At 41.5% G+C, this 52,315-nt stretch carries 45 protein-coding genes and 9 pseudogenes; 19 read left to right on the top strand and 35 right to left on the bottom strand.

Features of this window, described 5'->3' with window-relative positions:
- Positions 1 to 40: 40 nt before the first annotated feature.
- Together sufC and sufD are read left to right on the top strand one after the other, a co-directional pair.
- Positions 41 to 634, top strand: a pseudogene (gene sufC / locus SD31_RS02835) (Fe-S cluster assembly ATPase SufC); the annotation flags it as partial.
- Positions 635 to 684: 50 nt separating this feature from the next.
- Positions 685 to 1,992 carry a Fe-S cluster assembly protein SufD gene (gene sufD / locus SD31_RS02830; RefSeq protein WP_082021784.1) on the top strand — a complete coding sequence of 436 codons (1,308 nt, stop codon included), beginning with the start codon at positions 685 to 687 and terminating at the stop codon, positions 1,990 to 1,992.
- A 184-nt stretch (positions 1,993 to 2,176) separates the two neighbouring features.
- On the opposite strand, the gene ribH is transcribed toward sufD, so the two are convergent.
- The 4 genes from ribH to SD31_RS20560 form a co-directional block, all read right to left on the bottom strand.
- Positions 2,177 to 2,665, bottom strand: coding sequence for a 6,7-dimethyl-8-ribityllumazine synthase (ribH, locus tag SD31_RS02825; RefSeq protein WP_039053024.1), 489 nt, complete (start codon positions 2,663 to 2,665; stop codon positions 2,177 to 2,179).
- A gap of 64 nt (positions 2,666 to 2,729) precedes the next feature.
- Positions 2,730 to 3,386, bottom strand: coding sequence for a tetratricopeptide repeat protein (locus SD31_RS02820; RefSeq protein WP_039053023.1), 657 nt, complete (start codon positions 3,384 to 3,386; stop codon positions 2,730 to 2,732).
- 89 nt (positions 3,387 to 3,475) lie between these two features.
- On the bottom strand, positions 3,476 to 4,339 hold the full coding sequence (locus SD31_RS20565; RefSeq protein WP_316929735.1) for a UDP-N-acetylglucosamine 4,6-dehydratase family protein: 864 nt from the start codon (positions 4,337 to 4,339) through the stop codon (positions 3,476 to 3,478).
- Entirely contained in the window at positions 4,323 to 5,405 is a 1,083-nt protein-coding gene (locus SD31_RS20560) for a polysaccharide biosynthesis protein (RefSeq protein WP_316929734.1), read from the bottom strand. The genes SD31_RS20565 and SD31_RS20560 overlap by 17 nt, the downstream gene beginning before the upstream one ends.
- A gap of 204 nt (positions 5,406 to 5,609) precedes the next feature.
- Between SD31_RS20560 and SD31_RS02810 the strand changes: the two are divergent.
- The 3 genes and pseudogenes from SD31_RS02810 to SD31_RS02800 form a co-directional block, all read left to right on the top strand.
- A pseudogene (locus SD31_RS02810) lies at positions 5,610 to 6,755 on the top strand (alanine dehydrogenase); the annotation flags it as partial.
- Between the two features lie 5 nt (positions 6,756 to 6,760).
- Complete coding sequence (locus SD31_RS02805; protein ID WP_039053022.1) at positions 6,761 to 7,615, top strand: alpha/beta hydrolase; 855 nt, start codon at positions 6,761 to 6,763, stop codon at positions 7,613 to 7,615.
- 3 nt (positions 7,616 to 7,618) lie between these two features.
- Positions 7,619 to 8,128, top strand: a complete 510-nt coding sequence (locus tag SD31_RS02800) for a TlpA family protein disulfide reductase (RefSeq protein ID WP_039053021.1) — start codon at positions 7,619 to 7,621, stop codon at positions 8,126 to 8,128.
- Here SD31_RS02800 and SD31_RS02795 read toward each other — a convergent pair.
- From SD31_RS02795 to SD31_RS21150, 8 genes and pseudogenes are all read right to left on the bottom strand, one after another.
- Positions 8,103 to 8,987, bottom strand: coding sequence for an ABC transporter ATP-binding protein (locus SD31_RS02795; RefSeq protein ID WP_262506510.1), 885 nt, complete (start codon positions 8,985 to 8,987; stop codon positions 8,103 to 8,105). The two genes, SD31_RS02800 and SD31_RS02795, sit on opposite strands and share 26 nt — an antisense overlap.
- Positions 8,917 to 9,156, bottom strand: a complete 240-nt coding sequence (locus SD31_RS19800) for an ATP-binding cassette domain-containing protein (protein ID WP_262506509.1) — start codon at positions 9,154 to 9,156, stop codon at positions 8,917 to 8,919. The genes SD31_RS02795 and SD31_RS19800 overlap by 71 nt, the downstream gene beginning before the upstream one ends.
- A 64-nt stretch (positions 9,157 to 9,220) precedes the next feature.
- Positions 9,221 to 10,348, bottom strand: coding sequence for a DUF4369 domain-containing protein (locus SD31_RS02790; RefSeq protein WP_082021781.1), 1,128 nt, complete (start codon positions 10,346 to 10,348; stop codon positions 9,221 to 9,223).
- 283 nt (positions 10,349 to 10,631) lie between these two features.
- Positions 10,632 to 10,886: a hypothetical protein gene (locus SD31_RS02785; RefSeq protein ID WP_039053020.1), complete on the bottom strand. Its 255-nt coding sequence runs from the start codon at positions 10,884 to 10,886 to the stop codon at positions 10,632 to 10,634.
- The gene (locus tag SD31_RS02780) at positions 10,864 to 11,274 is read right to left on the bottom strand and encodes a hypothetical protein (protein WP_039053019.1); all 411 of its coding nucleotides are present in this window, start codon (positions 11,272 to 11,274) and stop codon (positions 10,864 to 10,866) included. The genes SD31_RS02785 and SD31_RS02780 overlap by 23 nt, the downstream gene beginning before the upstream one ends.
- Position 11,275: 1 nt before the next feature.
- Positions 11,276 to 11,815 carry an RNA polymerase sigma factor gene (locus tag SD31_RS02775; RefSeq protein WP_039053018.1) on the bottom strand — a complete coding sequence of 180 codons (540 nt, stop codon included), beginning with the start codon at positions 11,813 to 11,815 and terminating at the stop codon, positions 11,276 to 11,278.
- A gap of 67 nt (positions 11,816 to 11,882) precedes the next feature.
- Complete coding sequence (tsaE, locus tag SD31_RS02770; protein WP_039053017.1) at positions 11,883 to 12,299, bottom strand: tRNA (adenosine(37)-N6)-threonylcarbamoyltransferase complex ATPase subunit type 1 TsaE; 417 nt, start codon at positions 12,297 to 12,299, stop codon at positions 11,883 to 11,885.
- A 9-nt stretch (positions 12,300 to 12,308) separates the two neighbouring features.
- A pseudogene (locus tag SD31_RS21150) lies at positions 12,309 to 13,868 on the bottom strand (PglZ domain-containing protein).
- Positions 13,869 to 14,121: 253 nt separating this feature from the next.
- Between SD31_RS21150 and SD31_RS21145 the strand changes: the two are divergent.
- The 7 genes and pseudogenes from SD31_RS21145 to SD31_RS02730 all read left to right on the top strand — a co-directional run bounded on the left by SD31_RS21145 (position 14,122) and on the right by SD31_RS02730 (position 20,596).
- Positions 14,122 to 15,382: pseudogene (locus SD31_RS21145) on the top strand (HD domain-containing protein).
- 32 nt (positions 15,383 to 15,414) lie between these two features.
- Positions 15,415 to 16,444: pseudogene (gene lpxD, locus SD31_RS02755) on the top strand (UDP-3-O-(3-hydroxymyristoyl)glucosamine N-acyltransferase).
- Positions 16,445 to 16,473: 29 nt separating this feature from the next.
- Positions 16,474 to 17,866, top strand: a pseudogene (locus tag SD31_RS02750) (bifunctional UDP-3-O-[3-hydroxymyristoyl] N-acetylglucosamine deacetylase/3-hydroxyacyl-ACP dehydratase).
- Between the two features lie 11 nt (positions 17,867 to 17,877).
- Positions 17,878 to 18,662, top strand: a pseudogene (gene lpxA, locus SD31_RS02745) (acyl-ACP--UDP-N-acetylglucosamine O-acyltransferase).
- A gap of 26 nt (positions 18,663 to 18,688) precedes the next feature.
- Entirely contained in the window at positions 18,689 to 19,309 is a 621-nt protein-coding gene (locus SD31_RS02740) for an ATP-binding cassette domain-containing protein (protein WP_039053016.1), read from the top strand.
- A 67-nt stretch (positions 19,310 to 19,376) separates the two neighbouring features.
- Entirely contained in the window at positions 19,377 to 19,937 is a 561-nt protein-coding gene (gene efp / locus SD31_RS02735) for an elongation factor P (RefSeq protein WP_039053015.1), read from the top strand.
- 191 nt (positions 19,938 to 20,128) lie between these two features.
- The gene (locus tag SD31_RS02730; RefSeq protein WP_316929731.1) at positions 20,129 to 20,596 is read left to right on the top strand and encodes a 5-formyltetrahydrofolate cyclo-ligase; all 468 of its coding nucleotides are present in this window, start codon (positions 20,129 to 20,131) and stop codon (positions 20,594 to 20,596) included.
- Between the two features lie 61 nt (positions 20,597 to 20,657).
- Here the strand turns inward: SD31_RS02730 and SD31_RS20545 are convergent, their stop codons facing one another.
- Complete coding sequence (locus tag SD31_RS20545; RefSeq protein ID WP_039053014.1) at positions 20,658 to 21,062, bottom strand: hypothetical protein; 405 nt, start codon at positions 21,060 to 21,062, stop codon at positions 20,658 to 20,660.
- Positions 21,022 to 21,948 (bottom strand): MFS transporter, encoded by a 927-nt coding sequence (locus tag SD31_RS02720; RefSeq protein WP_039053013.1) that lies wholly within the window; start codon positions 21,946 to 21,948, stop codon positions 21,022 to 21,024. Before SD31_RS02720 ends, SD31_RS20545 begins: the two co-directional genes overlap by 41 nt.
- 457 nt (positions 21,949 to 22,405) lie before the next feature.
- Between SD31_RS02720 and SD31_RS02715 the strand changes: the two genes are divergently transcribed.
- The gene (locus SD31_RS02715; protein ID WP_039053012.1) at positions 22,406 to 23,533 is read left to right on the top strand and encodes a hypothetical protein; all 1,128 of its coding nucleotides are present in this window, start codon (positions 22,406 to 22,408) and stop codon (positions 23,531 to 23,533) included.
- Positions 23,534 to 23,585: 52 nt separating this feature from the next.
- Here the strand turns inward: SD31_RS02715 and SD31_RS02710 are convergent, their stop codons facing one another.
- Genes SD31_RS02710 through SD31_RS02700 form a run of 3 tightly spaced genes read right to left on the bottom strand, consistent with a single transcriptional unit; the run spans position 23,586 to position 25,727 of the window.
- Positions 23,586 to 24,008 (bottom strand): hotdog fold thioesterase, encoded by a 423-nt coding sequence (locus SD31_RS02710; protein WP_039053011.1) that lies wholly within the window; start codon positions 24,006 to 24,008, stop codon positions 23,586 to 23,588.
- 2 nt (positions 24,009 to 24,010) lie between these two features.
- Positions 24,011 to 24,523 carry a DinB family protein gene (locus SD31_RS02705; protein ID WP_039053010.1) on the bottom strand — a complete coding sequence of 171 codons (513 nt, stop codon included), beginning with the start codon at positions 24,521 to 24,523 and terminating at the stop codon, positions 24,011 to 24,013.
- On the bottom strand, positions 24,504 to 25,727 hold the full coding sequence (locus SD31_RS02700) for a sensor histidine kinase (protein ID WP_039053009.1): 1,224 nt from the start codon (positions 25,725 to 25,727) through the stop codon (positions 24,504 to 24,506). The genes SD31_RS02705 and SD31_RS02700 overlap by 20 nt, the downstream gene beginning before the upstream one ends.
- 114 nt (positions 25,728 to 25,841) lie before the next feature.
- Between SD31_RS02700 and gltX the strand changes: the two genes are divergently transcribed.
- Positions 25,842 to 27,362: a glutamate--tRNA ligase gene (gene gltX / locus SD31_RS02695; RefSeq protein WP_039053008.1), complete on the top strand. Its 1,521-nt coding sequence runs from the start codon at positions 25,842 to 25,844 to the stop codon at positions 27,360 to 27,362.
- Between the two features lie 60 nt (positions 27,363 to 27,422).
- On the opposite strand, the pseudogene SD31_RS02690 reads toward gltX, so the two are convergent.
- The 13 genes and pseudogenes from SD31_RS02690 to SD31_RS21135 form a co-directional block, all read right to left on the bottom strand.
- A pseudogene (locus tag SD31_RS02690) lies at positions 27,423 to 28,558 on the bottom strand (redoxin domain-containing protein).
- An 18-nt stretch (positions 28,559 to 28,576) separates the two neighbouring features.
- A complete protein-coding gene (locus SD31_RS02685) occupies positions 28,577 to 30,022 on the bottom strand; it encodes a PKD-like family lipoprotein (RefSeq protein ID WP_039053007.1) in 1,446 nt (481 codons plus the stop codon).
- Positions 30,022 to 30,759, bottom strand: a complete 738-nt coding sequence (locus SD31_RS02680) for a DUF4843 domain-containing protein (protein WP_197053495.1) — start codon at positions 30,757 to 30,759, stop codon at positions 30,022 to 30,024. Before SD31_RS02680 ends, SD31_RS02685 begins: the two co-directional genes overlap by 1 nt.
- A gap of 85 nt (positions 30,760 to 30,844) precedes the next feature.
- A complete protein-coding gene (locus SD31_RS02675; RefSeq protein ID WP_039053005.1) occupies positions 30,845 to 32,353 on the bottom strand; it encodes a RagB/SusD family nutrient uptake outer membrane protein in 1,509 nt (502 codons plus the stop codon).
- 11 nt (positions 32,354 to 32,364) lie between these two features.
- On the bottom strand, positions 32,365 to 32,796 hold the full coding sequence (locus tag SD31_RS14805) for a hypothetical protein (RefSeq protein ID WP_052258586.1): 432 nt from the start codon (positions 32,794 to 32,796) through the stop codon (positions 32,365 to 32,367).
- Positions 32,797 to 32,881: 85 nt separating this feature from the next.
- Positions 32,882 to 33,088: a hypothetical protein gene (locus SD31_RS14800; protein WP_052258585.1), complete on the bottom strand. Its 207-nt coding sequence runs from the start codon at positions 33,086 to 33,088 to the stop codon at positions 32,882 to 32,884.
- 181 nt (positions 33,089 to 33,269) lie between these two features.
- A complete protein-coding gene (locus tag SD31_RS02670) occupies positions 33,270 to 35,672 on the bottom strand; it encodes a SusC/RagA family TonB-linked outer membrane protein (protein WP_052258584.1) in 2,403 nt (800 codons plus the stop codon).
- A 192-nt stretch (positions 35,673 to 35,864) separates the two neighbouring features.
- On the bottom strand, positions 35,865 to 36,047 hold the full coding sequence (locus SD31_RS02665; RefSeq protein ID WP_039053004.1) for a DUF4974 domain-containing protein: 183 nt from the start codon (positions 36,045 to 36,047) through the stop codon (positions 35,865 to 35,867).
- The gene (locus SD31_RS02660; protein WP_039053003.1) at positions 36,001 to 37,029 is read right to left on the bottom strand and encodes a FecR family protein; all 1,029 of its coding nucleotides are present in this window, start codon (positions 37,027 to 37,029) and stop codon (positions 36,001 to 36,003) included. Before SD31_RS02660 ends, SD31_RS02665 begins: the two co-directional genes overlap by 47 nt.
- A gap of 54 nt (positions 37,030 to 37,083) precedes the next feature.
- Positions 37,084 to 37,674 (bottom strand): RNA polymerase sigma factor, encoded by a 591-nt coding sequence (locus SD31_RS02655; RefSeq protein WP_262506511.1) that lies wholly within the window; start codon positions 37,672 to 37,674, stop codon positions 37,084 to 37,086.
- A 257-nt stretch (positions 37,675 to 37,931) separates the two neighbouring features.
- Positions 37,932 to 38,921, bottom strand: coding sequence for a Kelch repeat-containing protein (locus SD31_RS02650; protein WP_039053001.1), 990 nt, complete (start codon positions 38,919 to 38,921; stop codon positions 37,932 to 37,934).
- 3 nt (positions 38,922 to 38,924) lie between these two features.
- Positions 38,925 to 39,563, bottom strand: a complete 639-nt coding sequence (locus tag SD31_RS21140) for a DUF4270 family protein (RefSeq protein WP_039053000.1) — start codon at positions 39,561 to 39,563, stop codon at positions 38,925 to 38,927.
- A complete protein-coding gene (locus SD31_RS21135) occupies positions 39,533 to 40,291 on the bottom strand; it encodes a DUF4270 family protein (protein WP_082021777.1) in 759 nt (252 codons plus the stop codon). The genes SD31_RS21140 and SD31_RS21135 overlap by 31 nt, the downstream gene beginning before the upstream one ends.
- A gap of 250 nt (positions 40,292 to 40,541) precedes the next feature.
- Here SD31_RS21135 and pncA point away from each other — a divergent pair, with 250 nt between their 5' ends.
- A complete protein-coding gene (gene pncA, locus SD31_RS02635; protein ID WP_039052998.1) occupies positions 40,542 to 41,132 on the top strand; it encodes a bifunctional nicotinamidase/pyrazinamidase in 591 nt (196 codons plus the stop codon).
- Here the strand turns inward: pncA and SD31_RS02630 are convergent.
- Positions 41,125 to 42,921, bottom strand: coding sequence for an outer membrane beta-barrel protein (locus SD31_RS02630; RefSeq protein ID WP_052258583.1), 1,797 nt, complete (start codon positions 42,919 to 42,921; stop codon positions 41,125 to 41,127). The genes pncA and SD31_RS02630 overlap by 8 nt on opposite strands.
- Positions 42,922 to 43,262: 341 nt before the next feature.
- On the bottom strand, positions 43,263 to 43,877 hold the full coding sequence (locus SD31_RS14790; RefSeq protein WP_052258581.1) for a carboxypeptidase-like regulatory domain-containing protein: 615 nt from the start codon (positions 43,875 to 43,877) through the stop codon (positions 43,263 to 43,265).
- 113 nt (positions 43,878 to 43,990) lie between these two features.
- Here SD31_RS14790 and SD31_RS02625 point away from each other — a divergent pair, with 113 nt between their 5' ends.
- The 4 genes from SD31_RS02625 (at position 43,991) to SD31_RS02610 (ending at position 48,624) form a co-directional block, all read left to right on the top strand.
- Positions 43,991 to 44,518: a TetR/AcrR family transcriptional regulator gene (locus SD31_RS02625; RefSeq protein ID WP_231561092.1), complete on the top strand. Its 528-nt coding sequence runs from the start codon at positions 43,991 to 43,993 to the stop codon at positions 44,516 to 44,518.
- Between the two features lie 102 nt (positions 44,519 to 44,620).
- A complete protein-coding gene (locus tag SD31_RS02620) occupies positions 44,621 to 46,324 on the top strand; it encodes a glycoside hydrolase family 3 protein (protein WP_039052996.1) in 1,704 nt (567 codons plus the stop codon).
- Between the two features lie 110 nt (positions 46,325 to 46,434).
- Positions 46,435 to 47,862, top strand: a complete 1,428-nt coding sequence (locus SD31_RS02615) for an L-serine ammonia-lyase (protein ID WP_039052995.1) — start codon at positions 46,435 to 46,437, stop codon at positions 47,860 to 47,862.
- A 63-nt stretch (positions 47,863 to 47,925) separates the two neighbouring features.
- A complete protein-coding gene (locus tag SD31_RS02610) occupies positions 47,926 to 48,624 on the top strand; it encodes an MBL fold metallo-hydrolase (protein WP_231561091.1) in 699 nt (232 codons plus the stop codon).
- 129 nt (positions 48,625 to 48,753) lie between these two features.
- Here SD31_RS02610 and lipB read toward each other — a convergent pair whose 3' ends face one another.
- The 3 genes and pseudogenes from lipB to SD31_RS02595 all read right to left on the bottom strand — a co-directional run.
- The gene (gene lipB / locus SD31_RS02605) at positions 48,754 to 49,449 is read right to left on the bottom strand and encodes a lipoyl(octanoyl) transferase LipB (RefSeq protein ID WP_039052994.1); all 696 of its coding nucleotides are present in this window, start codon (positions 49,447 to 49,449) and stop codon (positions 48,754 to 48,756) included.
- Between the two features lie 275 nt (positions 49,450 to 49,724).
- Entirely contained in the window at positions 49,725 to 50,918 is a 1,194-nt protein-coding gene (gene hflX / locus SD31_RS02600) for a GTPase HflX (RefSeq protein WP_039052993.1), read from the bottom strand.
- 86 nt (positions 50,919 to 51,004) lie between these two features.
- A pseudogene (locus SD31_RS02595) lies at positions 51,005 to 52,315 on the bottom strand (ATP-dependent DNA helicase RecG); the annotation flags it as partial.

The following is a 52,315-nucleotide window of genomic DNA, read 5'->3' as shown; positions in this document are numbered from 1 at the left end:
AAAGCGTCATGGCGGACGTCGAGCGGTCGTACGAAGGTGAACTGGCGGTGAGGTAACGTTAGATGGGGTAGATTTGTTAGATTTATCGCCTGAAGATCGTGCTCGCGAAGGTCTTTTCTTAGCATTCCAATATCCAGTGGAAATCCCTGGTGTGTCAAATATCAACTTCCTGAAGACTGCTTTAAATGAAATCCGTGAATATAAGGGTCTCCCTCCCCTTGAAGCAAAAGAATTTTTGACTTTGGTGAAGGAGAAACAGAAGCTGGTAGAGTTCTCTGCGGACCTAGCAAACCGTTCGTTGAACGAAGGTTTCTCGGGAGGAGAGAAGAAACGTAACGAAATTTTCCAGTTGGCGATGTTGGAGCCTAAGCTGGCTATCCTAGACGAGACAGACTCCGGATTGGATATCGATGCTTTGCGTATCGTAGCCAATGGAGTGAACCAATTGCGCTCAAAAGACAACGCTTTCATCATCATTACGCACTACCAAAGATTATTGGACTATATCGTTCCGGATTTTGTGCACGTATTGTACGATGGTCGTATCGTAAAATCGGGACCAAAAGAATTGGCATTAGAACTAGAAGAAAAAGGATACGATTGGTTGAAAGAATTAGATGCGCAAAATGCCTAATTGGTCATCGATAAAACTAAAAGGTCATGAGCGGATTGATAACAAATAACATGAGTACAACAGTAGCAAACTCTTTATTCGGACAGTTAACTTCTACCTTTCAAGAGCTGGAAGCTACAAACGAACCTTCGTTTTTGCGTACCCTTCGTCAGGAGGCTTTTGCAAGATTTCAGAAGGAAGGTTTTCCGACTGTTAAGAATGAAGAATGGAAATATACCAATATCCATCCATTGGTAAGCAAAACGTATTTGCTGAACGAGGATGTGGATGTTGCCGACATTGATTTGAGCAAAGCAGACATCCCTGAATTGGATGCCCATCGCATTGTGTTGGTAAACGGACAATATGTGTTGGCCTTCTCCTCTTTGGAGGATGAGGTAGGACTGAAAGTGAAACCTATAGAGGAAGCTGCCGAGGAAGTTAATTTCCAGAAGCATTTTGCGCAATATGCCGATAAGTCGGATAACCCTTTGGTAGCTCTCAACACAGCCTTATATACTTCAGGATTATATCTTGAAGTGGCTAAGGGTAAAGTGCTTTCAAAGCCTTTGCATATAATACATGTAGCTACAGGAAAACAGGAGTTCTTCGCGCAGACAAGAAACTTGTATGTTATCGAACCTAATGCGGAGGTGGAGATTGTAGAATCTTTTGTCACTGTGGAAGGAGCAGCCCACAATCTGCACAACAAGGTAACAGAAATCGTAGTGGAAGAAAATGCCAAGATACAGCATTACTACCTTCAGACTGCCGCTAAGGAGAGTAACTATTTCACCCATACGGAGGTATATCAAACAAGATACAGCTTATACAACAACTACAACTGTAGTTTCCCGGGAGCATCTTTCGTGCGCAACAATATCAACGTGCGCCTAGATGCCGAAAATGTAGAGTCTCATTTGTATGGTATCAACCTATTAGCTGACAAACAGCTAGTAGATAACCACACTATTGTGGATCACCTTAAGCCTAACTGTGAATCATACGAGTGGTACAAGAATATCCCTCAGGAAGAGTCAACAGCGGTGTTTAACGGTAAAATCTTCGTTCGTCAGGATGCGCAGAAGACAAATGCTTTCCAGCAAAACAACAACATGTTGATGGGTGACAAAGCTACCGTATATACTAAGCCACAGCTCGAAATCTTTGCTGACGATGTGAAATGTTCACATGGCTGTACCATGGGACAATTTGAAGACGATTCCTTATTCTATCTAAGAGCAAGAGGTATTGGTGAAGAGTCTGCAAGAATATTACTTGTACATGCTTTTGCTTTTGATGTAACATCCCGATTTTCTAACGAAGCCGTTAGAAATTATGTAGAGGGACTTGTTGCAAAAGGATTAGAAAGAAAATAATTAGTAGTGTAGTTTTATAATTGAAAAGCGTCTCCCGAGATTATGGAGGCGCTTTTTTGTTAGGAAAAAAGTTTCTGTAGAATTTTATATATTAGCAGGACTTGCCCGAAAGAAGAGGCTCTTTCACGATAAAACAATAAAAAAGGAATCCTGATGGATTCCTTTTTTATTGTGTAATGATAAACTAATTTTCCTTGCTGATGTGAGCCATTTGTATTGCGGTAATAGCGGCCTCTTTACCTTTATTACCGTATTTTCCTCCCGCTCTGTCTAATGCTTGTTCGAGGTTGTCCGTAGTAAGTACACCGAAAATTACAGGCTTATTGTATTTGATGGACACATTGGCTATACCGTTGGCTACAGCGTCACAAATAAAGTCAAAATGTCTAGTTTCTCCTTGGATTACACAGCCCAGACAGATTACGGCGTCGATGTCTTTGTTGCGTAATACAATATCAGCTCCTGAAGTCAGTTCGTAGCTTCCCGGAACTTCGATAATTTTAATGTCTTTTTCTTCGGCTCCGTGTTTGGTAAGCCCTTCTATAGCGCCGTTGAGTAAGGCACCGGTAACTTGAGCGTTCCATTGCGACACGACTATAGCGAATTTAAGTCCCTGTGCCGATTTGACTTGAAGATGTGAGAAGTCTGATAAATTTTTTAATGAACTTGCCATATTTATTATGAACTAAAAAGGCTGCAATATTGCAGCCTCAATCAATATCTTTTGTTTAAATTAATTATTGCTTAGCCTGCACGCGCGCTAGAGGTCCGTCGATCAATGCAGCCTCATTACTTTGAGGATATTCTGTTTTGATCTTTTGATATGCCTCTTCTGCTTTTTTGTACTCATTCAACTGTTCGTACACCAAGCCTAATTTTTTTAAGAACAGGGGTGTGGTGAATGAGTTGTTGGACTTGTCGGCTGCCTTTTTGTAATATTCCGCCGCGCTTTTGTAGTCGTGGCTTTCTGAGTAAGCGTCGCCAATCATTCCTGTTACTAGAGGATCGATGATGTCACTACCTGTATCAGAATATTTTTTTAGGTAGTTGATAGCCTCTTGGAATTTTCCTTGACGTAGATAAAGACCTCCAAGGTAAGCGTTGGCAATGTTTGCCGACGGTGTATTCGAATACTCTTCGGCAATTTCTTTTAGACCAGGGAAGCTTCCGTCTCCCTCTATAGCTTTTTGTTCCAAAGAGTCAATCAACACGAGCTCTTCCGCCTTATACATGGCGTCGGCAGCTTCTGCTGCTCGAGGAGCTAAATATAATTTTTGGTAACCTATGTAAAGCAGTATTAAAACTACAATACCTCCTAAAATGAAGATTAGGCTTTTTTGGTTGTCTTGAAAAAATGATCCTTTCTGATCCGCTGAATTATAGTTTGTTGACATCAGTTTATATTAAAAATAATACTATGGAACGCAAAAATACACTTTTATTGAAAACTTACAATATTTAAAGCAACAAAAAGCAAAAATGATTATGATGTTATGCTCTTCAGCGCTAACTCTTTATCCAATAGTTCGTATTCCGAATTTTGGCTTTTGAACTCAGGAACTATGACTTTCATTTTTCGCACGATGTTAGTATTGTTTTGACTATTTATTAAGGCGAATAGTTCTTCCATATGCTGCTTTACCTCTTCGAAGTCATTGTCGCGTACTTTGGCGATCATAATTTTTTCATGATGGGTAGGCAACGTATTTTCATGGTCATTCAACAGTTCTTCGAACAGTTTTTCTCCTGGACGTAATCCTGTGAATTTTATTTCAATATCTTTATTAGGTTCCAATCCGGATAACTTAATCATCTTTTTCGCTAGGTCTACGATTTTCACGGATTTACCCATGTCGAACACGAATATTTCTCCTCCTTGGCCCATGTTTCCGGCTTCGAGCACGAGCTGACATGCTTCCGGAATCGTCATAAAGTAACGGGTTATTTCCGGGTGAGTAACGGTGACTGGGCCTCCTTTTTCAATCTGTTCTCTGAAGCGAGGGATTACAGATCCGTTGGAGCCCAACACATTTCCAAATCGTGTAGTTATGAAGCGGGTTCCTTTGTTAGGATTTTCCTTCAAAAGTTTATTGTTTAGCGATTGTACATAAATTTCAGCAATACGTTTCGAAGCGCCCATCACGTTGGTAGGGTTTACGGCTTTGTCTGTCGAAACGAACACGAATTTTTGGACGCCATATTTAACCGACAGATTGGCGATGTTATATGTCCCCCACACATTGGTACGGATAGCTTCTATAGGATGGTTTTCCATCATAGGCACATGCTTATATGCGGCGGCATGATAAACGATGTGCGGGCGTAATTCTTCAAAAAGATACTCCATCCTTAAAGACATCTTTAACGTCGCCAATGAGGGTATGGAAAATCTGGTTTTTATACCTTTCCTGTAAGTCGAGCTGTAAATTATGTAATGGAGACTCGGCTTGGTCACAGAGGATAATCATCTGAGGCTCGTATTTACCGAGCTGTGATGCAATCTCGCTACCTATTGACCCTGCTGCCCCTGTTACAAGGACACGTTTCCCTTTCAGCTGTTCGAGGATAGACTCATTATTTATTTTGATAGGCGCTCTTTCCAGCAAATCTTCAATCTTCACATTTTTGATTTGATTGACGGAAAGGTCTCTATTTATAATTTTCTGAGCAGGAGGAATCGTTAATACGGAAACATTTTGTTCTAGGCAGATGTCTATAATCTGCGATTTACGGTCCGGATGTATGGCCGGTGTTGCAATAATCAGCTCGTCTACTGACAGGCGGTTGATGACCTCTATCAACTTGTCAGACTTATAAATTCTGACACCGTCAATAGACTTTCCAATTTTCGAGGGATTGTCATCCAGAAAACCAACGATGATTTTGTTTGTTGTAAGGTCGTGGTCAAAAGTTCTTTTTACGGCTATTCCCATCTCCCCTGCGCCGAAGACCACCACATTTTTCTTAACCTTCTTCGCTGTTTTGGAATACTGAAAGAATACTTTGATAGATGTTCTGTAGGTCACCAACCCTAAGAATAGCAACAACCCATAAATGATAATCAGGGAATTTTCAATTGGCGGGGTTGTACGGATTGCCAAACAGAATAGTTTTATAGTGAAAAGAATAATAATCGTTAGGATGTTGGACGATAATATGCGGATGGAGTCGGTAGAGCTTGTGTACCGCACAATTCCGGAATAAAGTCTGAATACTATAAATGACGCTGCTGTAGCTCCAAGGCAGAGAAGGAACTGAAGCGCAAAATCATTTGGACTGAATACAATATTTTTGGTATCTTGATAAATGTAATAAGCAAGCAGAAAAGCGATTACTGCTGCTGTCATATCCAAGAAAAATATTACCCATCTAGGTAAGATTTTTACGTGATTTATTGCTTTGAAAAATCTCATAGGTCCTTTTAAGGTATGGAAATACTACAAAGCTAAAAAATACCATCATAAAAACTATATTTTTTTGTTTTATTACGCGATTTGTCAGTGTATCTCTAAGTTATATTTATTAAACTTGGAATTAAAAATTGTTAATTTTTATATGTCTAAAGTGGTAGTAAGGGATTTTCGGCCAGCCTAAGGAACTAAGCCAAATGCATTTAAGGAAAAAAGAAATCGAATTTGGTAATTGGTATTCCCAAAGAAACGGTTTTTCAGGAGAAAAGGATAGCACTGACGCCACTTTCTGTAGCTTTACTTGTAGAACATGGTCATACGGTGCTCATTGAGTCTGGGGCGGGAGACCATTCCAACTTCTTGGACCATCATTATAGTGAGCAGGGAGCACAGATTGTTTATGAGCGTTCTCATGTTTATAGTGCGGATATTATTGTCAAGATAGCGGGTCCTACATTGGAAGAGGTAGGGCTGATGCGTCAGAAGCAGATTTTATTTTCTTCGCAGCAGCCCAGTCTTTTACAGCAGGAGGTTTTACAGGCGTTAATAAAGAAGCAGGTGACAGCTCTTTCTTATGAATATTTACAGGATGAGGGAGGACATCTGACTGTGGTACGAGCGATGAGTGAGATTGTTGGTGCTACTTCCATTTTGATTGCGGCTGAATATCTTTCTAATGTGTTTGACGGTAAGGGCTTGATGTTAGGAGGTATTACAGGTGTTCCTCCTACGGAGATTGTTATTATCGGAGCAGGCACCGTTGGCGAGTTTGCGGCGCGTACTGCCATAGCTTTGGGGGCACAGGTGAAGGTCTTTGACTCTTCCGTATTTAGGTTGCGTAGGCTGCAGAATAATGTAGGTTCTAGAGTTTATACTTCTGTCATACAGCCTATTATTCTGAATAAAGCGGTGCGTTCATGTGATGTGGCAATAGGAGCGTTGAGGGCAAGAAATGGCCGCTGTCCGTGCATCATTTCAGAAGAGACGGTATCCAAGATGAAACCCAATTCGGTGATTATCGATGTGTCCATAGATCAAGGTGGGTGTTTTGAAACTTCCGAGATTACAACGCACGATAAGCCCGTGTTTCGTAAATATGATGTCATTCACTATTGTGTGCCGAACATAGCCTCTCGTGTAGCACGTACGGCCACCTATGCCCTAACCAATATTTTTACGCCGATTTTATTGCAGATCGGTGAATCTGGAGGGCTTAGCAGTTTGATATGGAGTCATCCGGGTATTCGCAACGCCATTTATCTTTACCAAGGAAATCTAACCAACAAAGATATGGCGGAGCGCTTCAACATACCGTTTAAAGATCTGTCATTAATGGTTTTGACAAACCAATAATTGAGATGAAACCGTACATATTTCTTTTTATGACCATGTTTTGGGGCATGTTGCAAGCACAGGAAAAAATGCAGCTGTACGACGTATTGCCGAATACGCTCGATACAGCGTATTTGAAGGATAATATTCCAGAATTTTATAAATATATCCCTGAGAATATTACTAAGGATAAGGTCTTTTTGATACTTCCGGGAGGAGGCTATACCCATCATGCTATGGATCATGAAGGGCATCAGGTGGCGCTTCGGCTGAAAACATTAGGTTATTGTGCTTTTGTGCTCAAATATCGCATTCCTGCGAAGAGACAGCAGGTCGATAAGCGTATCGCTCCTATTCAGGATGCACAGCGGGCTTTTGTGGTGATGCAGCAGGAAATCTACAAGTTGAAGTTGCAAAATCTGAAGTTTGGAGTGATAGGCTTCTCTGCAGGAGGGCATTTGGCTTCTACCTTATCCACCCATTTCGACACGAATTATCTTCCTGAGCTAAGTGGAGGGTATTCCTTAAGACCTGACTTTTCAGTATTGGTATACCCCGTAATAAGTATGGAGGACGGGGTAACCCATAACGGTTCGAAGCAATCCTTAATTGGGCCGGATGTTAAGGAAGAAGATGTAGTCCGCTTTTCGAATGAAAAGAACATAAAAGAAAATACTCCTCCGGCCTTTTTGATTCACGCTAAGGATGACAAAGTGGTGTCTATTGAGAATAGCTATCGTTATACAACTGCTTTGGATCGATATGGTATAAAAAACTATTTATTTACTTTTGAGTTGGGGGGACATGGTTTTGGGATGAACAACAAGATGGAAAGCAAAGATTGGTTTAGGGAGATGATAAATTGGATAGAACAGCTATAAGTTATGAAAAAAGTAGGTTTGTTAATATGCGGTTTGATTTGTTTTGCTTTTGCTACGAAAGCACAAGACTGGAAAGTTAACCTTGGAAGTAATGCACCTTCATTTGTGGTGGAAGGTAAAGACCAGAAAAAAATCAGTTCAGAAAGCTTAAGAGGCAAAGTGGTGCTGTTGAACTTCTTTGCAACCTGGTGTCCTCCTTGTCGGAGAGAGCTGCCGCGTCTGCAAAAGGAAATCTGGGAGCCCTTGAAAGATAATGAAGAATTTGCGGTATTGGTGCTGGCACGTGAAGAAGGGTGGGATAAGATAGATCCTTTTGTCAAAGATAATGGCTATACGTTCCCGGTATATCCGGATCTGAAACGAGGTGTTTTCGGTCTTTTTGCGGACCAATCTATTCCACGTAATGTCGTTTTGGACCGTTCCGGCAAAATTATCTACCAATCTATAGGTTTTGAAGATCAGGAGTTTACCAAGATGGTTGAACTCATTAAGGCCGAAGTGGGAAAGCAATAAAGTTCTGTATTTCCAACTTGATTTTGGTGCCTTTGGGCAATGGTTCTTGCGTTTTTACGATAGCATGAAGCGTGAGGGATTCATTGCCCAAAATATATTCCTGATAGAAGCCGCGGAAGCGTACATTCTTGATTGTGAAAGGTGAGGAATCATCTTGCTGTACGTCTATCCATTCTTGGTGTACAGCTATGGTATGTTCGGTCATGATGCCTATTTGTGAGGCCTTCTCCTTAGTGAGAATGTTGCTTTTTGCCAGTAGTTGAGCCGTATAGGGATGGTTCGGGTGGTAGTAAAGGTCTTTTGGATTGCCTATATCGACAATTTTACCGTTGCGCATCACGATGAGGGCATCAGCCATGGCCAGCACTTCTGAGGGATCGTGGGAAACCAAGACTACCGTTAATCCTGTTTCCTGAACAATATTTTTTATATCTTGTTGGAGGGCATCGCGGAAGGCGGCGTCCACTTGGTTGAAAGGTTCGTCCATAAGCAGTACTTCAGGGTCGTTTATCAGTGCGCGAGCGATAGCTACCCTTTGTCTTTCTCCTCCACTTAAGTCTGCAATCCTTTGCTGTGCTAGATGTTCTATTCTCAGTTTTTCGAGAATGTCGGAAGTTCGTTGCTGCTTCAGCCCCAAGTCAGTGTTAGGCAGTTGGGAAGCTATGTTGTCCCAGACTTTGGCGTACATGTTGAGGTCATCAAATCCTTGGGAAACCATCTTCATGGCGTCATGTCCCGGTATCAACTTGTCTTTGCGTGTGGGGACTAGCCATCCCTTATATCGCACTTCACCACCGTCCGGCTCTAGTAGGCCATATATCAGTTTTAGCAGCTGTACTTTTTCCGCTACCCGACTCACCTATTATGGCTGTGATTTTTTTCTCTTCAATGCCAAAAGAGACTGTATCCACGGCCGTGACTTTCTCTTTCCCTTCAAAAGTTGCACTGACTCCTTCTCCATAGATGGCGGGTACACCGATTTTTTGTGTGTCCGTGGATATATATTGACAAGAAGATGTGTTAGCCATAAAAAAATAAAAATGCCGAAATAACTTTCGGCATAAAAATACATTAAAAAAAGTAATTACAATGTTAAAATCCTAACGTCAATCCGAAGGCGAGGTTGCTGAGCCCTTTCTGTGCCGGACTGTTTTCGAAAAAGTCGTTGACATAGTATTTGGCAAAAATACCTAGGTCGTCATATCCTATTCTTAGGAAAGGACCATATTGGAAGGATGCCAAGCTGTAGTTGTCTTTGAACTTTTGTTTTCCCTGTTCTTTGCTCTTAAGACGTTGTGTACCCTTTAATAGCACACCTGTCATGGCGCCGAACGCAACTTTTACTCTTTCTCCTTTGCTGTTTTTATCACTTCTCCACTCGAATGTAAGAGGGAGGCGAAGGTAGGTCGAGGTTAGTATATTTTTGGTGTATTCTACCTCATTGGGGTCTATCTGTTCGTAAGCAATAGGAGAGACATCTTGTTTCAGATGGATGTTTTGTTTTAAGCGTAGGTAATTCCACTCGAATCCTGCGGAGATGTATGTTTTGAAGTTGTCACTCACCCGCAATCCAAATTGTGCTAGATCAAAGCCGAAGTTGGAAGCTTTTTTATATTTCATAAATTGGTTGTCGTCCGACAAGGAAAACTTGCCGTCATCGAGAAGGCGGGACAGTCCCCAGTCTAGGCGAGTAAAGGTTATTCCACCGAAGGCGCGTGGGAATTTATCTGAGTCGTCTTTATCATCTTTGGTTCCTACTTCCAACGTTACGGATTTCGATTGGGAGGAGGCCTTTGTGTCGACCGTTTCCCCGGTTACGGAGGATGAGGATTGGGCGGTTACTATCTTCGGGCGGTGGGTGTATTGTACAGAAACGTTTTCCAAAGCACTTCCCTTCAATGTTATAGATGCCGGATTGATGATGAGGTCGAAAGACTCTGCATTCTTAATATCGGCTTCATTGCCGCTTGTTACAAGATAAAGTTTCGCGGGCGTAGCGTTTTTCAGTGTTCCTTTGAATTCGAATTTGCCGTCAGTCAAAGGAATAGCTTCCGTAATTTGTTTACCATCTTCTGTGTATTGTAAGAAAAGCTTTGCTGGAGCATTATATTGTCCTATTTTTCCTTTGAGTGTGAAAGGTTGCTGTGCCCATGACGTTCCGGTAAGTAAAGTACATAGGAGGGCTACCGACAGTATAAATCTTAAGGTAAAAGTTTTCATATAGTTCTAAAGGTTAAGAGTTTAAATGATGTTTATTGAAAATGACATTGTAACGGTCTTTGACGGCTTCTTTTCTGGCTTAATTTCCTTTCTTTCTTTGCAGGTATAGGAAAGGAGAGCGACAAGAATTATCAGCCGAAGAAATATGATGAAAGTTTTCATGTCCTACGTTTTGGGTTATTTACTCACATAAGCTGGTGATAGATTGATAGATAGGGAGCCTTCCTCGTCATTGCTGAAGAAGAGGTTTTTGCCTTTTTGGATTTCAATATTTTGTGCTACTTTATTTAAGAATCTGGTGATTACAGAAGTTCTTTTTGTCTCGTCGATAGTTTACAGCATATTGCAGCTCGGATTCGTGGTTATCACTAATTGCTATCGGACTTACGTCTATATCCGCCGGTTCTGGCTCTATGGAGATGGTTTTCATTTCTATTTCCTCCAGACTTTCGAGTTCAACCTTGTGTTCTGCCGCTGCAATAAGCTCTTCCGACATAATATTTGAGGCTCTCGTCTCATTGTTCTTTTTCCGTTTCATACGGGTCTGAAGTCTTTTCAAAGGAAAGATAGTTTTGAGCTTCTGTCTTTTCTATGGAGAGAGGTTGCTGCGGTGTCTCCATGGCATCTTGAGGTGTTGAAGTCTTCTCTGACAAGTCGTCCGCAGTGTCTGGAGCAAGGGCTATAATGTGGCTGTTCACTTCCTTTTTTTGTGGGCGTTGCTGATACAACATTATTGCCAAGGAAGATAATAGCACTATGGTCGCAGCTATGGCAATAGCAGGAAGGTATTTTCTATATAGGGGAACAACGTTTGTTTCCTCATTCAACTGTTGCTCTATTTTATCCCAAACAGCAGGACGAGGAGATTCTTCCTTGTCTAAGAAAGCATCTCTAAACAATTTGTCTATGTTATTTGGCTCCATCATCCTAAAGCATTTTTTCTTTTGTCAGTTTTTGTTGTAGTAGCTGTCGTGCTCTGGAAAGCTGTGATTTTGAACCGCTCTCACTTATGCCCAGCATTTCAGCAATTTCTTTGTGAGAATATCCTTCTATAGCATAAAGATTAAACACTGCTCTATATCCTGCCGGCAATTCGCGGATCAGGTTTAACAAGTCTTTGTATGAAACATGAGTTGAAGACAGCTCGCTGTGTGTATAATTTTCGTGTGTCCCTTCTAATGTTTCGAATGTCAATGTCTTGTTTTTGCGATAATGTTCTATGGCAGTATTGACCATTATGCGTTTTATCCAACCTTCTAAAGAGCCTTTTTCATCATACAGGTGGTGTTTGGTGAAAATTTTGACAAACCCACTTTGCAAGATATCTTCAGCTTCCAATGTCGTCTGCGCATAGCGCTGACAGATGACGAACATTTTTCGGGAGAATAACTCATAGAGCTCGGCTTGAGCTTTTCTGTCTTGCTTTTTACAGCCTTGCCAGATGCTATGTAATTTAGAATTCTCCAATTCGTTAGTTCGTTTATTAGGAAGACGCTAGCAAGGGGCAAAAGGTTGCACGGGTAGCATAAAAAAGTTAAATTTTTTCTGCTTCGATGATGCGATGTTGGTTTTCTATTGCGGAAATGCTGATTTTGACATAATGTAGGGGCAGAAGGTTGGATATCTTTTCAGGCCATTCCACAAAGCAATAGTGGCCGGAGTAGAAGTACTCTTCATAACCCATATCCAGTGCTTCCATCTCGTCCTTGAGTCGGTAGAAGTCGAAATGGTAGATCTGTCCTTTTGCAGCTTCGTATTCGTTTACAATAGAAAAGGTAGGGCTAGAGGTATGGTCTGTGACACCTAGAAGAAGACACAACTCGTTGATAAGCGTGGTCTTACCTGCGCCCATATGTCCATAGAACAAGAAGATGCGTTCCTGAGGGAAGGCGTCGATGATTGTTTGTGCTGCTTCTTTTAGCTCTTCCAGATGTTTGACCTCTATTTTCATAGCGCAAAGTTAGGACTTTGGAATGTAAGTGGCGTAAGGAATGATCATTTCCTCAAGAGAAATCCCACCGTGTTGGAAGGTGCCGTTAAAATAATTTACAAATTGGTTGTAATTGTTTGGATACACAAAGTAGAGGTCATCCTTGGCGAAGACGAAGATAGAACTCATATGCAGTAAGGGCAGCTGAGCGTCGTGCGGATTTTTTATCACAAAAACATCTTTACTGTTATAGTTGAGGTTTTTCCCCTGCTTGTAGCGGAGGTTGGTGTTTGTGCTTTTATATCCCACGATTTTGCTAGGTTTTTTCACGCGGATGGTGCCATGGTCGGTGGTGATGATGAGACGGACGTTTTTCTGGGCCAGCCAACGCAGGGCGTCTAGCAGCGGAGAGTGTTCAAACCACGATAAGGTCAACGATCTATAGGCAGCTTCGTCGTTAGCTAACTCACGAATCATCGCCATATCCGTACGGGCATGAGAAAGCATGTCCACGAAATTGTAAACCAGTACGTTGAGATTGTTGTTCATCAGATTACTTAGGTTGTCCAGTACGTCGCGCCCTTGCTCGTGCGTAAGGACTTTAGTATAGCTATGTCGTATTTCCTTGCGGTACAGCCGTTTGAGTTGGTCGGCGAGGAAGGTGTCCTCATGAAGGTTTTGCCTACCTTGTTCATCCTTCATTCATTTTGCCACAGGTCAGGAAGCGTTTTCCAATTTCCAGAGGTGTAAGACCACTAAAGATAGCATTCCTCGCATATTGCGTAGCTGTGGGGAGGATGCTGTAGTAGCTGCTTTCTTCCTCTAGACGGAAGTAATCAGTGATAATGTCGTTGATAAGCTTCCACTGATCATATCGAAGGTTGTCGATGAGGAAGAAAAATGTGGGACGTTCTTCGGATAAGGAAGGAAGGACTTTTTTGCGGAACAGCTGGTGAGAAAGGATAGGTGCGTCCTCCGGATTTTTTATCCATTTAAGGTAGTTTTTTTCAATGTATTTAAAAAAAAACGTTATTTGCTTCGGACTTTTGGGCCTGCAGGATTTCGTGCATGCTGTCGTCTTCCAGTTTTTCTAATGAAAGTTCCCAATAGATGAGTTTTTTGTAAGCTTCAACCCAACCATTGTAGTCCAATCCGTCGTTGATTAACATGGAGAGATTGCGGAACTCCTGTTGGTAGGCCATGGAGGTTTTTTCTGTGACAATACGTTTATTTTCTGTAAATTTCTTTATGGTGAGGAGAATCTGTTTGGGATTTACGGGTTTGATGAGATAATCGTCTATTTTAGCACCTATAGCTTCTTCCATGAGGTGCTCTTCCTCATTTTTGGTTACTAAAACGTTAGGAATGGTGGGATTTATGGATTTAAGAATGCTCAAGGTTTCCAATCCCGTCATTCCTGGCATATTTTCGTCCAGAAAAACGAGGTCGAAAGGTTCGTTTTTGAAAGCCTCCACGCGTCGGCACCGTTATTAACGGTTTTCACTTTATACCCTTTACCTTCCAATAACAGGATGTGAGGTTTCAAAAATTCAATCTCGTCATCAGCCATAAAATATGTGTTTTTGCCATGATAGTAATATTTAAAAGACCTCCAGATTATACAGATTCCCGTCAATGCATTGTAATTTGTAGACGTCAAAGTTCAAAAATATATCAAATAGTTAGTAAAAATGCTTAGGAAAGGGAAATAACTGCTACATTTTTAACATTTATTAACACCAATCTCCGTATCTTTGATCCTATGTTAGCAGTGTTGTGTGTTCGTACGAATGCGCGGCTATCTACCATATAAAGATAACAAACTTCAAAAAACGAACGACAGTTGAACAAGAAAAAAATCATTAATGACCCAGTTTACGGTTTTGTGTCAATTCCGTCGGGATTTATTTTTGATTTGATTCAACATCCTTATTTTCAGAGGTTAAGGTATATCAAGCAGGTCAGCATGACCCACATGGTGTATCCTGGAGCGTTGCACACCCGCTTTCAGCATGTTATTGGTGCTATGCATCTCATGCAGCTGGCTATAGATACTTTGCGGAGCAAGGGCGTGCTGGTCAGCGACGAGGAAGAAGAGGCCGCATTGGTGGCCATTCTGCTGCACGACATTGGGCATGGGCCGTTTAGCCATTCGCTTGAACACACTTTGATCGAAGGGGTGTCGCATGAAGTTATTTCCTCCATGCTTATGGACCGCTTGAATGTGGAATTTGGAGGAAAGCTTACCTTAGCCATAACGATTTTCAACGATAAATATCCACGTCGTTTTTGTGCATCAGCTGGTTTCCAGTCAGCTGGATACAGATAGGATGGACTATCTCAATAGGGACAGCTTCTTCACAGGAGTGTCGGAAGGGGTAATTTCCTTTGATCGTATCATCAAGATGCTTGCGGTAAAGGATGATGAGCTTGTCGTAGAGGCAAAAGGTATTTATTCGGTAGAGAAATTTTTGATAGCCCGTCGTTTGATGTACTGGCAGGTGTATCTTCATAAGACTGTGGTGGGCGCTGAGCAGATGTTAATAAAGGCTTTGAAAAGAGCCAAAGAGTTAAGCAATCAAGGGTATGATCTGTTTGCTACGCAGGCGCTTCAACATTTTCTGAAGAATAAAGTCAATGCGGACAACTTCACCACGGAGGAGTCTCATCTTAATTGGTTTACGAAGCTGGATGATACAGACATCATGTCGGCTATTAAATCGTGGGTAAACCATGAGGATAAGATCTTGAGCACGCTATGTGGCAAGCTGATGCGGAGAGATCTGTTTCGTACAGAGTTGCGCTCACAGGATTTTTCGGAAGAAGAGATTGCCATGGTCAGAGATAAGGCCAAGCAACACTTTGACCTTTCGGAAGCTGAGGTGGACTATTTTGTTTATCACCAGACTATTTACAATTCAGCCTATAGTGCTGACAAAGAGCCTATTAAAATTATTAACAATAAAGGAAAGCTATTAGATATTGCTGAAGCGTCGGATTTATCCAATTTGGAGGCACTGTCGAAGAAAGTGGTAAAATATGCCTTGATATATCCTAAGGAGTTAGGCTTTGTTGAGGATGGTATCACATTTAATTTTGAATAAAAATTTTAAGAAAAAAAGATACATTTGTATTCATGCAATTTACAGCGGAACAGATAGCGACATTATTAAATGGAGAAGTAGAAGGGAATCCAGACGTTTTAGTTTCACAGTTAGCTAAAATTGAAGAAGGATTTGAGGGGGCTTTGTCTTTTTTGTCTAACCCTAAATACGAGCAGTATTTATACGACACGAAATCAAGTATTGTCATTGTAAATAAGAGTTTGGTGTTACAGCGGGCGGTAAAGACCACGTTGATACGTGTGGAAGATGCCTATACGTCGTTTTCCGAGCTTCTTAAGATTTACAATGCCTTGCGTACAGAGCGTTCCGGAATTGAGGACAATGTATATATACATGAGACGGCCAAAATCGGTGAGGGAGGATATATAGGAGCTTTTTCTTATATAAGCCGTGATGTGAAGATAGGAAATAATGTAAAAATATTTCCACGTGTATATATAGGAGACAACGTTACCATTGGAGACAACACCGTTATCTTTCCGGGTGTGACAATTTATTACGACTGTGTGATAGGTGCCAACGTGATTATTCACTCGGGAGTGGTCATCGGAAGTGATGGATTTGGCTTTGCGCCTCAGGCTGACGGTACCTACGAGAAAATCCCGCAGATAGGAAATGTAGTCATTGAAGACAATGTAGAGAGTTGGGGGGAATACGGTGGTGGACCGGGCAACCATGGGGTCTACCATTATCCGCAAGGGGGTGAAGCTGGACAACCTTATCCAGATAGCGCACAATGTGGAGATCGGTGAGAATACGGTGATTGCCGCGCAAACCGGAATTTCGGGTAGTACCAAGGTGGGTAAGCATGTCGTGTTGGGTGGTCAGGTTGGTGCGGTAGGACATATAACCATAGCGGATGGTTCACAAGTTCAGGCACAGTCCGGCATCAATAGAAGTATTACGGAAGCAAATAAGAAGTGGGGAGGAACTCCATTCGGACCATATACCAGCCAATTGCGTTCGCAGGTAGTTTACAATAAACTGCCTGAGCTGGAAAGACGGATCAGTGAGCTGGAAAAGTTAATAAAAAACAAATAACAAAAACTTATTACCATAAGATGGATGAGATGAATACAAAACAAAGGACAATAAAATCTGAGGTTGTAATTTCAGGTATAGGCTTACACACCGGTAAATCTGTTACCCTGACCTTAAGACCTGCTCCTGAAAACCATTGGTTCAAGTTCAGACGTATAGACTTGGAAGGTCAGCCTATCGTATCGGTAGATGCGGACAATGTGTCAGACACTTCTAGAGGTACAACCATTTCGGAAAACGGAGCGTCAGTAAGTACCATTGAACATCTGATGGCTGCCTTGGTGGGCCTACAGGTAGATAATGTCCTTATTGATTTGGATGGTCCTGAAGTTCCTATCCTAGATGGAAGTTCTAGCATTTTTGTGCAGAAAATCTCCGAAGTGGGATTCGTGGAGCAGGATGCGGACAGAGACTTTTACGAGATAAAGGAAAATATCCATTATTCTGAACCGGAGAGAAAGGTAGAAATCGTTGGTATGCCTTTGGACGGCTATAGGCTCACCTGTATGATCGATTTCAACTCGCCGGTATTGGGAAGTCAACATGCTTCTATAAGCTCTATTGATGAGTTTGAGAAGGAAATTTCTTCGTCAAGAACCTTCTGCTTCCTGCACGAGTTGGAAATGTTGGTAAATAATAACCTTATCAAAGGTGGCGATTTGTCGAATGCTATCGTTATAGTGGATAAGGAAGTTTCACATGAAGAGCTCGATAAGCTTCAGAAGCTGTTCAACAAGAAGGTTACCGTTGCTGATGAAGGTATTTTGGACAACATTCAATTGAGATATCAGAACGAGCCGGCGCGTCACAAGCTGCTGGATATGATAGGTGACTTAGCTTTGGTGGGTCGTCCTATCAAAGGCCATATCATGGCAGCACGTCCTGGTCATGCCGCCAACGTAGCTTTCGCTAAGCGCATCAAAAATCAGATAAGGAGAGAAAAGAGCAAGAAAAAAATCAATACTTATGATATCCATGCCAAACCGGTGTATGATACGGTGGATATCATGAAGATTCTTCCACACAGACAGCCATTCTTGATGGTAGACAAAATTTTGGAATTGATCGGAAACACATGTGGTAGGTCTTAAGAATGTGACCATCAATGAAGATCTGTTTATGGGCCACTTCCCGGGAGCTCCTGTGTTTCCAGGCGTATTGCAGATTGAAGCCATGGCACAGACTGGCGGTATTTTGGTGCTTAACACCGTCCCTGATCCGGAAAACTGGCTGACATTATTTTTGAAGATTGAAAATGCGCGCTTCAAGAACCAAGTGCATCCAGGTGATACTATAGTCTTTTCATGTGAACTGTTGGAACCTATTCGTCGCGGTATTGCCCGTATGAAAGGTGTAGGTATGGTAGGCGAAAAGATCGTGAGTGAAGCGGAATTAATGGCTCAAATAGTTAAAGTGAAATAATATTATAGTAAATGATACAATCGTTATCGTATATACATCCTGATGCACAGATTGGTGCTAATGTAGAAATAGGGCCTTTTAGCACCATTCATAAGGATGTAGTTATTGGCGAGGGGACATGGATTGGTTCAAATGTCACCATCATGGATGGAGCTCGCATAGGAAAAAATTGTAGAATATTCCCTGGTGCTGTTATTTCGGGAGAACCACAGGATCTGAAATTTGAAGGAGAGATTACTACAGCGGAAATTGGCGATAATACCACTATCCGTGAATGCGTAACCATCAACAGAGGTACTAAAGATCGTTACAAAACCGTAAGTCGGAAAAAATTGTCTTATTCAAAGCGTACAGCCATATTGCACATGACTGTATCATTGGTGACAACTGTATTTTCTCCAACTCAAGTACCTTGGCAGGACATATCACCGTGGGAGATTATGTTGTGCTGGCGGGATTAGTTGCGGTACACCAGTTTACGAAAATAGGGTCTCATGCTTTCGTGACGGGAGGTACTTTGGTACGTAAAGATGTGCCTCCGTATATCAAGGCTGCCCGTGAGCCTATCTCGTATGCCGGCATCAATTCTGTAGGATTACGTCGTCGCGGATTTACAGCAGAGCAGATTGCCGAAATCCAGAATATCTACCGAGTACTGTTCGTGCAAAACAGAAATCTTTCTAAAGCTTTGGATATCGTGGAAGCTGAATTTGAGGCTACAGAGATACGAGATGAAATTCTAAGCTTTGTACGCAGCTCCGATCGCGGTGTAGTGCGAGGTTTTAACACTAAATAAGTTAACTATTAAAGGAAGGATATTTATTGAAGATAACTCTACAAAATTTAGGGAGAAGGTTTAATCAGGAATGGATTTTCCGAGCAATAGATTATACCTTCTCCGCTCCCCAAGCTTATGCCATCCTAGGGCCTAACGGGTCAGGTAAATCGACACTTATCAAGGTGTTGACAGGACAGCTTACCCCTAGTGAAGGCGCTATAATATACGAACATGAAGGGCAGGCCATCGATGTAGAACATATCTATAAACATATCAGCATTGCTGCGCCGTACATAGAGCTTATTGAAGAGTTTACTTTAAGTGAGCTGTTAGACTTTCATTTTAAGTTCAAATCTCCCTTGCCATCGTTCGACAAGAAGAGTATCGTAGCGCTTCTTAAGATGGAAAAGTCCCTCAACAAGGGCTTGAAATTTTTCTCCTCGGGCATGAAACAACGTGTCAAGCTTGCTCTTGCCTGTTGCAGTGATTCGAAGATTTTATTTTTGGATGAGCCTACAAGCAACCTCGACCAGAATGGCGAGACTTGGTATCTCGATCTTGTGGCACAGACCAAAAAAGCCGACCGCGTCATCATTATAGGTTCTAACCAGGAAAAAGAATATGCTTTCTGCGAAGAGCAATTATCTGTTCTTTCTTATAAGTAAATTTTTCATAAACGCTGACTTTTTTCTATTTTTGCATTCGTAATTTATTAACACTAATATAATTCCAATGGCTAAAGCTTCAGAAGTAAAAACAGGAAATATTTTACGTTTTAATGGCGAATTAGTTGCTGTTGAAGAATATATACACCGTACTCCGGGAAACTTGCGTGCTTTCTACCAAGCAAAAATGCGTAATGTAAGAACAGGTAAGCTGGTAGAATACCGTTTCCGTGTGGATGAGGTGGTAGAAATCGCTCGTGTAGAAACTAACGATTACCAATATTTATATGAAGATGGTGAGTATTTCGTGGTAATGGACAACAATACCTACGAACAATACAATATCCCTAAATTCTTATTCGGTGATTCGGCACGATTTTTGAAAGAAGGTATGAGCGTGATTGTGGCCTTCGAAAGTGAAGAGCCTATCATGGCACAAGCACCGAAAAGTGTGGAATTGGAAGTTACTTATACAGAGCCAGCAGTGAAAGGCGACACTTCTACCAACGCCTTGAAAAAGGCAACATTAGAAACCGGTGTTGAGATTAATGTTCCTCTATTTATCAACCAAGGTGATAAAGTAAGAGTGGATACTACTACAGGTGATTACATCGAACGTGTAAAATAACACGAAATAAAATATTAGGTTTAGGTTGATTATTGCGGTCTTGTTAGTTCCCAACTACAAGGCCGTTTTTTTGTATACTTGTAATATGTACAAGTCTGAATTAAGAGAGCAATATAAACAGCTACGCAATAGGCTGAGCGCAGACCAAAAAAAGAGCTACGACAATCAGTTGCTCGCACATCTGCAACAGCTTGACTGGAATAGCTGTAAGTATGTACATGTTTTTTTGTTCTATAGCATCCGCAAATGAACCAGACACTTCGCTTTTTATAGCATGGATGCGCGTTGCACATCCATCCGTTAATATTGTTATATCAAAATCTGATTTTAGCAACGGCACCATGCAGAATTTTCTGTATGAAAGAGACACAAAGTTGGAAGTCAACAAATGGGGGATTCCGGAGCCTGTACATGCTGTCCCGGTGGAGGAGAAAAAACTGGACGTCATACTTTTACCTTTACTGGCTGTCGATAAAGCAGGAAACAGGGTAGGGTATGGTAAAGGATTTTATGACCGTCTGTTGCAGCAATGCAGGAAGGATGTATATACCGTAGGTCTCAGCTATTTTGAACCTGTGGAGCATATAGAAGATATAGGGGAATGGGATATTCCTTTAAAGTGTTGCATTACCCCCGAACGGATTCATTATTTCCAATAGAAAAGGCAGCCTAAGCATTTTAAGCTGCCTTTTTTATATTTCGTATTTAGGTATATGTTAATTAGCTATTCTTTTTTTTTCCGGCTTTATGTCCTATTGTGGCATAGAATAGGATGAATAAATAACAAGGCAATGCAATCCAGTAAGCTTGATGTGCGCCTACTGCATGTGCCAGCTGTCCGTAAAGAGGAGGGATTACCGCTCCACCGGCAATACCCATCACCAAAATTCCTGAAGCTGCACTGGTAAATTTACCTACACCTTTGAGTGCTAAAGGCCAAATAGCAGGCCAAATCAAGGAGTTAGCTAGTCCTAACAGAGCCACGAAGTAAAGCGATGTCATGCCGGAAGTAAAGACGATGCCGAAAGTGAATAGAATACCGGCAATAGCACAAAGCTTCAAGGCAGTTTCCTGATTGATAAATTTAGGGATGGCAATAATACCTATGATATAGCCGATTACCATGGAAATCATGGTCATTCCGGTAAAGAATTTCGCTTCTGAAAGAGGAACACCGATAGAGCTTCCGTAAGAGATAATGGTGTCTCCCGCTAAAACTTCTACCCCTACATAGAGGAATAAGGTTACGAAACCCAGTACCACGTGCGGGAATCCCCATGCGCTTTTTTTTGCCTTCCGAAATCACATGGTGATCTTCGCTCTCCTCTTCTACGCCCTGAACTTCTGGAAGGCGAACTTTAGCAATCCAAAACGCTAGAATAAGTAATGCTACGACAATACCGATGTAAGGGTTTACCACTTGAAGAGCAACTTCACTAAGCGCACTTTCTCTTTCGGCCTCGCTCAATGTCTCAAGTTGTTTAGAGACATTGTCGGCTGCTTCAAGATTTAGGAACAATCCCAAGATGATAGGGGCTACGGCTCCTGCCAGTTTGTTACAGATCCCCATGATACTGATTCTCTTTGCTGCCGTCTCTACCGGTCCAAGGATGGTAATATATGGGTTGGATGCTGTCTGTAAGATAGCCAATCCGCCACCTATAATGAACAAGCCTAAGAGGAAGATAATGTAGATTCGGGTGTAAGCTGCCGGAATAAACAGCAATGCGCCGAAAGCCATGATAGCCAATGCTATGGACATCCCTCGCTTGAAACCAAACTTATTGAGCACCCATGTGGATACAGGAGCCATCACCAAATACGCAATGTAAAAGGCAGTGGTTACAAGATATGCCTGAAACTCGGAAAGCTCACAAGCTATCTTCAGATAAGGAATCAGTAGGGAGTTAAGCCAAGTAATAAAGCCGAAAATGAAAAATAAAGCTCCAATAATAATCATCGGCCCAACAGTGGAGCTGCCGTTCTGGTTACTTAGGTTTTGCGAATTCATCGATAGATTTTTTGTTATTTGATCAAACTAAAGACTTGGTTAATTTTTACTATTTTACAAGACTAATAAATTTAATTTGATTTTAGAAAAAAAATAACAAATTTGCAAAGGCATTCGTTAAAGATTTTTATAAAAAAAGAGAGACTTTGAGGGGTAAAGTCTCTCCAAAACCTAAACCGTATCATAATACCAAATTAATGGTATCTAAATGATAACATTTATTCTGTTGAAAAAGTTTGTTTACCCTTCTAATTTTATTAAGGTTAAACGTAATACTTCCATGAGTTCTATGTTTTTCTTGCTCAAATGCGCTGGAATGAAAGAGAAAATAATTTAAAATAAGGAAAATAAAGTATATTTTATTAAATTGCTCAATTATATTCCATATCGTAAACCTTAATAATTATTACTCATTACGTAGAAATGAACAGATACATAAAGACGATTTTTCTAACCTTTGATTTTAGGTGTTTTTGCAGTGGGGGTAAGAGGGCAGGTTAGCCCAGTCCATCTACCTGACTCCCTATATTCCGGAAAGCAAGGCAAGCTCCACGTCCAAGGAGTAGTGGTAGACCATAAGAATGGATACGTATATATGTCCTTTACGCACAAACTGCTAAAAATGGACCTTTCCGGCAAATTAATAGGTAGTCTTACAGGGTTTTTGGGACATCTGGGGGACCTGGATTTCAATGAAGAGGACGGCAAGATTTACGGCTCTCTGGAATATAAGAACGATGCGATAGGACAGGGAATCCGCAATGCGTTAGGTGTTAAAGAGGGCGGCAGCAACGGTTTTTATATTGCTGTGATTGACGGCTCTAAGATTGTCCGTCCGGAGATGAATGCAGAAGAAGAAAAAGACATCATAAATACGGTATTTCTACCTGAGGTGTTGAAGGATTATGAGGCTAAAGTGCTGGTAAATGGCCAAGAGAAGGCGCACCGCTTTGCTTGCTCCGGTATAGATGGAGTAGCTTTTGCTCCTGCCATCGGAGGCAATAAGCAGGGTAAGAAGTATCTGTATGTGGCTTACGGCGTATATGGCGATAATGAGCGTGACGACAATGACTATCAGGTAATATTAAGATATGATGTGAGTGGCTGGAATAAGTATGCCAGTCCGCTATTGCAAGACAACCTGCATCATTCGGGCCCTAAGAAACCGTTGAACAAATATTTTGTGAAAACAGGCAATACACGCTATGGTATACAGAATCTAGCTTACGATCCTTTTACGGGGCACCTTATGGCGGCAGTATATAAAGGGAGCAAACCACAATATCCGAACTACGATCTATTTATCATTGACGGAAACAAAAAGCCATTCAAAGGAAAAATTAAATCCGATGACAAGTGGCTAAAGGTAACACAGCTATCTTTGGCGGACTTGGGGTCGAAGGATGAAAAGACGGGAATCCGAGGATGGCATTTCAAATGGGGAGCTACGGGGCTGTGTCCTCTAGGCGACGGATATTTTTATATTTCCCATAACGGTAAGTCCGAAGACGGGCAGCAGCAGACCACCATCTACAAGTACAAGTGGGTGGGGGATGCGGAGACACCTTTTGTCAGAGTGAAATAAACTACCTATCGAAAATTATAGGAAGCTGCTCTTCTGTGAAATGAGGAGCAGCTTATTTTTTTACGACTGCCACAGTAAGGCGGGAAATGCATATCAGCTTGTTTTTCTCGTCATGTATTTTGATATCCCAGACATGGGTGGTGCGTCCTAGATGGATGGGGGTGCAGGTTGCTTCCAACGTGCTACCCTGCTTTCCTGGGCGAAGATGATTGGCATTGACTTCCATTCCCACAACATTGTATTTTTCGGTGTCCACGACGAGGGCGGAGGCAATGCTGCCCACGGATTCTGCTAATACTACAGAAGCTCCTCCGTGAAGTATACCGAAGGGTTGCAGTACCTTCTCCGTAATAGGCATTGTGGCTTTGATGCTGTTATCCGTTATTTCTGAAGCTCTGATGTCCAGATGTTTGGTCATATTGATACCAAAATATTGGTTTATCTCATCGAGCGAAAAAGGTTTCTTCCATATCATAGCTAATCTTTAAGGTATTTTTGCTGTAAGATAAATTTGTGATGGTTAAGATGTCCGGCAATGACATAGATGAACGCCAAGACACTGATGAGACGTCCGGAGGCCATACCTTTGCGGGCGAGTTCTATATCGTTGAAGCTTTTAAACAACGCAATATTGGCTTTGCGAAGATGTACGAATTCTTCTATGATACTGTCTATAGATCTTTCGTTGTGCCTCCCGTTGGCTACAAATTCATCTTGTTCGAAAGATGCCAGTTCGGTCATGTCATTTCGAGCGAAGCGCAGAGCACGATAAGACATCACCCTTTCGGTGTCTACGATGTGACAAAGAATCTCTTTCACTGTCCATTTTCCTTCGGCATAGGTGTAGGTATGCCTGCTTTCAGGGATGCGGCGGATAAATTTCGGGAAGGAGGTCAGCTGTTCTTCCAATACTGCCATGACATCTCCCTGAACGGATTCTACGTAATTTTCATATATCGCTGGATAGTCTTCAGATTTGAGCTGGTTCATAATTTAGATTGCTTTTTAGTACTATTCTGAACGTCGTTCCTTTACCAATTTCTGATTCTTTAACGAAAATATGTCCGTTATGGTATTGTACCATGCGTTTGGTGAGACTTAATCCTAATCCCCATCCGCGTTGGCGTGTAGTAAATCCCGGTTGGAATATAGTATCGAAATTAGCTTTGGGTATTCCTTTACCCGTATCACTAATGTCTATAAAAATTTCTTCTTTCGCAATATTTTCTTTTATTGAGATGGTTATAGTGCCCTCTTTATCAATAGCATTTACGGCATTTTTGAGTAGGTTTTCGATAATCCATTCAAAGAGAGGAACGTTGAGCATAGCTTCTACGTGGGTGTCTCCCTTTAGAATAAATGAAATCTTTTCGCTGGTTCTTATCTTGAAGTAGTTTACGAAGTCTTGGATAACCTCATAAACGTTATGATTGGTCAATACAGGTTTGGACCCTATTTTTGAGAAGCGGTCGGCCACAGTTTCCAAGCGGTTGACATCGCGTTCCATCTCGTGGATAACGTCATCGTCCGAGTTGTATTTGAGCTTGATGACTTCTATCCATCCCATGAGTGAAGAGATTGGAGTTCCCAACTGGTGTGCTGCTTCTTTGGCCATACCCACCCAGACAAGGTTCTGTTCCGCCTTTTTTATCGAATTAAATACTGAATAGGCGATAACCAAAAACAAGGCGATAAGCGAAAGCTGAATGTAGGGGAATACGCGAAGGTTTTGCAGCGCTTTGGACTCTTTGTAGTATATTTTCCACTGTTCCCCATTTTCCAGGTTAAGGGTGATGGGGTCGTGAGCTCTTTTCATGGCTTGGAGTTCTTTCTGGAAATAGCCGGGGTCGTATTGCAGGCGGCTATTGAGCGAGTCGTCACTTTTGATATTGGTTTTGGTACTATCCAAGTCTCGCCAGAAGATGATATTCCCTTCCTTGTCCGTAATGATTGCCGGCAGTGTGAGGCTATCCCTTACCGCATAGATGAAGCTTATAAAGTCGTCGTCCACATCGGGCATGGTCATGATGCTCTTGGTGCTCATGGCCCATACTTCAGCCTTTGTCCGTTCCGACTTGGAGAGGCTCTCCACAAGATAATTAGTATATACCAAAGAAGCGATGGCTATTGCTGCTGCGAAAATGAACAAAAGCAATTTCCAAATCTGCTTGTTATGAGTATAAGGTATATTCATATCCTGTAGTTTAGGCTACAAAATAAAAAAATTATGGCAAAAGTGAGACTTTTAAATTGTCCTTAATTGTCGGACTAATTCCTTTATTAGTTGAGAAATAAGTAATTTTGCATTATGAGTTCGCAGAAAAAAGTAAGGGTGCGTTTTGCACCTAGTCCTACGGGAGGTCTACATTTAGGTGGAGTAAGAACAGCCTTGTTCAATTATTTATTCGCTAAACATCATCAAGGAGACTTTATTCTAAGGATTGAAGATACGGATCAGACCCGCTTTGTGCCGGGGGCTGAAGAATATATTCAGGAATGTCTTGCGTGGTGTGGTCTCATTCCGGATGAGAGTCCGCTGAAGCCGGGAGCATATGGTCCATACAGACAGAGTGAGCGTAAGCCTTCGTATCGTCAGTTTGCCGAACAGCTTGTCGCTGACGGCTATGCTTATTATGCTTTTGACACAGCGGAAGAGTTGGAGGAACAACGCAAGTTACAACCTAACTTCAGATATTCACACGAAAACCGTATGCAGTTGCGTAACTCGCTAAGTCTTTCGAAGGAAGAGACGGAAGAGCTGCTTAAAGCGGGAGTGCCTCATACTATCCGCATTAAAATGCCGGAAGATCAGGTGGTGACATTCACGGATATGATTCGGGGACAGGTGTCTTTTGAGACCAAACTTATTGATGATAAAGTGTTGTTGAAGGCGGATGGGATGCCTACCTATCATTTAGCTGTGGTAGTAGATGATAAGGCTATGGAGATCACACACGTGTTTCGTGGTGAGGAATGGCTTCCTTCGGCACCTGTGCATCTATTGTTGTGGGAGTATCTAGGCTGGAAAGCCGATATGCCGCAGTGGGCGCATCTACCTTTGATTCTCAAGCCGGATGGTAATGGCAAGCTCAGCAAGCGTGACGGCGATCGTCTGGGATTCCCTGTTTACGCGATGAACTGGACCGATCCTAAGAGTGGTGAGCTTACCAAAGGTTTCCGTGAGTTAGGGTTCTTGCCAGAAGCTTTCGTTAACATGCTTGCTATGCTGGGATGGAATGACGGTACTGATCAGGAGCTGTTCAGCATGGAAGAGCTTATCGACAAGTTTACGGTGGAACGTATCAGTAAGAGCGGAGCTAAATTCGATTTCGAGAAGGCAAAATGGTTTAACCACGAGTGGATTAAAAAGACTGATGATGTCGTGTTGCTTCCTCAGGTCAAAGAGGTGTTGGCAGCAAATGGCATTACTGACGTGGAAGATAGTTACGTAGAGCGAGTGTTGGCCGCTGTTAAGGAAAGAATGACGTATGTGTCTGATTTCTGGAACCAAGCTTCATTTTTCTTTGCAGATCCGGTGCAGTATGACGTAGATGCAGTGAAACCTAAGTGGAATGATAATAAAACCGTTTTCTTCGAGAATATAGTAAAGGATTTTGAAGCTCAGCAGAGCTGGACTGCCGAAGTGCTGGAGCCCATGTTTAAAGGAAAGGTGGCAGAATCAGGAATGAAGGTCGGTGAGCTTATGATGCCTTTTCGTATTATGTTGGTAGGAGGGAAGTTCGGTCCGGATGTTTTTGTCATCACCGAGCTGTTAGGTAAGGAAAAGGTGATAGAAAGAGTAAACAAGGCGTTAGCGCTTTTTAAATAGATAATTTTAAAGGTTTAGCCCCATAATACATGTTGGTATTATGGGGCTAAGTTTTTTCAACTATTTAATATGTTCTGCCAACACTTTGTGAAGTTCTTCGCCACGGATGTTTATAGCTACGATTTTCCCTGTTGGGTCAATTAAATAGTTTTGAGGGACACCTTTTACACCATAAAGCACAGCAGCTTCGTTTCTCCAACCTTTGAGGTCCGCTGCATGAATCCACGGTAATCCATCGTCTTGTATAGCTTTAATCCATGCCGCTTTACTGTTTTTGTCGTCCAGTGATATCGCAAAAATTTCTAATCCTTTAGGTTTATAGATATTGTAAGCCTTTTTTAGGTTAGGGTTTTCAGCCTACATGGGGCACACCAGCTGGCCCAGAAATCTAATAGGACAAACTTACCTTTGAAATCGGATAATTGAATCATATTGCCTTGAGTATCCGGTTGTGAGAAGTTGGGAGCTATACTTCCTACGATGATATTTTTGTCGGCATATATTCTGGCAGCCAGTTCTTTACCATTGATGGTGTTTTGGAGTTCTTTGCTGAGATTATAGAAGGCGGATTCTACAGGTTTTGTTCCTCTTCTGTTGGCCACTTCGACTAGGGCTCCTATAGAAAATATCGAATTAGGATTCTGTGTTGCGAAAATAAGCTGTTGATCGTTTCTTTTTTCCAGAATTTGGTCGTATTTCTGTTTTATGGCAGCATATTGTTGCTCTTTATCGGGAGCGTCGAGAGGGACAGCAGCGAAAGCACTGTTTGCCTGATCGATAATATCCATGAAGTCTCCTCCAATAAAATTGATGTATTCGAGGAAGTCTTCATGAAGGGAAGAGCCGCTTATAGTTGCTTTTTTTAATGATTCAGTAATGTTGAATTTATATGTTTCGTTTCCAATAAAAAAATATAGTCGATCCCCAGTATACTGTGCTTTAAGTTTTCCTACACCTTCGGTATCGAGTACCATGCGGGCATAGTTGGGTTCATCTGCCTGACCTTTGAAAGTGAATTTTCCGTTTTTGATTACTGTTGAATCGGTTATTGAATTGCCGTTTTGTTGGTAGTCGAGGTATAATTTTTTTCCTTCAAATCGTTTATCAGCCTTCCCTTGAATGAGAAAACTATTGTTTTGTCCGAATGCATTAGAGTACAAAAGAACAGTAGTAATTAATAAATACACAAATTTCATAGTTTTTTATTTAAAAGTTTAACGCCATGTAATATCTATACTTGAGCCGGGTATGCCTTCGATGGTGTCTATAAGCACCCCATTATTTCCTGTTGAAATATTTGTAAAATAGATGGATGATCCTGATCCAATGATCAAAGTTTGTTCATCATCGGACAACTTGAGCATGGTTACCTCATCATTGAATTTTGTAGCTATTTCCTGTAGATTCTGGTTTATAGGTGTATAACTATATACCTTGTTTCCGGAGGCTATATATATGATGCCAGTTTTTGTGGCAAGCATTTTGGTTTTTTCTGTTATTATCTGAGGGTTTACAAAGTTTCTTTTATGAAGGGGTGTAAAAGTAAAAGGCCCATAGAAATTGACATTGAATTTAAGCTCGTAGATGTTTTTGTTGGTATCTTGACAGAAAGCATAGGTGTCTGTATTATTAATCTGTACGATATTCAGTAGGTCCATGCCAATATTGGTAGGGTCAAAAATGCTGCTGTTGGTTACCGAGTATTGTGTTCCGAAATAGGTTACAGAGCCATAGATATTGAACCGTAAGAATTGCTTTCTGTTTCTCTCAAAGGCAATGATGCTGATGTTGTCATTGATGTTGGTAAGGATAAATTTATCATGAAGCTCATAGTCACCATCTGCGTAGGAGCCGAACATGCCATAGGTTTGTGCTTGATCCCACGTGGTGGTAATGCCTCCGTAAAATTTGCCGTTAATAATTCCCATCAACACACCTTGAGGATGGGTTTGGAAGCTTCCAATTTCGATTTTGTTAGGGGCTAGGAAGAAGTTGTCTGTAATGCTTCCGGGTTTTAGTTCTTCTTGTTTAAGGTTGTTAACATCCAATCTTATGCCTTCTTCTTTACATATTATCCAATAGCCTAATGGAGTGTTGCCTGTAAATTTATTGGCGAGATAATGAATGGATAAAGGATTTTCAGGTAAGGGGTTTAAGTTTATTAGTTCGTAAATTCTAGGGAGCACCTCTCCATTGGGTCTGACAAACGATAATTGTGTTTTGCCTTCCTCTTCACTTAGCACCAGATATCCTGCAGAAAATTCTGTCTTTCCCTGAATTTTGAAATCATAGAAATATTTGATTCCATTAGACTTATTGAGGAGGGTAAGACGAGCATAATACAATTTTGCTTGTAGTCCGAAAACAATACGTAGGGTCTTGCCTTGAAAAGTATAGTAGCTAGGGTCTACAGCTTCCGGTACGGCGATTTCCCACGTGCAGTCAATATCTTCATCAGCTATATTTTCAAATGTAGGGGATATGATGAGACTATCTCCTACCATAATATTGTATAGCGTGTCTAAGTTTTTGACTACCGGCTCTACCGGCATGTCATACTCATAGTTTCCTTTGTCTTTATAACATGAAGTAAGCAATAGGACAAAGGACAAGAAGTAGCTATAGCTAAATAGTTTGAATTTTTGTGCTTTTATTTTCATTATCTAACCTCTTTACCTAGTTCGTCAATAAATTGAAATACTCCTGTGCCTGCATTTTTTCGTAATAGGATTGTACGCTCGGGATTATCCTTGTGGTAGAATTTATAGGTTATTCCATTGTCATCTGTTCGCAGTAGATATCCTTTCTCCGGATTCTTATTTACCCATTCGAAAGGGTTGTTGAGCATGATGCGCAATAGGTCTACGAAATACAGATTTTTAGGTGCATCGAGCCCGTCCATGGTCAATGATGTTTGGTCTGTGGCAATGATAAAAAGTTGATGCTTGGTCCTTGAATATTCGCCAAGCCACATGCTCCACCAGATAGGCTCTTCCAGCCTTGCGGAGAATACCACCTTTGCTCTTATGATTTGCGGGTTATCAACATTAAAATCGGAAGATTCCTTAAGCTTGATAATCACGGATACACTATTTTCTTCTAAGTCCGGTGTGTTATATACTATAAAAGGAAGAAAGCCTTTACCTTCTCCGGCGGAGATTGCATACCCTTCCTCTAATTTTTTATAATGAAGTCCTTCTTGAGCGGAGGAAGAGTCGGTTTCTACATACGCTTGGTATACGCGGTCTCTATTTTCCCTCAAGCCGGAGATACTTACCGGGATATTTATGGTATCCGAGGATTTAGTGATATCGTAAGCAAAGGAATACACTATGCTATCTCTTTCGTTTTTGCTGAGATTGAAATATATACCAGCATTATGGTTATAGGTTATCAATTCAGCTTTTTKGCATGAAGAGATAGTAAGGAATATCACTAGAATAGTTATTATTATTTTTGAAGTTAAGATTAGTTTCCATGGTCTAGTCTTTTTGATTTCCATAAATAAGTTCATCGTCAGGAAGAGGGAGTACGAAAATTTTATTATCGGGTTGGAAAACCTTGCCCTGTAATCCGACAATAGGGAGATGGAGTCTTTTGTAGGCATAGAAAATCTGTCCTTCGGCAAAGGCATCCTTCCTTAATTCTTTTAGTATTTCCTGTAAGAATGCTTGTTTGTCACTCACAGATGTTGTTTGCCCAATACCTCTATTTTTACGGATCTCATCTAAATATTGAATTGCTTGCGTAGGATTGGTATCATAAACACATTCTGCCGCTATGAGGTAAACCTCACTTAACTTTATTGCGGGAGCCATCAGGTAGTGGAGGTTGGCTGATTCATTATCCGAGAGGCTGTTTCTTCGATATTTTACGATTTCAGAAATATAATTGTTGCCACTGCTCACGGTCATAAACCAATGCATATATCGTATGTCTGTAGCTCCGATACCTGAAGTTTCATATATAGACTGGGCATCGATCTGCTCAAGGTGCATGCCCGAAGAGCCGTTAGAGAACCAGTTGCTGTTTAAGTCTGTGCTCAATGAAGGGATGTACCAACCAAAGATGAGTTCTTTGTACAGAATTCTATCTTTATTTTTTTCTTCAACGGCAATAAAATCTGTTGTGTTGGTCCAAGGGAATTTTTTTGCATCTATTATTTCTTTGGCGTTTTCAAGAGCTTTTTCGGTATCTCCTTTGTAAAGATATACTCTAGCTAAAGTTGCACAGACAGCATAATAATTCATGCGGTGTCTTCGATTTTGAAGAAAAAGATCGGGATTGGACAACTCGCTGTTCAGGAGGGTGTCGGTTTGGGTCGGATAACCAATTCTATAAGAGTTGCTGCGTATAGGATCTTTTTCCAAAAGGACTTTTGATTTTTCCAAGTCGTAGGTTATAGAGTCAATTACTTCGGATACGGAGCCGAATGGTGTAGAAAGATTACTATACTTAGTCACATAAGGAATAGCTTTGGCTGTGGCTGCCTGCTTATAGCTTGGAGCAAACAAACGCAACGCATCGAAGTGAAAATATGCACGTAAAGCTAATGCCTCTCCTTTTATGATGTTATAATTATTCCCGAGAAAGATATTGCGACGCTTATCGATATTTTCTAATATGAGATTTGCGTTGACTATGCCGTTGTAGAGTCCTTTCCAGATATTATCTTTTCGTGCAATAAAGTATTGGTCATCGTATTTAAACTCAGCCGTAGCCTTATATCGGAAGGGATCTATGGAAGAAATCATATAATTCTGAGCCAGCACTTCCGGAGTTCCGACGGTCAGTTCTTTTCCATAGAGGTCAGTTTTGCTGGCTCTGATGTAAATACCTAATAGAGCTTCTTTGAATCCGTCCTCGGTAGAGAACAGTTCTGTCCTATCGATTTCGGTTTCCGGTTTGATGTCCAGCCATTTGGAACAGGACGTTAACAGAAGCGTTGCGAAAAGGATATATATTGTTGACAATCTTTTTGATTTTTTCATGTTATCTAAGATTAAAAAGATGCTTGGATCGAAAAACTTACACTACGAGCAAATGGATATTGAATACCTCTTTCTTGCTGAATGGAAGACCAACGGAATAAGTCGTTGGTAGTAGCGCTAAATCGAAGATTGGAGAGTTTCAGTTTTTTCGAAAACTCCGGTGTGGTCTCGTAGGATACAAACAGAGACTGAAGGTTCAATAGGTTGTCGTCCATCACAAATCTTGAAGAGACGCGAGTTTGTCCTAAATCTCTTATGCTCTTATAAAAGCTACGATCACCGGGTTGTTTCCATTTTTCGTCAAACACCCTTTGGTCTACGTTATAGCGAGGGTCAGCATTTTCCACACGATCTACCAAAGTCTGGTTATAGGACTTTCCTCCGACACGTATTTGCATATATGCTACCGCGGAGAACTGTTTATATCGTAATGTGGTGCCCAAAAATCCTTCGGCTTTTGGAGTTCCTATAGCTACGACGGTAATATCTTTGGTGTCCCACTCATATGTTAGCGATCCGTCTTTTTTTCTAAAGATTTCTGCGGCCGTTTTCAGGGTCTATTCCTAGCGATGGTACAGCGTAGATGGCATCTAAGGATTGACCTTCATTGTATCGTAATAGAGGTACTCCCATCAAATCATTACCTTTTTGTGCATCATCTACGCGTTGATTATAGCTTTTCAAAGCGTTGGATATTTTGAGGATTTTGTTTTCATTATGTACAATGTTTGCCATAAAGCTTACGGTCCAGTCGGTATTTTTAATGGCAAAGGCGTTTGAAATTGATTTCGAATCCTTTATTTTTCCTAGATCTCCAAAGGTTTTCTTTTGTAGGATACAAAACCTGTTGACGGGGCTATATTGATGTCGGCGAGAATGTCATTTGTCAGCTTATAATAATATCTTGCAGAGAGAGTTATTCTGTCGTGCCACAAGCCTGCGTCGAAGCTATATCGGTAGATTTAGTTTTTTGCCACCCCAAATTTTCGTTGCCATAGTTGTTGACAATTGCTCCTATACCGGAAGAGTACCAATTATTTTGGTCGTATGTGTACGTGGTCCGTGACATGTAGGGAGCAAACTGGACAGCTCCTGTGATTCCTGTGGTTGCTCTGAATCGTAGAAGAGAAATAACGTCGGACGAAAACCAATGTTCATTATGTGTATTCCAACCAATTCCTGCCGACCAGAATGGAGCGATTCTTCTATTGGCACCAAACTTAGAGGATCCATCAATTCTTACAGTTGCATCGGCCAAATATCTATTGTCATAAGAATAGTTTGTACTTAGGAATGCGCCGATCAAGCGAGATTGATTTAAGCTGCTATAAGGTTTAGCATTTTCGAGGTAACCTTTAGAGAAACCTATGCTGTTGAACCTATCGTTCGCAAAGCCGTGGGCGGTGAAGGATCTATAGTCCGAAAAATCACTGCGAATATTTGAGCCAGCGACAACGTTGATATAATTTTTTCCTAAGCTTTTAATCCAGTTAAGCCTTATGTTTCCATCCCAATCGATTTCATCGTTCTGGCTGCTGGTATAGCTGCCTTTTTCGGAGGTTTGGGAGGTTGGGTAATTGTAGAATTCATTAGATTTCGGCGATAAAAACTTATCGTAGAGGCTGATTCTTTTTAAGAGACTTAGTTGTCCACGCAGCCTTAGTCCTTGAAGGATTTCGAAGTCTATGGCAAAGTTGTTTAATATTTCGGAGTATTTTGATTTGTCAAAATTACTTAACGTAGCATTGTATAAGGGGTTTAATACATTTTCGGTTGTTGAGCCTCCATTGCTGTAAAATCGATCCCATGTTCCCAACTGTTGGAGTATATTACCATTGTCGTCGGTAATGCGGTAATATGGGTTCATGCGGGCGTAGTTAGAGAAGTCGCCATATGGAGATTCTGTTCCATTTACAGAAGTTATGGTGAGTTCATTCTGAAATCTGAGTTTGTTTTTCAGATGGTAACTTAAATTTACCCCACCGGAATATTGGTTTCTTGAAGAACCTTTCATTACACCAGGGCGGGTTTGATACCGTAAATCGACGCCATATCTAAATGTTGGAGCGCCTCCTTCCAAATAAATGCCATGTTTTTGACCTATTGCAGCTCTTACGGGCTGCGATATCCAGTCTGTGTTAACTCCTCCTACTACATTTTTAAGCTTATTATAATATAATCTGTCGAGTTCGATTTGAGCGATATTCTGGTTCTCGTTACTATAAAGACCAGCCAATCTTTCGTATTCTAGTTTATCTTTTGCGTTAAGGAGGTTGTAGTCAGTCAAGTCGGGTATATTGATATTCGTCTCATGGGAGTAACTTAATCTTAATTGTCCTTCTTTTGGTGCTCTACTGGTGATTACCACCACGCCGTTTGCTGCGCGCGAACCATATACTGCTGTGGCGGCGGCATCTTTCAGCAAGGTGACAGACTCTATACGTGTCATATCCAAATCCAGAACTTTAGTGACACTCACTTCATATCCATCTAGGATAAACACCGGCATATTGGTGTTGGTGGTAATATTATCTCGTCTCAAGATTTCATTGTTCCCTGTAGGTAAGGATGATGTTCCCCGAATTGTAATGTTAGGTGTAGCGTTCGGGTTGGAGCCTGCCAAGTTGTTTTCCAACAGTTTGAAGGAAGGGTCGAAGACCTGTATGGCTTGCAAGACGTTTTGAGGATTTACCTGTCTTAATTCTTCCCCTGATTTGGAGATTGCTGTTCCCGTGAAGGAGTTTTTGTTAATGGATTGGTAGCCGGTTACGATTACTTCTCCTACATTGCTGATTTCTTCCTTCAATACGAGAATATAATCTGTTTTGTCTGATGACAACTTCATGGTCAAGGTTTCAAAACCTATCATTTTTACTATGATAAGAGCATCATCGGGAAGGCTGTTAAGCTGGAAGATTCCTTTTTCATTGGTGTTTCCCAAGTCGGTTTTGGTTGTAGCAATAGTAGCTCCTATTACAGGTTCTTTATTTTCATTAATGACCTTAAGGATAATTTGTGTTTGCTGTGTTTCGTCAGCTATACTTTCCGATTTGGTTGTTTTGTTAATTTCTTTTTTGGTGAGGATAATCGTCCTGTTGACAATTTTAAATCCTATAGGTTGATTTTTGAAAACATGCTGTAGGAAAATATCCAAAGGTATATTTTTAGCGTCTATGGATATAGGTAGACTTCCCTTTAGCATAGACTTTGTTCCCAATACTTCATATTGCGTCTGTCTTTTAATTTCTTGCAGTACATTTTCTAACGACTCGTTTCGAAATGTATGAGTAATGGTCTGCGCGTTTGATGCGTGACTCACCTGCAAAAAGAAGACGAAAAACAGTAATGTGGTTAGTTTGGTTATTCTTAGTAAGAAATTTAATTTCATTAATGTCTAGATAAGTTTAGGTTAGCGATTTGTTAGTTTAACATAAGTCAAGACTCGTATAACTGAATCGATTTAGTAAAGTTTAGTTATATTCTTTTACGTTCTTAAATCCTCCTCCTTTCTTCATAATCTTTTTATATAAAGTTTTCTATCTTCGGTTAAAGTATAAGAGATATCATTTTGTTCCAGTAAGGTTAGTATGGTAGATAGGTTGTTGTTACGGAATGTTCCTCCGAAAAATTCGATATTAGGGACATCTTTATCGATGATTACGTCGATGTTGTACCAGCGGGAAATTTCTTCCATTACTTCTTTTAATTGTTTTTTCATCAAAGTTGAATTTTCCCTGGATCCAGGCCAGTTCTGTTTCCAGTTCTATAGCTTTTACGGCTATGTTGGAGGCAGCGCAGATGCTCTGTTGTCCTGGGGTTAGGAACTTAGGGGCTAGGGAGCTATTTGTTTTGCTGTATACTTTGACTTTTCCTTCTACCAAAGAAGTTTTAACCTTGCTATTATCATAAGCATTTATATTAAAGGTGGTTCCTAGTACTTCTACGACTTGTGTAGAAGAGTGTACTATAAAAGGCTTATTGCGAGCAGGAGTAACTTCGAAATAAACTTCTCCGCTTATTGAAACCTCTCTTTTGTCGCCTTTGAAGGCAAGGGGATAGGTCATGCTGCTTTCTGCATTTAATTGCACTTTGGTGCCATCAGGAAGGATGACTTTGTAATATCCTCCTCTAGGGGTAGTTATTTGTGCGGAAGTAAGTTCTTCTGTTGATGTTACTTTTTGTCCGTCATTGTACGTTATGGAGTTGGATTCTATGATAATGGCTTCGTGATTATTGTCAAGCGATATGTGTTTGCCGTTTGACAGTCGGATGGTAGCTTTGTTTTGCGCAGGTTTATAATCAACGTTGACGGACTGTTGAGCTGTGGGGGCTGTCTCTTGGTTTCTTCGAATTAATACGGCAATAGTAACCATGATACATAGGCATGCAGCCACGTAACCGACAATCTGAAGGAGTTTAGGGCTATTTATTTTTTGTGGTTTTTCTTCCTGTAGTTTTAAATCTTGCCAAGCGGCGGCAACATTTATGTTTTGCAGAAATCGAAAGGCCTGTTGTTGTTCGGCAGTGTTCAGACATCTGTCGTATAATTCCTTGTTCTTAGGAGATTGGGAAATCCAAGATTTGAGTTCCTTTTCTTCGGTATCCGTAAGATGGTCATTTATTTTCTTACGGATTAGAAAACTTATTCTTGAAACTTCTTCTTGATGATGGTGCATGCTTAGGGCAAATTTTTGCTATTAATACCGCGCCGTCATCAAAAAGTACTCATTCTAAAAGTGATTTTTTTCAATTAAATAGAGTGCGGAAATAAAAATGATAAAGGATTCAGGTTTCAAGGAGCTTCGTAAATGTTTAATAGCTCTTAGTTTATAATTTTTAACGGTTTGAAGGTTTATTTGCAATGCATCGGCGATTTCTTGATTACTTTTACCTTCCAAATATGAAAGAATGATAACTTTTTTCGCTTGATCGGGCAATTTGTTTATTGCATCGTAGAGTTCCCCCATAACTTCTGCATGTATGATACGGTGTAGAGGCGATTCTTCATGCTGAGGAAGATCCGAATAATAGTCTTCTTCTCTTTTGAGGGAACGTTTTAGTGACAGCAGCTTATTTAGTGCAAGTTGCCTTGTGCTTTGGTATAGAGAATTTTTTAGGTGGTCGAGGGATTTAAAAATTTTTTCTCCTTTCCATATTTTCATGAAGGCTTCTTTTGCTATGTCCTCAGCAAGTATTTTGCTGTTGCATATGTTTGATGCATAAAGACATAACCTTGCATAGTATTTGTGAAAAATGTATTCAAAAGCCATCTCGTCCGAAAGAGCAAATCTTTCCAGCAAATAGGTTTCGTTTGCAAACACCTTATTCGAATTCACTTTTCACAAATCGGTATTAAGCTCATAAGTATCTATGAACGAGCAAAGATATCCATTGTCATACAAAGCTAGTACAAAAATCTATAAAATGTTTTTTACTAGCTAATAATTTAAATTTTGGTTTATTTGAGATGGGTGGTGGATAAGCACAGTTGGCGATGCAGTCTTGTGCCGTTTCATCAACCAATAAAAAAGGCTTTGCAGATGCAAAGCCTTTTTATGTTGTAAAGATTTTGTTGTTCTTATCTTAACATGGTGAACACCCAGGTGTCGTCGAATTTGGTAGTACCGTTAGCACCGGTAGTTAAATATCCTTTACCGTCTATAGAGAATGCTACGGCTCCTTCTCTTGAGTTTTGAGGTAAAGCTTGGTGTTTGCTTTCCCATGTTTTGGTTGCAGGATCGTATCTCCAAACGTTACCCATAGCGCCTGACTTTTTGCCACCTACTACGAATCCGTAGTTGCCGATCACGAAAGTAGAAGCGCTTTGACGAGTTAAGTCGTAGCTTAATTCAGTATCTTTCAATGGAGTTTCTTCATTCCAGTTTTGTCCGTCGAAAGAATAGAAGTCTTCAGGGTATTGGTTGTTGTCAAGACCACCGCCTATGTACGCTTTGTTACCAATTACGAAAGCAAAAGCATTCACTCTTTTGTTTTTGAACTCAGAACCTATAGATTCCCAAGTATCGGTATTAGGGTCGTATCTGTAGAAGTCTTTCAAGGTTTTTTGGGTTTTGGTAGCTCCAAGACCTACATAGGCGTAGTTGCCAAGGGTGAAGGCTACCGCACCGTAACGTGCTTCAGCATTCGCTGGCAAGGAGGCTACCTGAGTCCAGGTATTTGTTTCAGGGTCGTATTTGTAGAAGTCTTTCAACACGTCAGTACCATCATAACCAAGACCGATGTATCCTTTGCCATTGATAGCAAAGCCTACAGCGCCGTTACGAGGTGCTCCCGGAAAATCAGCTATACGAGTCCAAATGTTATTTTTGAATGACCACGCATCGTTTGTTCTTTCGTTTGTCGAAAGAATTCCAGTAGCCAAATATCCGGTATTGTCAATTTGGAAAGAAGCTGCAGCACTTCTAGGATCACCATCGAATGCCGATGCTTTTACCCATTCTGTAGGACCATCATCTGTAGTATCATCCTCGTCCTTCTTACAAGAGTTGAATGCTGATAACGTAAACGCACAGGCTAAAATAATACATAGCCAACTTTTCTTGTTCATAAATTATTTGAATTTAGTATATACAATATTTAACTTAATCTTAGGTTTGCCGTTTTCTGTTGCTATTTTAAAAGTATTTACGGAGTTATACAAACTTGACGACGAAGTTGTGATTAATAACTCTGTATCAAGATATCGGTTTGTGTTCACATACTTGACATAATCTATCAGGTTGAACACATATTTTCCCGGTTCTCCGAATTCCGTTCCCTTGATGAAGTTTACCTGTTGTGCGGCATTGCTGAATGGTGAAGGTACATACGATGTAGGTATGCCGTTTTTGTTTAGCACCATCAGCATCAAGGATGTCGGCACCGGGAATTTGCCGTAATTTACGGATTCTGTCTCAATGATGAGTTCAGCTTTGTTGATCCCTATGTTTTCATTTTCCATAAACTGGTTTAATGAAGGGATACTGATTTTTGTTGCCAAGCCCGTTCCGGACTGCACGTACAGATTATTGTTAGTAGCTTGTGCCGGCAACACATTGTTTGTTTCGTTTAAGGTAGCGAACAATGTTCCTGTACGGTCGTATTCTATGTTGTTATAACGATAGCTTACTGTGGCCGTAGAAAGGACTTTTTTGTCATATACTTTGAAGCCGTCCGAACCTACATACGAATAATTGATATTGATGTACACGGTGTCGTTAAGGCTAGGATGGCGGTATTATTTTCATCCGGTACGACCACTATACCTTTCAGATATTCTTGGAAAGCATCGTTTGTTGAAACTTCGTATTCATTGGAAACGATTTTGTTCAAAAAGATTCTTTCCCAAAAGTTGTAATCCAAATCTATACTGAAAGAGTCTACCGAATTGACGAAAGGTTTGAAGGTGCCGTTACCTATAGGTGTATTTTCGTAGTTGAATTTTTTGTAATTGAAAATAGTAGGGCCCGACACATAGAATGGTGCTTTGTAGTTGTCTATATCACCCAAAATATTCTCTGTTGTCAACGTTTGTGACAGCTTATGAATGTAGAATGTCTGATTTTGGGTGGTGTCGCCATAGTAATATTTTTCTGCTGTAGGCTTGAAATAAATATTCGCCGATTCAAACTGTGCTCCTGTAGGAAGACTGTGTATGAACGACTCAAAGGTAATCTGGAAATAGGCTGTGGATTTTATGGAGCCTAATCCGTCGTATTGGGTTTTACCGATCAAAACAGCTCCCGTATTTGCGGATGGGAGATAATTCATCTGATAGCTTGAGGCATATACCGTGAAAGAGTCTATGCGAGTCACAGAGATATCTTCCATGGGACTGTTTAGGGCTATGCTCATATCTTTGTTACATGCCGTGAAAGATATGCCGATAAGAATTAAAGCTAATAGGTTAAAATATGTTGTTCGTAATAATTGCCTCATATATATTCGTTGCTAAGCAAATTTAAGTAATACCTGCGGGATAATCTGTTATAATATGTTAAATCTGCTCCCGGCAAGTATGCCGTGCAAATCTAATAATTTAATTCCGTTTTGAAACTGTTAAAAAACCATAAAATCGCTCTTGTTAAATACGTGAGGGATAAAGGTTTTGCTACAAAAGAGTAGCTATTTTAGAGGATTATGTTGAAATCCCGCCCTAATAGCTGAAATATTTTGTTAACTTCATCATATGAAAGCTCTTTTAATTATCGACGTTCAGAACGATTTTCTTCCTGGCGGTGCTTTGGCTGTTCCACATGGGGATGAAGTGATAAATTATATAAACAGAATCCAAAGCAACTATGAGGTGGTGATCGCAACACAGGATTGGCATCCTGCCAACCACAAGAGCTTTGCTTCTCAGCACCGAGGGTATAAGGTGTTTGATACCATTACTTTCAACCACGTAGAACAGGTGCTTTGGCCTGACCATTGTGTACAGCAAACCGTAGGAGCGGAGCTATCTTCGTCTTTAAATACCCATCATATCCAAGCAATCTTTCGTAAAGGTATAGATGTTAATGTAGATAGCTATAGTGGTTTTTTCGACAACAATAAGATGAGAAATACGGGATTGCATGGCTTTCTACAGGATAAAGGAGTGAGTGAAGTACATGTTTGTGGCCTTGCTGCCGACTTCTGCGTACATTTTACAGCTATGGATGCCTTGGAGCTTGGCTATAAGACTGCGGTGGTTTCTAAAGCTACCAAAGCCATAGACAAAGATGCCTACATGAAGAAGAAAGAATTCTTTCTACAACGTGGTGGAATCTTTATCTAACGCTGTTCTTCCCGCCGAAGCGGCGTAGGTTATACGTGAAAGAAAGCAGGAAGTAGCGGTTTAGCGTATTGGAAATGACGTTGGAAATGTTGTTTTCCGTCACCCTGCGGCTTACATTCTGCGCCTTGTTGAGCAGATCGAACCCCTTGAGGGTGAGCTCTCCATTGCTACGCTTGAAGATCTTTTTACCTATGGAAGCGTTCAGCAGTGTTGTTTCAATACTTGGGTAGTTAAGCATACCGCCATTGCTTATGTAGACGAGGTTGGAGCCTATGATCCAGCTTTTAATAGGTTCTAGCGAGATGTTGGTACTCAAGCGTTGATTGATTACATGATATCTTTCGGTTTGGGTGATGACGTTGGAGGTGATACGTCCGTCTATATGGTAATTCAGGCCTATGATATATCTTTTCGAGAATTTGGAGTTAATACCTATACTTTGCCCGTAACCGAATGTTTTGTTACTGATGGGCACGTCGTTCAGTTCGGCCAGCTCATTGTTGAGATAAAGTCGGGTATTGGCATTAAAGTTTATTTTCAGTTTTTCTATAGGGAATCCCAAGCTGTTGTTGAGACGGAAGGAGTAGGCACCGTCGGCATTCACCGGCCTCAAGTATTGTCCTCCGGCTCCCAGACGTATATTATCCAGAATATAGACGCTGGAATCCGTAAGAAATATACTGTTGATGATTTTGTCTTGAATATATTCGAAGGCAAGGTTTGTGGTCAGCGAACGTCCGCTTTGCCTGTCTATCGCTTTGTATTGTAGTCTTACGGTATGTGCGTATTCTTGGTCTAGGTTTGGGTTTCCATTGGTGATGCGCAATTCATTCTGGTTGTTGATGAAATCTTGCAGCTGCGCAATAGAAGGTGTATTTGTCTGGGTGTTGTAGGTCAGTTCTAAACTTTTGTTGTTTTTGAACTTAAAATTTGCCGACACCGCGGGCAAGATGCTATTGAAGTCGGCCACTGTCTTTATGCTGTAGGGCACGATGCGGTCATTGTTGCGGATACCGTGCTGGTATTGCAGGCCGATTTGAATGCGCAAAGAATCTTTGATGGCGTAGATGTAAGATAGTCCTGCATTGTGATAGTTGTAATCATTTCTGAACTCGTTAGAAAGTCTTTCTCTAAGTTCTCCCAGCTGTCCGGTTTCGGCGAGGTATTCGAAGGTCTCCTTGTTGGAATAAGAGGCTGTATTGCGAAAACCATATTGCAGTTGCAATCTGCTGTGGGCAGAGAGATTCTCTGTAAATGCTATTCTATTGTTGAAGCCGCTACCGTAGCCGTTGGTGACACTTTTATTGTTGTTAGTATCCACGCGGTTCAGTTCTGCATTTTTGAAGTATTCGGTGATGGCGAGGTTAAGTCCGTCGGCATTGTTGGAGCTTTTGTTGCCGCTGAGTGTTACGGTCATCGTGCGACCTTTCTTTTTGAAGCGGTGCATAAAGGTCAGTGACCCTCCGAAAGAGAAATTGTCGTTGTAGCTGTCGGATGAGCGGTCCGAATTGTTTATGGGCATATTACCGTCTTTAATGGTATTGAACTGCGTGGCGACCTCTCTATTGCTGCTGGTATATTTTATGTTTGGCGTAAAGTCGATGCGGTTCAAGGAGTCTATGTTCCACTTCACGCGTGCGCCAAAGTCGTGGTTCTGGTTGTGAATGTCTGAGCGGTTCTGTTGATGGCGAAACTGGTTGGCCTGCTTTTCCGACAGGTATTCTATGTTGGACAAGGTGTTTGTCACCGTCGAGGTGGAGTTGAAGTTGTAGTCGGCGCTGACCTCCATATTTTGTTTTGGGAGAGTGTTACTGTAGTTGACGGCAGCAGCATAGGTTTCGGAAAGCCCTCGGTCCGTGTTGTTGTTGCCGCGGCGAGCGCCACCTCTGCCTTGTTCGGCGAAGTTGGTTTCGTTGATGTTGTTGGCAAGGAGGTTGAAGGCTATTTTTTTGTCTCCATTAAAGCGGTTTGTTGAGGAGTTTATGGAGAATTTATCGCTATCGCCTTTGCTTATCGAAGATTTTCCGAAATAACCTCTTTTTTTATCTGGTTTGGTAACGATGTTGATAACCTTGTTTCTTTTGCCGTCGTCGAATCCCGAAAAGCGTGCTTGTTCGGACTTTTCGTCTATCAGCTGGATTTTGGTCGATAATTATCTGCCGGTAGAGTTTTTAATGCTATTTTAGGATCTGTACTAAAAAACTCTTTGCCATCTACGATGATGCGAGTTACGGGTTCGCCATGAGCAGTGACATTGCCGTCTTCGTCGATCATTACTCCCGGGATTTGGGAGACTACCTCATCAGCATCCGCAAAATCGCGGGTTTGGAAATTTTTCGTATCATATTCCAAGGTGTCGCCCTTCATGAGAATGGTGGAAGGAGGGTTGATGACCACCTCTTCGATGGCGATGTTACCGGAAGTCAGCTGTATAGTCAATGGTGATGCCTGCTTGGCTACAGCTTTCACCAAGGTAAAGAAAGGCTGGTAGCCAATGGCTGTAACATGAAGCGTATAATTGCCCTCTTTGATATTCTGGAATACAAAATGTCCCTTCTTATCGGATACGGTGGTCTTGAGTACAGTGCTGTCTTGACCTGCGGAAGTAAGTTTCAGGGTGGCTCCCGGTACGATATTTTCATTAGACAGTACGGTCCCGCTTATGCTTACCTGTGCATTAAGTTCTAAATGTAAACATAGAAAGAATAAAATAGGTATTAGGTTTAGTTTAATAAAGGGTTTCACCGTTAGCTATCAGATATATAATACAATTATAGTTTAAAGTTATCATACTTCAAACTTATTCCCAAAATGAATATATTTGCTACATCGTTCACGTTTATATGAAAAGTTCCTTATTGAGCAGAAAAGAGAAGATTTTGGAAGCGGCTTTAGCTTTATTTGCAGAGAATGGGTATGCTGACACATCTACCAAAGAAATTGCAAATCAGGCTGGTGTTTCTGAAGCTTTAATTTTCAAGCATTTTGGTAATAAGGATTCTTTGCTAGCACATCTTATCAAATCCGGATATAGACGTGTGTTGCAACATCATCGCGGTATGATGACCTATAAAAATGCAAAGGACTTTCTGCGTAACATGATTTTCCTGCCTAGCAAGCTGGTAGCGGAAGAACCTTTGTTCTGGAAATTACAAGAGAGACTTTCCCACATTCCTTTCTCTAGGCAGCAGCATGAACAGTTTATGAAGCCCGTACACCCTATTATTATCCGCGCATTTAAGGAATTGGGATATGAAGATCCTGAAATTGAGGCCGAATTTTTGCTGTTGGTGATCGATATGCTGTGGAAGAAAGAAGCTTCCGGGGAAATTGATAACTCGCTGGATCTTGCTCTTCTTCTAGAAAAGAAATACCAATTGGATTGATGCGTTTTTTTGCGTCTTTTGTTGTGGAATTTGCAAAATCATTGGTGTTCTGCAAATATTATTCTATTTTCGTATTAATTATACATTAAAATCGATTTCATCATGCTGAAACCTATTTTAGCTTTTTCACTTGCTATTTTAAGCTCTTTAGGAGTTTATGCGCAGAAAAAACCGGATTTTGTGACTTTTATTAACAGTCAGCACAAATGGGTTGATTCTGTTTTTAACAGTCTGACACCAAGAGAACGTATTGCTCAATTGTTTCTGGTGCGTGCACATACCGATTTGGGCCAAAAGTATATTGACTCTGTGAAGAATGTCATCGCAAAAGAGCAGCTTGGGGGATTGGTGGTATTCCAGGGAGGTCCTGTGCGTCACGTCGATATGATTAATCAATATCAAAAGGTTTCTAAAGTTCCTTTATTAGTTACTATCGACGGAGAATGGGGCTTAGGAATGCGTCTTCCGGATTCTACCCTTTCTTTCCCTTATCAAATGACATTGGGTGCTTTGCAGGACAACTCCATGCTGTACGATATGGGGCGAGAGGTAGCCAAAGATTTTCGTCGTATGGGTATCCATTTCAACTTTGCCCCTACGGTAGATATAAACAACAATCCTAAGAATCCTGTTATTGGCTTTCGCTCTTTTGGAGATAACAAGGAAAATGTTGCCTTGAAATCGGCGGCGTATATGAAAGGGATGATCGATGGAGGAGTGTTGGCTTCTATCAAGCATTTTCCTGGTCACGGCGATACGGATGTGGATTCACATCACGACCTGCCTGTGCTGAACTTCACGAAAGAGCGTCTGGAAAGCTTGGAGTTATATCCTTTCCGTGAGCTTATCAATCAAGGTGCTACGGCAGTGATGGTCGGCCACATGTTTATCCCTGCGTTGGATAACACTCCGAATATGCCTTCTTCTATATCGAAGAAAGTAGTTACTGACCTTCTGCGCAAACAGTTAGGATTCAAAGGTCTTACTGTTACCGATGCAATGAACATGAAAGGGGTAACCAAGTTTTTCCCTAACGGAGAAGGTGATATTTTAGCTATTGAGGCTGGTCACGACTTGTTGGAACTTTCGGAAAACAGCGGTCGCGCCATAGAGCTTGTAGAAAAATCTATCAAGAGTGGTCGTCTGAAGCAAGCAGATATTGATGCACGTGTAAAGCGTGTGTTGGCAGCCAAACTATGGCTAGGCTTGGATAACTACAGAGACGCTAATCGCAACAACCTTATTACCGACGTAAACCGTCCAGAAACAAAGTCTCTGATCCAACGTATGGCAGACGCTTCAGTAACTTTGCTGAAATCTAATAAACGTATTCACGCTTTCAATCCTAAAGTGGAGACAGCCATAGTGTCTGTAGGTATTAACAAAGCACAAGATTTCGAAAAAGGCATGGCTGCACGTCTTACTAATGCAAAAAATTATTATATTACAGGTAAAGAAAGCGAAGAGCAGCTCAAAGATCTTATAAAAGAGATCAGAGCGCATAACCAGATCATTTTGGCTGTGCATGACAACCGTTCACGTCCAAGACCTACATTAGACTTCTCGGAAGGTGTGAAGGAATTTATCCATAAGATAGCAGGAAGACGTACCATCACAGTCATGTTGACCAATCCTTATGCTTTGACATCGGTAAATGTGGATCGCAGTGCGTCCATCATTATGGGCTATCAAAATGAAGATTTCATGCAACGCGCCGCCGTAAAAGTGATCTTTAAAGATATTAAAACCAAAGGGAAGTTACCGGTCACAATAAATAAGACATATACTTTCGGAAAAGGTCTTTAATTTCCTATGAAAAACACTCTGTTTTTGAGCTAAGCTGAATAAGCTTAGCTTTTTTTTTTCGTTATTATAATCCTAACTTAGTCAACAATTATAAACTAATATCGGTATATATGGCATCAGAACAGATTTCTGTGTTTGACATGTTCAAAATTGGGATTGGTCCTTCAAGTTCACATACGCTGGGACCATGGCGGGCGGCAGAACGTTTTATTCAGAAACTGAGAAGTATTTCAGTCCTACAGGCAGTAGAGCAAATCACAATCCTATTATATGGTTCCTTGGCCAAAACAGGGATTGGTCACGGAACCGATATTGCGGTGTTGTTAGGATTAAGCGGGGATGATCCCGTTACTTTCGATGTGAATCAGGTTATTCCGAAGGTAGAACAGATTAAATCATCCAATATATTACATCTAGGAGGGGAGAAATATATCCCTTTCAGCTATGCCGATCAACTTTTGTTTTTATATGACCAGAGCTTGCCTTTTCATCCTAATGCGGTGACCTTTCAAGCCTTTCTCGAAAATGGAAAGGCCATCAGTGAGACTTACTATTCTATAGGAGGAGGTTTTGTTGTGCAGGATAACGATACGGAAACGGTGTTGAAGGAGGTTGACCTTCCATTTCCTATAGATACGGCCCAGCAGCTGATATCGGCCTGTATGCGTACGGGACTGAAAATTTCAGAGCTGGTTTTGGAGAATGAGCTGGCCTGGCGTCCGGAGGAGGAAACGAGAAAAGGGATTCTGGATATTTTCAGGGTCATCAAAGAATGTATTTATAAAGGATCTCACACCGAAGGTGTGCTTCCCGGAGGATTGAACGTGGAGCGTAGGGCTGCACGTCTCAACAAGCGTATGCTGAAAGGTCGCACATATAGCGACTATGATTCGTGGGTGGAGGCTTTACGTGCCGGAGGAAAAGATTTCGGTTATATCTTGGACTGTGTGAGTTGCTTTGCTCTGGCCGTGAATGAGGAGAATGCTTCCTTCGGTAGGGTGGTGACGGCTCCTACCAACGGGGCGTCGGGAGTTATACCTGCCGTACTTCAATACTACATCACGTTTCATGATGCATACAGGGAGGAAAAGATTATCCAATTTATTGCTACAGCATCGGAGATAGGCTCAATCTTCAAGAAGGGAGCCACCATTTCTGCGGCGATGGGAGGCTGTCAGGCTGAGATAGGTGTTTCATCGGCTATGGCGGCCGGTGCATTGACCGAGTGTTTGGGAGGGTCGCAGAGACAGGTGCTTATGGCAGCCGAGATTGCTATGGAACATCATCTGGGATTGACTTGTGATCCTATTGGAGGCTTGGTACAGGTTCCTTGCATCGAGCGTAATACCATGGGAGCCATCAAGGCTATTACGGCGGCACAGCTGGCCCTGCAGTCCAATCCGGATAAGGCTAAGGTGAGCTTGGATGCGGTGGTAAGTACTATGTGGGAAACGGCGCAGGACATGAATGTGAAATATAAAGAGACTGCAGACGGTGGATTGGCGGTGAAAGTGCCGCTAAGCTTGCCGGAATGTTAAAGAAGATAAAATCAGGCCCTTGCTTTTCCATGCAAGGGTTTTTTGTTTACCTTTGTTTTAAGTATGAAGTACTGCTCTATAGCTTCCGGATCGAATGGAAATTGTTACTATGTGGCTAAAGGCGACGATGCTGTCTTGATTGATGTGGGTATCAACAGAAAGCATGTGGAGTTGCGTATGGCAAGAGCAGGCATTGATCCGAGGAGTGTGAAGGCAATCTTCATTACCCATGAGCATACCGACCATATTCGAGGGCTTATGGTCTTCTCTAAGCGGTATCAGGTCCCAATATATCTAACCCGAGGGACCTACGAGGGAGCGCGTCTTCCTCTGCCTAGCCACCTTGTTCATTTCATTCAGCCGGATGACCGTATTAAGGTGGGAGAGCTCACCGTGTTGGGAATTCCAAAGTATCATGACGCTAAGGAGCCTTGCAGCTTTGTCGTTACAGACGGCAAGGTCAATATCAGTATTATGACGGATTTGGGAAGAGGATGTGACAATGTCAAACATGTCATCCAGCATTCGGACGTGTTGCTTCTGGAGAGCAACTACGATACGGAGATGCTTCTCAGCGGGCCTTATCCTTACTATTTGAAGAATAGGATTCGTGGAGGATGGGGACACCTTTCCAATGCGGAAGCACTACAGGTGTTTGTGGAAAATAAAACAATCCAGACTGAAACATCTGATTTTGGGACACCTGTCTGGAGAAAACAATACGGTGGAGCTTGTAAAGTCTGTTTTCCGTCCTCACTGTAAAGGGATAGCGCTGTCGGTGGCTCGCCGCACGGAAGAGAGTCCGCTCTTTTACCTTGCAGAAGAAGAAATCAAAGTCATTTCTCCGATAGTATTTGAACAAACGACTTTGATTTATGAGGAAATAAGTTTTTACTCCAGTTCCATGTGAAATAGGTCAGCTAGATGACCTTTAAGTTTTTCTTTTACCTCTTCGATATTGAGCTTATGTCCCAATTCACGTTCCATGGAGGTGACATCTTTGTCTTCAATGCCGCAAGGGATAATGTTTTTGAAGTAGGAAAGGTCGGCATTGACGTTGAATGCAAAACCATGCATGGTTACCCAGCGTGAGGCACGTACTCCCATAGCACATATTTTGCGAGCGTTATCTTTATAGGCATCCAACCAAACGCCGGTGTAGCCGTCATATCTTCCTGCTTCAATACCATAATCGGCTAAGGTCAGAATAATCGCTTCTTCCAAGGTGCGTAGGTACAGATGTATGTCAGTGAAAAAGTTGTCCAAGTCCAAGATAGGATATCCTACAATCTGACCGGGCCCATGGTAAGTAATATCTCCTCCACGGTTTATCTTGTAGAAGGTAGCATTCTTCTCTTTCAATCCCTGTTCGTCCAGCAACAGATATTCTTCATGTCCACTTTTTCCCAAGGTGTACACATGGGGATGCTCCGTGAAGATAAGATAGTTGGGAGTAGGATGGTTGGTGTTATTTGTTCTGTTATCTTGTTTTATGGCTAATGTTTCAGCGAAGATCTTTTCCTGTCTGTCCCACGCTTCTTTGTAATCTACTAATCCCCAGTCTATGAATTTAACTTTTTTGTTCATCTCTATATGCTGTAGGCTTTATGCATTATGCTATTAGCCTTTTAATTTTTTACTTCAATTAAATACGTTTTAATATATTGATTTCTACAGCTATTTTATCATGAATTTCTTTGGTATAATTTATAATTCATGTGCTGCACTAAGCATGACTGTAGAAACCTAGCTAGTCTCAAAATGCTTTAACGTCAGTGCGTGTACCTTTTGCCTTCCCTTATATTTTTTTAAGTTCCCCATCGCTTGATGCTTAAAGTTTAAAGCCCACGGCTTATAACTGTCTAATAAAGCAAATTATTATAAGGATAACGTGCATTATGCATCTTGGACACGATCTCATATAGGGTATCCCGAAATTCGTCAATATTTGTTTTGTTTGTTGCTGAGAGGAATATCGCAGGAGATGAGTTTTTCGCCATCCACGATTTTTTGAAGCCCTCCAATGTTGTTGTTCTCTCTTCGCCGTTGTTGTCGACCTCTACAGCAGGTTTGTATGCATCAATTTTGTTGAATACCGTGATGGTAGGTTTGTCCAAGGCATTGATATCTTTGAGAGTTTCGTTTACAGCACGGATATGATCCTCAAAGCTTGGATGGGAGATGTCTACTACATGTATCAGCACGTCAGCTTCGCGCACCTCATCCAAAGTGGATTTAAAGGATTCCACTAAGTGGTGTGGCAGTTTGCGGATAAATCCTACCGTGTCAGAGATCAGGAAAGGCAGGTTGTCTATTACCACTTTCCTTACGGTAGTATCTAGGGTGGCGAAAAGTTTATTTTCTATATACACATCCGCTTTGGAAAGCATGTTGAGGATGGTAGATTTTCCTACGTTGGTATATCCTACCAATGCTACACGGATTAGTTCACCACGATTTTTGCGTTGGGTAGCATTCTGTTTATCTATCGCTTTAAGCTTTTCTTTCAGTAAAGCGATTTTATCTAAGATTATACGTCTATCCGTTTCGATTTGTGTTTCTCCCGGACCACGCATACCTATACCTCCACGTTGGCGTTCCAAGTGGGTCCACATGCGTGTCAGTCGAGGATAGAGGTATTGGAGCTGAGCCAGCTCTACTTGTGTTTTTGCCTGTGCCGTTTTGGCGTGTTTGGCGAAAATGTCGAGAATAAGATTAGAGCGGTCCAATATTTTGCGTTTCAGCTCACGTTCGATATTGCGCAGCTGCGAAGGAGTAAGCTCATCGTCGAAGATTATCATATCTACTTCTTCCGCTTCTGCGTATTCGCGGATTTCGTCCAACTTACCTTTTCCTACGAAGGTAGCATGTTCGGGCTTTGGCAGTTTCTGGGTAAAAACCTTCACCGTTTGGGCACCGGCGGTCCTTACCAGGAACTCCAATTCTGTAAGGTAATCCTGTGCTATCTGGTCTGTAATGTCGGGTGTAACCACCGAAACCAGAATAGCGGTTTCTTGCTTAGGAGCTGTATCTATAAGTTTGAATCTTTTTGCCATAAAATGTGTTTTGCAAAGTTGTTAAATAGCTTGATATTCTGAGGTCAGCTATTCTAAAACAACATTTGACAAAGGTAAAAGTTTTTCTACGAAATCTTATCCCACGATATTCCTGAATTATGCTGGTTGAGGTAATTGAGCAGCAGTCTGTTTTCCGGCAGGGATAGGGTAGGGTCTTTTTTGAAGATGTCGATGACGGTGTTGCGAGCTTCGTGAAGGATGTTTTGATCCTGTGTAAGGTCCGCAATTTTCATGTTGAGCACGCCGGACTGTTGGGTGCCCGAGATGTCGCCGGGACCACGAAGGGCCAAATCCACTTCGGCGATTTCAAAGCCGTCGTTGGTACGCACCATAGTTTCTATGCGTGTGCGTCCTTCTTTGCTGAGCTTGTCTCCCGACATCAGGATGCAGTATGACTGTTCGGCCCCGCGACCTACACGACCCCGCAGCTGATGGAGTTGAGACAGTCCGAAACGTTCGGCATTTTCGATAATCATCACTGTGGCGTTCGGCACGTTGACGCCCACTTCGATGACTGTGGTGGCTACCATGATCTGTGTTTCTCCCTTCACGAAGCGTTGCATCTCGAAATCCTTGTCCTTGACCGGCATTTTGCCATGTACAATGCTGATTTTGTATTGAGGTAGCGGAAACTCCCTCTGAAGGTTTTCTAGTCCTGCTTCCAAGTATAGCAGGTCCATCTTTTCGCTTTCTTTGATTAAAGGGTAAACAATATATACCTGTCGTCCTTTGGCTATTTCCTGTCGCATGAAGCCGAAGACCCGCAGTCGTTGGTTTTCGGAGAAATGTATGGTTTTAATGGGTTTGCGTCCTGCCGGCAGCTCATCGATGACCGAAATGTCGAGGTCGCCATACAAGGTCATGGCCAGAGTCCGTGGTATAGGTGTAGCGGTCATGACCAGCATGTGCGGAGGAATGCTGTTTTTGCGCCAGAGCTTGGCACGTTGTTCTACGCCGAAGCGATGTTGTTCGTCGATGACGACGAAGCCTATATTTTTGAATTTGACCTTATCTTCAATGAGGGCGTGTGTTCCTATTAGAATATCTAAGGTTCCGTCTTCCAGCTCTTGGTGTATGATACGGCGTTCTTTGGCGGAGGTAGACCCGGTCAACAGTTTGATGTTGCAGATATCATTACCCAAGAGTTCTTTGAGGCCGTTATAATGCTGGGTAGCAAGAATTTCAGTCGGTGCCATCATGCAGGCCTGACGCTAGCCATTGTCTACGGCCAGACAGCATACTCATCAAACGGCGACTGACCCATGTTTTCGCGGAACCGACATCTCCCTGCAGCTCGAGGTCGGCTTGTCTGTCGCTCCCGTTATTTGGTTGTCTGTCCTTTATTTTCCTTGATTACTCGTTTTTGTGCACTGGTC

It is taken from the genome of Sphingobacterium sp. T2 (assembly GCF_000814685.1).
Taxonomy (GTDB): Bacteria; Bacteroidota; Bacteroidia; order Sphingobacteriales; family Sphingobacteriaceae; genus Sphingobacterium; species Sphingobacterium thermophilum.
The sequence above is the reverse complement of the archived record's forward strand: the minus strand, read 5'-3'. Positions and strand labels throughout refer to the sequence as shown.

Coding starts and splice junctions, on each gene's coding strand:
- SD31_RS02665 (WP_039053004.1), bottom strand. CDS start 36,047: ATGGAAGAAATTTCCCGCTGGTACAACATCGACGTAATCATCGATAAA.
- SD31_RS20560 (WP_316929734.1), bottom strand. CDS start 5,405: ATGAGATTTTTCAAAGCAATAAATCACGTAAAAATCTTACCTAGATGG.
- SD31_RS02700 (WP_039053009.1), bottom strand. CDS start 25,727: ATGAATATACCTTATACTCATAACAAGCAGATTTGGAAATTGCTTTTG.
- SD31_RS02675 (WP_039053005.1), bottom strand. CDS start 32,353: ATGAAAAAATCAAAAAGATTGTCAACAATATATATCCTTTTCGCAACG.
- pncA (WP_039052998.1), top strand. CDS start 40,542: ATGAAAGCTCTTTTAATTATCGACGTTCAGAACGATTTTCTTCCTGGC.
- SD31_RS02800 (WP_039053021.1), top strand. CDS start 7,619: ATGAAAAAAGTAGGTTTGTTAATATGCGGTTTGATTTGTTTTGCTTTT.
- SD31_RS19800 (WP_262506509.1), bottom strand. CDS start 9,156: ATGGCTAACACATCTTCTTGTCAATATATATCCACGGACACACAAAAA.
- SD31_RS02650 (WP_039053001.1), bottom strand. CDS start 38,921: ATGAACAAGAAAAGTTGGCTATGTATTATTTTAGCCTGTGCGTTTACG.
- tsaE (WP_039053017.1), bottom strand. CDS start 12,299: ATGAAAATAGAGGTCAAACATCTGGAAGAGCTAAAAGAAGCAGCACAA.
- SD31_RS02685 (WP_039053007.1), bottom strand. CDS start 30,022: ATGAAAATAAAAGCACAAAAATTCAAACTATTTAGCTATAGCTACTTC.
- hflX (WP_039052993.1), bottom strand. CDS start 50,918: ATGGCAAAAAGATTCAAACTTATAGATACAGCTCCTAAGCAAGAAACC.
- SD31_RS02790 (WP_082021781.1), bottom strand. CDS start 10,348: ATGAAAACTTTTACCTTAAGATTTATACTGTCGGTAGCCCTCCTATGT.
- SD31_RS20565 (WP_316929735.1), bottom strand. CDS start 4,339: ATGGAGTATCTTTTTGAAGAATTACGCCCGCACATCGTTTATCATGCC.
- gltX (WP_039053008.1), top strand. CDS start 25,842: ATGAGTTCGCAGAAAAAAGTAAGGGTGCGTTTTGCACCTAGTCCTACG.
- SD31_RS21135 (WP_082021777.1), bottom strand. CDS start 40,291: ATGAGGCAATTATTACGAACAACATATTTTAACCTATTAGCTTTAATT.
- efp (WP_039053015.1), top strand. CDS start 19,377: ATGGCTAAAGCTTCAGAAGTAAAAACAGGAAATATTTTACGTTTTAAT.
- SD31_RS02705 (WP_039053010.1), bottom strand. CDS start 24,523: ATGAACCAGCTCAAATCTGAAGACTATCCAGCGATATATGAAAATTAC.
- SD31_RS02660 (WP_039053003.1), bottom strand. CDS start 37,029: ATGCACCATCATCAAGAAGAAGTTTCAAGAATAAGTTTTCTAATCCGT.
- lipB (WP_039052994.1), bottom strand. CDS start 49,449: ATGAACAAAAAAGTTAAATTCATAGACTGGGGATTAGTAGATTACAAA.
- SD31_RS02785 (WP_039053020.1), bottom strand. CDS start 10,886: ATGAAACGGAAAAAGAACAATGAGACGAGAGCCTCAAATATTATGTCG.
- SD31_RS02610 (WP_231561091.1), top strand. CDS start 47,926: ATGAAGTACTGCTCTATAGCTTCCGGATCGAATGGAAATTGTTACTAT.
- SD31_RS02620 (WP_039052996.1), top strand. CDS start 44,621: ATGCTGAAACCTATTTTAGCTTTTTCACTTGCTATTTTAAGCTCTTTA.
- SD31_RS02820 (WP_039053023.1), bottom strand. CDS start 3,386: ATGTCAACAAACTATAATTCAGCGGATCAGAAAGGATCATTTTTTCAA.
- SD31_RS02805 (WP_039053022.1), top strand. CDS start 6,761: ATGAAACCGTACATATTTCTTTTTATGACCATGTTTTGGGGCATGTTG.
- ribH (WP_039053024.1), bottom strand. CDS start 2,665: ATGGCAAGTTCATTAAAAAATTTATCAGACTTCTCACATCTTCAAGTC.
- SD31_RS02720 (WP_039053013.1), bottom strand. CDS start 21,948: ATGAATTCGCAAAACCTAAGTAACCAGAACGGCAGCTCCACTGTTGGG.
- SD31_RS02615 (WP_039052995.1), top strand. CDS start 46,435: ATGGCATCAGAACAGATTTCTGTGTTTGACATGTTCAAAATTGGGATT.
- SD31_RS02710 (WP_039053011.1), bottom strand. CDS start 24,008: ATGATATGGAAGAAACCTTTTTCGCTCGATGAGATAAACCAATATTTT.
- SD31_RS14800 (WP_052258585.1), bottom strand. CDS start 33,088: ATGGCAAACATTGTACATAATGAAAACAAAATCCTCAAAATATCCAAC.
- SD31_RS02630 (WP_052258583.1), bottom strand. CDS start 42,921: ATGGAGGTCAGCGCCGACTACAACTTCAACTCCACCTCGACGGTGACA.
- SD31_RS20545 (WP_039053014.1), bottom strand. CDS start 21,062: ATGGTAATCGGCTATATCATAGGTATTATTGCCATCCCTAAATTTATC.
- sufD (WP_082021784.1), top strand. CDS start 685: ATGAGTACAACAGTAGCAAACTCTTTATTCGGACAGTTAACTTCTACC.
- SD31_RS02780 (WP_039053019.1), bottom strand. CDS start 11,274: ATGATGGAGCCAAATAACATAGACAAATTGTTTAGAGATGCTTTCTTA.